The 49,015-nt window shown below is 75.2% G+C and carries 36 protein-coding genes and 2 pseudogenes; 24 read left to right on the forward strand and 14 right to left on the reverse strand.

Annotated features, from left to right (window positions below; genetic code table 11):
• The first annotated feature begins 34 nt into the window (after positions 1-34).
• The 3 genes from asnB to RM780_RS21190 all read left to right on the forward strand — a co-directional run bounded on the left by asnB (position 35) and on the right by RM780_RS21190 (position 4,515).
• Positions 35-1,873 (forward strand): asparagine synthase (glutamine-hydrolyzing), encoded by a 1,839-nt coding sequence (asnB, locus tag RM780_RS21180; RefSeq protein ID WP_311632415.1) that lies wholly within the window; start codon positions 35-37, stop codon positions 1,871-1,873.
• Between the two features lie 92 nt (positions 1,874-1,965).
• Positions 1,966-3,327, forward strand: coding sequence for a cytochrome P450 family protein (locus RM780_RS21185; RefSeq protein ID WP_311632416.1), 1,362 nt, complete (start codon positions 1,966-1,968; stop codon positions 3,325-3,327).
• Positions 3,328-3,504: 177 nt separating this feature from the next.
• Entirely contained in the window at positions 3,505-4,515 is a 1,011-nt protein-coding gene (locus RM780_RS21190; protein WP_311632417.1) for an isocyanide synthase family protein, read from the forward strand.
• A gap of 626 nt (positions 4,516-5,141) precedes the next feature.
• On the opposite strand, the gene RM780_RS21195 is transcribed toward RM780_RS21190, so the two are convergent.
• The gene (locus tag RM780_RS21195; RefSeq protein ID WP_311632450.1) at positions 5,142-5,318 is read right to left on the reverse strand and encodes a Scr1 family TA system antitoxin-like transcriptional regulator; all 177 of its coding nucleotides are present in this window, start codon (positions 5,316-5,318) and stop codon (positions 5,142-5,144) included.
• A 665-nt stretch (positions 5,319-5,983) separates the two neighbouring features.
• On the opposite strand from RM780_RS21195, the gene RM780_RS21200 reads away from it, so the two are divergent.
• From RM780_RS21200 to RM780_RS21210, 3 genes and pseudogenes are all read left to right on the forward strand, one after another.
• Positions 5,984-7,447 carry a putative T7SS-secreted protein gene (locus RM780_RS21200; protein WP_311632418.1) on the forward strand — a complete coding sequence of 488 codons (1,464 nt, stop codon included), beginning with the start codon at positions 5,984-5,986 and terminating at the stop codon, positions 7,445-7,447.
• 17 nt (positions 7,448-7,464) lie between these two features.
• On the forward strand, positions 7,465-7,794 hold the full coding sequence (locus RM780_RS21205; RefSeq protein ID WP_311632419.1) for a hypothetical protein: 330 nt from the start codon (positions 7,465-7,467) through the stop codon (positions 7,792-7,794).
• 232 nt (positions 7,795-8,026) lie between these two features.
• Positions 8,027-8,401, forward strand: a pseudogene (locus RM780_RS21210) (L-tyrosine/L-tryptophan isonitrile synthase family protein); the annotation flags it as partial.
• Positions 8,402-8,524: 123 nt separating this feature from the next.
• On the opposite strand, the pseudogene RM780_RS21215 reads toward RM780_RS21210, so the two are convergent.
• A pseudogene (locus tag RM780_RS21215) lies at positions 8,525-9,739 on the reverse strand (IS256 family transposase).
• A 203-nt stretch (positions 9,740-9,942) separates the two neighbouring features.
• Here RM780_RS21215 and RM780_RS21220 point away from each other — a divergent pair.
• Positions 9,943-10,092: a hypothetical protein gene (locus tag RM780_RS21220; protein WP_311632420.1), complete on the forward strand. Its 150-nt coding sequence runs from the start codon at positions 9,943-9,945 to the stop codon at positions 10,090-10,092.
• Between the two features lie 176 nt (positions 10,093-10,268).
• Entirely contained in the window at positions 10,269-13,223 is a 2,955-nt protein-coding gene (locus RM780_RS21225) for an FAD-binding protein (protein ID WP_311632421.1), read from the forward strand.
• 69 nt (positions 13,224-13,292) lie between these two features.
• Here the strand turns inward: RM780_RS21225 and RM780_RS21230 are convergent, their stop codons facing one another.
• Positions 13,293-14,573, reverse strand: a complete 1,281-nt coding sequence (locus RM780_RS21230; protein WP_311632422.1) for a geranylgeranyl reductase family protein — start codon at positions 14,571-14,573, stop codon at positions 13,293-13,295.
• A 233-nt stretch (positions 14,574-14,806) separates the two neighbouring features.
• Here RM780_RS21230 and RM780_RS21235 point away from each other — a divergent pair, with 233 nt between their 5' ends.
• Both RM780_RS21235 and RM780_RS21240 read left to right on the forward strand, forming a co-directional pair.
• Positions 14,807-15,808, forward strand: coding sequence for an aldo/keto reductase family protein (locus tag RM780_RS21235; RefSeq protein ID WP_311632423.1), 1,002 nt, complete (start codon positions 14,807-14,809; stop codon positions 15,806-15,808).
• Between the two features lie 193 nt (positions 15,809-16,001).
• Positions 16,002-17,777, forward strand: a complete 1,776-nt coding sequence (locus RM780_RS21240; RefSeq protein ID WP_311632425.1) for a GMC family oxidoreductase — start codon at positions 16,002-16,004, stop codon at positions 17,775-17,777.
• A 48-nt stretch (positions 17,778-17,825) separates the two neighbouring features.
• On the opposite strand, the gene RM780_RS21245 is transcribed toward RM780_RS21240, so the two are convergent.
• Positions 17,826-18,302, reverse strand: a complete 477-nt coding sequence (locus RM780_RS21245) for a VOC family protein (protein ID WP_311632426.1) — start codon at positions 18,300-18,302, stop codon at positions 17,826-17,828.
• Positions 18,303-18,742: 440 nt separating this feature from the next.
• Here RM780_RS21245 and RM780_RS21250 point away from each other — a divergent pair, with 440 nt between their 5' ends.
• The 3 genes from RM780_RS21250 to RM780_RS21260 all read left to right on the forward strand — a co-directional run bounded on the left by RM780_RS21250 (position 18,743) and on the right by RM780_RS21260 (position 24,527).
• Positions 18,743-20,347 (forward strand): flavin monoamine oxidase family protein, encoded by a 1,605-nt coding sequence (locus RM780_RS21250; RefSeq protein ID WP_311632427.1) that lies wholly within the window; start codon positions 18,743-18,745, stop codon positions 20,345-20,347.
• The gene (locus RM780_RS21255; RefSeq protein WP_311632428.1) at positions 20,344-21,051 is read left to right on the forward strand and encodes a Rid family hydrolase; all 708 of its coding nucleotides are present in this window, start codon (positions 20,344-20,346) and stop codon (positions 21,049-21,051) included. Before RM780_RS21250 ends, RM780_RS21255 begins: the two co-directional genes overlap by 4 nt.
• A 242-nt stretch (positions 21,052-21,293) precedes the next feature.
• Positions 21,294-24,527 (forward strand): amidohydrolase family protein, encoded by a 3,234-nt coding sequence (locus RM780_RS21260; RefSeq protein WP_311632429.1) that lies wholly within the window; start codon positions 21,294-21,296, stop codon positions 24,525-24,527.
• A gap of 85 nt (positions 24,528-24,612) precedes the next feature.
• On the opposite strand, the gene RM780_RS21265 is transcribed toward RM780_RS21260, so the two are convergent.
• Both RM780_RS21265 and RM780_RS21270 read right to left on the reverse strand, forming a co-directional pair.
• Entirely contained in the window at positions 24,613-25,101 is a 489-nt protein-coding gene (locus tag RM780_RS21265; protein WP_311632430.1) for an SRPBCC family protein, read from the reverse strand.
• A gap of 102 nt (positions 25,102-25,203) precedes the next feature.
• Positions 25,204-25,866: a TetR/AcrR family transcriptional regulator gene (locus tag RM780_RS21270; protein ID WP_311632431.1), complete on the reverse strand. Its 663-nt coding sequence runs from the start codon at positions 25,864-25,866 to the stop codon at positions 25,204-25,206.
• A 130-nt stretch (positions 25,867-25,996) separates the two neighbouring features.
• On the opposite strand from RM780_RS21270, the gene RM780_RS21275 reads away from it, so the two are divergent.
• Positions 25,997-27,970, forward strand: a complete 1,974-nt coding sequence (locus RM780_RS21275; protein WP_311632432.1) for an ABC transporter ATP-binding protein — start codon at positions 25,997-25,999, stop codon at positions 27,968-27,970.
• 62 nt (positions 27,971-28,032) lie between these two features.
• Here the strand turns inward: RM780_RS21275 and RM780_RS21280 are convergent, their stop codons facing one another.
• Entirely contained in the window at positions 28,033-28,692 is a 660-nt protein-coding gene (locus RM780_RS21280) for a response regulator transcription factor (protein ID WP_311632433.1), read from the reverse strand.
• Entirely contained in the window at positions 28,689-30,002 is a 1,314-nt protein-coding gene (locus RM780_RS21285) for a sensor histidine kinase (protein ID WP_311632451.1), read from the reverse strand. The genes RM780_RS21280 and RM780_RS21285 overlap by 4 nt, the downstream gene beginning before the upstream one ends.
• A 170-nt stretch (positions 30,003-30,172) precedes the next feature.
• On the opposite strand from RM780_RS21285, the gene RM780_RS21290 reads away from it, so the two are divergent.
• The gene (locus RM780_RS21290) at positions 30,173-30,850 is read left to right on the forward strand and encodes a class I SAM-dependent methyltransferase (RefSeq protein ID WP_311632434.1); all 678 of its coding nucleotides are present in this window, start codon (positions 30,173-30,175) and stop codon (positions 30,848-30,850) included.
• 102 nt (positions 30,851-30,952) lie between these two features.
• On the opposite strand, the gene RM780_RS21295 is transcribed toward RM780_RS21290, so the two are convergent.
• Positions 30,953-31,588, reverse strand: a complete 636-nt coding sequence (locus RM780_RS21295; protein WP_311632435.1) for an ArsR/SmtB family transcription factor — start codon at positions 31,586-31,588, stop codon at positions 30,953-30,955.
• Between the two features lie 201 nt (positions 31,589-31,789).
• Between RM780_RS21295 and RM780_RS21300 the strand changes: the two genes are divergently transcribed.
• The 3 genes from RM780_RS21300 to RM780_RS21310 all read left to right on the forward strand — a co-directional run bounded on the left by RM780_RS21300 (position 31,790) and on the right by RM780_RS21310 (position 35,442).
• Positions 31,790-32,284 (forward strand): cation:proton antiporter regulatory subunit, encoded by a 495-nt coding sequence (locus tag RM780_RS21300; RefSeq protein ID WP_311632436.1) that lies wholly within the window; start codon positions 31,790-31,792, stop codon positions 32,282-32,284.
• Between the two features lie 302 nt (positions 32,285-32,586).
• Complete coding sequence (locus RM780_RS21305; protein WP_311632437.1) at positions 32,587-33,849, forward strand: cation:proton antiporter; 1,263 nt, start codon at positions 32,587-32,589, stop codon at positions 33,847-33,849.
• A gap of 150 nt (positions 33,850-33,999) precedes the next feature.
• Positions 34,000-35,442 (forward strand): FGGY-family carbohydrate kinase, encoded by a 1,443-nt coding sequence (locus RM780_RS21310; protein ID WP_311632438.1) that lies wholly within the window; start codon positions 34,000-34,002, stop codon positions 35,440-35,442.
• Between the two features lie 13 nt (positions 35,443-35,455).
• On the opposite strand, the gene RM780_RS21315 is transcribed toward RM780_RS21310, so the two are convergent.
• Positions 35,456-36,178, reverse strand: a complete 723-nt coding sequence (locus RM780_RS21315; RefSeq protein WP_311632439.1) for an FMN-dependent NADH-azoreductase — start codon at positions 36,176-36,178, stop codon at positions 35,456-35,458.
• 78 nt (positions 36,179-36,256) lie between these two features.
• On the opposite strand from RM780_RS21315, the gene RM780_RS21320 reads away from it, so the two are divergent.
• Complete coding sequence (locus RM780_RS21320; protein WP_311632440.1) at positions 36,257-37,201, forward strand: sigma-70 family RNA polymerase sigma factor; 945 nt, start codon at positions 36,257-36,259, stop codon at positions 37,199-37,201.
• Positions 37,202-37,212: 11 nt separating this feature from the next.
• On the opposite strand, the gene RM780_RS21325 is transcribed toward RM780_RS21320, so the two are convergent.
• On the reverse strand, positions 37,213-37,812 hold the full coding sequence (locus tag RM780_RS21325; RefSeq protein ID WP_311632441.1) for a TetR/AcrR family transcriptional regulator: 600 nt from the start codon (positions 37,810-37,812) through the stop codon (positions 37,213-37,215).
• Between the two features lie 211 nt (positions 37,813-38,023).
• On the opposite strand from RM780_RS21325, the gene RM780_RS21330 reads away from it, so the two are divergent.
• Both RM780_RS21330 and RM780_RS21335 read left to right on the forward strand, forming a co-directional pair.
• Positions 38,024-39,205 carry a lactate 2-monooxygenase gene (locus RM780_RS21330; protein ID WP_311632442.1) on the forward strand — a complete coding sequence of 394 codons (1,182 nt, stop codon included), beginning with the start codon at positions 38,024-38,026 and terminating at the stop codon, positions 39,203-39,205.
• Positions 39,206-39,238: 33 nt separating this feature from the next.
• Entirely contained in the window at positions 39,239-39,691 is a 453-nt protein-coding gene (locus RM780_RS21335; RefSeq protein ID WP_311632443.1) for a nuclear transport factor 2 family protein, read from the forward strand.
• Between the two features lie 22 nt (positions 39,692-39,713).
• Here the strand turns inward: RM780_RS21335 and RM780_RS21340 are convergent, their stop codons facing one another.
• Positions 39,714-40,571, reverse strand: coding sequence for a helix-turn-helix transcriptional regulator (locus RM780_RS21340; RefSeq protein ID WP_311632444.1), 858 nt, complete (start codon positions 40,569-40,571; stop codon positions 39,714-39,716).
• A gap of 131 nt (positions 40,572-40,702) precedes the next feature.
• Between RM780_RS21340 and RM780_RS21345 the strand changes: the two genes are divergently transcribed.
• Entirely contained in the window at positions 40,703-41,548 is an 846-nt protein-coding gene (locus RM780_RS21345) for an SDR family NAD(P)-dependent oxidoreductase (RefSeq protein ID WP_311632445.1), read from the forward strand.
• A 28-nt stretch (positions 41,549-41,576) separates the two neighbouring features.
• On the opposite strand, the gene RM780_RS21350 is transcribed toward RM780_RS21345, so the two are convergent.
• Complete coding sequence (locus tag RM780_RS21350; RefSeq protein ID WP_394813042.1) at positions 41,577-42,833, reverse strand: RNA polymerase sigma factor; 1,257 nt, start codon at positions 42,831-42,833, stop codon at positions 41,577-41,579.
• A 161-nt stretch (positions 42,834-42,994) separates the two neighbouring features.
• Positions 42,995-44,932 (reverse strand): DNA primase, encoded by a 1,938-nt coding sequence (gene dnaG / locus RM780_RS21355; protein ID WP_311632447.1) that lies wholly within the window; start codon positions 44,930-44,932, stop codon positions 42,995-42,997.
• A gap of 334 nt (positions 44,933-45,266) precedes the next feature.
• Between dnaG and RM780_RS21360 the strand changes: the two genes are divergently transcribed.
• Together RM780_RS21360 and RM780_RS21365 are read left to right on the forward strand one after the other, a co-directional pair.
• Entirely contained in the window at positions 45,267-48,500 is a 3,234-nt protein-coding gene (locus tag RM780_RS21360) for a DEAD/DEAH box helicase (protein ID WP_311632448.1), read from the forward strand.
• Positions 48,487-49,015, forward strand: a 529-nt coding sequence (locus RM780_RS21365) for an SWIM zinc finger family protein (protein ID WP_311632449.1), incomplete at its 3' end; no start/stop codon positions are given. The genes RM780_RS21360 and RM780_RS21365, both read left to right, overlap by 14 nt.

Genomic DNA, 49,015 nt, shown 5'->3' on the forward strand with positions numbered 1-49,015 from the left:
CCCCCCGCCCAGAACACCCCGTGAGGAAGCGCCCATGTGTGGCATCACCGGATGGGTCTCGTTCGAGACGGACCCCCAGTCGGACCCCTCGGTCATCGAGCGCATGACCGCCGAGCTGAGCCGGCGCGGACCCGACGCCCAGGGCGTGTGGCACGGCCCGCACGCCGCCATCGGCCACCGGCGCCTGGCCGTCATCGACCCCGCGGGCGGCGCCCAGCCGATGACCGGGGGAACGGCCGGCCGCGAAGTCGTCCTCACCTACAGCGGCGAGGTCTACAACCACCACGAGCTGCGCGCCCAACTCGCCGCCCGGGGCCACGCGTTCCACACCCGCAGCGACACCGAGGTGGTGCTGCGGGCGTACCAGGAGTGGGGCGCGGCCCTGGCCGCGCACCTGCACGGGATGTTCGCCTTCGCGGTCTGGGACGCGGAGCTGGGCCGGCTGCTGCTGGTCCGCGACCGCCTGGGCGTCAAGCCGCTGTTCTACGCGCGCGTCCCCGGCGGGCTGGCGTTCGGCTCCGAGCCTAAGGCCCTCTTCGCCCACCCCGATCTGCGACCGCGGGTGGACGCCGACGGGCTGCGCGAGGCGTACAGCCTGCTGTTCAACACCGGCCCCACCGTCTGGTCCGGCGTCCGCGAGATCCAGCCCGGCGGGGTGGCGGTCTTCGACCGCGCCGGCCTGGCCGAGCGCACCTACTGGCGGCTGACCGCCCGGCCCCACACCGACGACCTGGAGACCACCGTCGAGCGGGCCACCGCCCTGGTCGACCGGGCCGCCCGCGCCCAACTGGAGGCCGACGTCCCGCGCTGCACGCTGCTCTCCGGCGGGCTGGACTCCACCGTCCTGACCGCGCTGATCGCCGACGAACTGCGCGTCCGCGAGGGCGAGTCGGCGCGTATCAGGTCCTACGCGGTGGACTACAGCGACCAGGCGGAACAGTTCACCGGCGACGTGCTGCGCACCGGGCACGACACCCCCTACGCCGCCGAGGCCGGGGCGTTCATCGGCACCGAGCACAGCACCGTCGTACTGGACCCGCACGACCTGCTCGACCCGGAGCACCGGCGCGCCGTGGTCGTCGCCCGCGACTCGCCCATCGGCGTCGGTGACATGGACACCTCCCTCTACCTGCTGTTCGGGGAGATCGCCTCCCACTCCACGGTGGCGCTCTCCGGCGAGGCGGCCGACGAGGTCTTCGGCGGCTACCCCTGGTTCCACAGCCCGCGCGCCGCGCAGGCCGCGACGTTCCCCTGGCTGCTGGTCACCAGCGACCAGGCCGCGATGCCGCTGCACCCCGACCTCGCGGCGACGCTGCGCATCGGGGAGTTCCAGGACGACACCTACCGCGACGCCCTGGCCCACGTCCCGCCGCTGGAGGGCGGATCGCCCGCGGCCCGGCGTTACCGCGAGCTCCAGCACCTGTCGTTGACCCGCTGGCTGCGCCAGCTCCTGCACCGCAAGGACCGCCTGAGCATGGCCCGCGGCCTGGAGGTGCGCGTGCCGTACTGCGACCACCGGCTGGTGGAGTACCTCTACAACGTCCCCGCCGAACTTCAGGGCCACGACGGGCGGGAGAAGAGCCTGCTGCGCTCGGCCGGGGCGGGCATCGCGCCCAACTCGGTGCTGTACCGGGCCAAGAACCACTACCCCGCCACCCATCACCCCGACTACAACCGGGGGTTGCAGACGATGGCCCGCGAGGCCCTGGACGGCCACGGCGGGCGGGTCCGCGACCTGGTGGACGAGACGGTGATCAAGGCCGGCCTGTCCACGCCGCCCGAGGAACTGACCTGGGAGCACCGGCTGCGCCTTGAGCGCGTGGTCGACCTGGCGCTGTGGCTCGACCACTACCGGCCGGAGCTGGCGCTGTGAACGTCCGCGCGAACGGCCGCTGCCCGGATGCCGCACCGCTCACCGACTCCACTCATGCGATCAACGCCACCGACCCCGGAGGCACTTCCGCCATGCCCACCCCGCCCGCCCCCTCCGACCCGTCCCGCCCCTCTTCCCCGCCGCCCGCAACGGCCGTGCCGGCCGAGGCCGTTCCCCTGCACGGCGAGGCGTACAAACGCGATCCGGCCGAGCTGTACCGGGAGTTGCGCGAGCGGGGCCCGGTGCACCGGGTCGCGTTCCCCAGCGGCGTGCACGCCTGGCTCGTCACCGGCTACGAGGCCGCCCACCGCACCCTCAACGACGAGCGCCTGGGCAAGAATCACGCGCTGGGGAACGACGCCTGGCGCGCCCGCGCCTCGATCATGCCCGAGCCGCAGCACTCCCAGCTCCAGGTCCACCTGCTGCACCAGGACCCGCCCAGACACACGGCCATGCGGCGGCTGATCACCGACGCCTTCGCGCCGCGCCGGGTGGCGGAGCTGCACCCGCGCATTCAGGCCATCGCCGACGAGCTGCTCGACGCCGCCCTTGAGCGAGCGGGATCGCGGACGGACGCCGAGGGCGCGGCCCGCCTCGACCTGGTCGCCGACTTCGCGGCCCACTTCCCCTTCCGGGTGCTCGCGGAGGTCATCGGCCTGGCCTCCGAGCCGGCCCGGCGCTTCGACCGCGACTGGGGGAAGGTCGTTCAGCCGGTCGGGCCCACCGACCCCGGGCGCCCGCTGTACGAGGGCAGGCTGCGCGGACTCCAGTCGTACATCGATGAGGTGACGGCCAGTCAGCGCACGCACCCGAGCGAGGCGCTGCTCGGCCGGCTCGTCGCCGCCCAGGAGGCGGGCGCGCTGACCAAGGAGGAACTCGACTCCATCGTCTTCCAGTTGCTGGTCGCCGGGCAGGAGCCGGTGACCAACCAGATCACCACGAGCGTGCTCGCCCTGCTGCGCCACCCGGACCAACTGGACCGGCTCCGCGAGGACCCCGGACTTCTGCCCCGGGCGGTCGAGGAACTGCTGCGCTACGACGCGGCGTTCGAGCTGACCACCTGGCGCTTCTTCGCCGAGGACAGCGACCTGTACGGCACCCGGATTCCCGCCGGTGACTCGGTGATCGTCTCGCTGTGGGCCGCCAACCGCGACCCGGATCGCTTCCCCGAGCCCGACGCGCTCGACCTCGGCCGCGCGCCACAGCAACACCTGGCGTTCGGCCACGGCATCCACTTCTGCCCCGGCGCCTCGCTGGCCCGCGTCGAGCTCCAGGTGGCGCTCGGCACGCTGCTGCGCCGACTGCCCGGCCTGCGCGCGGACTTCGGGGCCGAGGAGCCGCGCTGGATCCGCGCGGTGCTGGCCCGTGGGGTCGACGCGCTGCCCGTCGCGTTCCGGCCGGGCGCCGGGGGCGCCGCGCCGGCCGGCGGCTGCCCCGTTCACCGCCTCGGCTGACCCCCCGGCCGACCCTCTTCCGGCCCAACGGCCGCGGCCCGTCCCGGCGTTCGCCGCCCCTCGCGGCGACGGACGCCGACCGGCGGTGCCGCCGTGCCGCCATGCCGCCGTGCCCGCGCGCGGCCCCTTCTCCCGACCCCACCCGGCATCCCTCACCCACCCCAGGAGGCCCCGCACATGTCCGCATCCGCACCGACCGATCCCGCCGCAGCCTCGGGCGTCGCCCCCGCCCCTGCCCCCGTGGCCGACGCCGCGGCCCGGCACGTCTGCGCGGAGATCCTCCGCCTGCTGCTGCCGCACCGCCGCACCGTGGAGGCACTCTCGCCGCGGCTCGACACCCCCGACGCCTTCCCGTGGCAGCTCAGCCAGCTCGCCGCGTTCGTCCGCGAGGGCGACCCGATCCTCTTCACCCTTCCGGGGTTCCCCTGCAAGTCCCCCAACCCCGAGAAGGTGCTCGGCCACCTGCCCGACGAGGGCGAACGCCTCTCCCTGCGCTTTCTCGAACAGCTCAGCGCCCAGGTGGAGAAGGTCTACGCGCCGGGCGCGCGCATCCTCATTTGCTCCGACGGCCACGTGTTCGCCGACCTCATCCAGGTCCCCGACGAGCACATCGACGCCTACGGCGACGCGCTGCGCGAGATGATCGCGGAGGAGGGCCTGGACCACATCGACACCTTCGACCTGCGCGACGTCTACGGCGACGGCCTCCCCTACGACGAGAAGCGCCGCCTGGTCAGCGAGCAGCACGCGCCGACGCTGGACGAACTGCGCGCCGAGGTCCGCTCGGACGAGGCGACGCTGGGGATGTACCGGGGCATCACCCGCTTTCTGGTCGCGGACACGGCCGGCTTCACCGGCAGCCGCTCCGCCCTCCAGCGGGAGTGCCGCAGACGCGCCTACGGCGTGATCCAACGCAGCCGCGCCTGGGGCGAGCTGATCGCCGCGCACCACCCGCGCTCCGTGCGCCTGTCCATCCACCCGCAGCCGCGCGGCGCGGCCAAGTTCGGCATCCGCCTCCTGGACGCCGACGACGCGTGGACCACCCCCTGGCACTCGGTCGTCCTGCGCCGCCCCGACGGCGGCCTCGTCCTCCTCCCCCGCGCCGAGGCCGAGACCCGCGGCCACCTCATCCACCACAACGGCCGACCCAGCCACTACCAGGCCCCCGACACGGGGGCCCCGGCCTGAGCCCGGCCTCACCGCCCCTCGGCAGCCGGTCCGCCCGCTCCCGCCCGGCCCGGGCGGAACCGGCGCCGCAAAACGGGCCGACCGAGAAACCGGGGCAGCCCGGCAAAACCCGGCCTGCCTGGCATCACCCTCTCCGCGTGACACGACGTGCACGCCACCCGCGATCACGTCGAGTCGGCAGGCACGGGTACGGGTGCCTACCCAAACCCGGTTGGCCTCCAGCATGATGTGCACAGCCGCCAGGTCACTCCTCGGGCTGCCGTGCCGGACGACGAGCGAGAAATTCTCGGCAACGGTGACGGCATTGTGTCGTGTCGTTCACGCACGTGCACGGGAAGCACTGGACGACGCCCGGGAAGTCGGCGCGTCTCCGCCCGGACCCACGCGGCGACATCCGGGGAGCGTGTCGGGTCGACATCCACGGGCCGGGGGCAGGGAGCGAAGAGAGGTTTCGGGTGAGGGCTGCGGAAAGGCGAGGGAGCGGGGGGCCATGCGCTTGGCCGGTGGTCGGACGGCGCTTGGTCTGCACGCTGTAGTGCCCAATTGCCCCCCGCTCGTAGCGGCTCGTCCCGCCGTGGAGGCCATCCGCCCGGTGCCGAGAGCGGGCCTGCGGGATGCAGCCTGTTTCAGTGGGTGGTGCCGTGCCTCACGGCCTCGATGGCGAGCACGACCTGTCGTTCGATGCGTGCACGCGCGCGGGCGTCGACCTCGTCGTCGGTGGCGAGTGGGAGGGTGCCTCGCATGACAGCGCCGGCGTAGTCCTCGGTCTGCAAGAGACCCGGCACGAACCGACTGCATCGCATACGGACGAGGAAGAACTCACGCTCGCGGAACTGCTGGCGCGGAGCGCCACGCTCCGACGTGAGACCGCCCGGCTGGTGAGCGACCACGCCGTGACGATGGCCTTGGAGCACGGACGAGGAACATGACTCCGCGTCGCCCCGCAATCAGCCTTGCCCAACAGGCTCCCTGCCTCCGGTGAGCGGCCCTCCGTGGCGCCGTGGCTCGCCGTGACCGGACAGAGGCAGGGACGAGGTCCGCCCCGGTGCCGGCCCGTGTGCTGCGCTCCGGGGCGGGCCGCCGCACCTCTCATGGCGGCCGTACGGGTCAGGGCCGCACCCCTTCTTCCCACCCCTCACCACTGGAGGACGCGTGTCCGCTCCACTCAAGAATGTTGTCACGGTGGCCTGCTGGAACGTCGCAGACAACGGCATCGATCCGGAAGGCCGACACGACCGACGCCACCTCGCGCTGGACGTGCTGGACTCCTGCAGCCCGACTTGTGTGGCGTCAGGAGGAAAGCCACGCCCGGGGGCAGGGCGCCCAGCTGCGGGGCGCCGAAGCCACCGCCCTAGTTCACCTCTTGAGCCATCGATGACTGGCCGTTAGCGTGAGGTTGCGGGCTGCCGGGAGGGACCCGTCACGGAGGGTGGTGGGGGGAGTGTCGCGTCCGTCTGATTGGTCGCCGGTGGACCTGGACCGCGATCCGACGCCGGGTGAGCCGGAGGAGATCAGGGAATTATCCGAGGAGCTCCAGGAGTTCGCGGACGACGTCGGCGAGGCGCTCGGACGTATCCGGGGCATGGCCTCGGACCGGGCCGTGTTGGAGTGGGCGGGGCTGTCGGCCGAGGCGTTCCGCAGCGAGTTCGAGGACGTTCCCGGCAACCTCACCAAGCTGCAACGCTCCTACGACATGGCCGCGGATGCCTTGGCCCGCTACTGGCCTGAACTCCAGACCGCCCAGGGCATGGCCGACCGGGCGTTGCAGCGCGCCATCGATGCCCAGGCGGCCCTGTCCTCCGCGCAGACGAATCTGGCCGACGCTCAGGATTGGTTCTCCCGCGCCGGAGACGAGGCCGAGCGCCTGCGGGAGGAGGGTGAGCGGGAGAACAACGCACACCCTCCGGACGAGACCGAGGTCCGGCAGGCCGTGCGCGATCACCAGGCCGCCCGGGAAGCGGCCTCCGCCGCCCAGACCCGCGTCGACAACGCCCAAGCCGATCTATCCGCCGCCCGCGAACTGGCCCGCCAGGCCCTGGACATGCGCGAAGAAGCCGCCCGCACCTGCGCCCAGGGCATCGAGGAAGCCTCGGACGCAGGCATCCACAACCGCCGCTGGTGGGAGCGGGCAGTCGACTGGGTGGTGGACAACTGGGACACCATCGTCTCCGTCTGCCAGGCCATCGTCGCCGTCCTCGGCATCGTCGTCATGATCATCGGCGGCCCCCTCGCCTGGGTCGTCCTCGCCGCAGCCCTCGTCGTCCTCGCCGACACCCTCATCCGGTACTCCCGAGGCCAATGCGGCCTGCTCGATGTCGCCTTCGCGGCGCTCGACTGCATACCCGGCGGACGCGGCCTCACCACCCTCGGCGGCCTCGCCGCAGGCTTCCGTGGTCTCGCACGGGGCGGGCTACGGGAGATGGCCGATGGACTGCGTCGAGGTGCCGACGACATCGTGCCACCCGGACGTCAGACCGGAGGCGAAATTCGGCCCACGCGCGGCGAAGACGATTTCGATTCGGAATGGGCCGACGAGGCGTACGACTCGATTCGAGCCACGGACGACGTGGACGATATTGCCGCCAATGTGGCAGAATATGGTTTTACGCGCGATGAGATAGCTCAGATCAGGTCCCATGTATTCGAGGAGGAGCACCTGCTGGACAGCTATGTTGACTACGGCGTACCAGCAGAGATGGCCAGATTCGAGTCCAACCCGAGAATAGCAGAAGCTTGGCTGCGTCTTCGGGAGGGCAATCCGCACCCGGAAGACATTACGCTCCTACGTCATGAGCTGCATGAGTCGAACTATATGCGTGACACGGGGAACCCCAGCTACAGTGAAGCGCATAGGGCAACCATCGACGCTGGTCTGGCGTGGGACGGCGAGGCTCCCTCTCGCGAAGGAATCGGATTCCAGCGGCGTCGATAAAGGAGATGGATTCCCCAATGATGATGTCATTCCTCGCTCAACTGATCAAAAGTGTCGATGCGGCGCATCTCTACCGAATCATCATGGACGGCGGTGAAAGATTCGCCTTCTTGGTTCTGGACGCCGGTAGCCGAGAGGTCTTCTCCTCCACCTCCGCAGGAGAGCCGGCGGGCGACATAAGACTGTCCCTTGAAGACGGAAGCTTGCTTCCCTCCAGGGGCGGGGAGAGCTCTGAAAGTGAAGCTCATATGAGTCGGGAGGAGTTTGCACTGATCTCAGGCAGTATCCGGCGTGAATGGGCCAAGGAAGGGTCACCGCCCCTCATGGTGACTAAGACCTACGGCTGAATTGCCCCTGAATTACACCTACGGCCGGAGAGCCAGGGCTGCCACCCTCAGGCTGGTGAATACCGAACGCTGATTCTTGCTAACGGCTTGTGCCTGCTCGTACAGGAGACGTGCCGTTCGATTGAGGCTTTCTCAGTGAAATGATCTACGCGAAACCGCGTGAAGTGTTTGTGTCTGGATGGATGGAGCGGGTGGGGCCCGGTGGCCGGCAGACGTAAGGCCCCAGGTAGGACGGATGTACCGGGGCATCACCCGCTTTCTGGTCGCGGACACGGCCGGCTTCACCGGCAGCCGCTCCGCCCTCCAGCGGGAGTGCCGCAGACGCGCCTACGGCGTGATCCAACGCAGCCGCGCCTGGGGCGAGCTGATCGCCGCGCACCACCCGCGCTCCGTGCGCCTGTCCATCCACCCGCAGCCGCGCGGCGCGGCCAAGTTCGGCATCCGCCTCCTGGACGCCGACGACGCGTGGACCACCCCCTGGCACTCGGTCGTCCTGCGCCGCCCCGACGGCGGCCTCGTCCTCCTCCCCCGCGCCGAGGCCGAGACCCGCGGCCACCTCATCCACCACAACGGCCGACCCAGCCACTACCAGGCCCCCACGACCTGACCGCCCCGTCACCCACCCGGTTCCGCCCGACTCCCGGGCGGTACCGGCCCTTTGCCACCCCGCTGGGCGAGAGCCGGGGACTTCCGGGCCTGTCCAATGAGTGGTGTATCTGGGTTGGTTGGGTTACTGGCGGACTGCTGAGAGTCGGCCGTCGAAGGCGTTCAGGGCGGTCTTCCAGCGGCTGGTCCGGCGTTTGCGGCCGGTGCCGGTGGGATCCAGGGACATGATCGCCATGTAGACGCACTTCAGCGCGGCCTGCTCATTCGGGAAGTGGCCACGAGCCTTCACAGCCCGCCGGATGCGGGCGTTGACCGACTCGATCGCGTTGGTGGTGCAGACGATCCGGCGGATCTCGGCGTCGAACCGCAGGAAGGGAGTGAACTCTTCCCAGGCGTTCTCCCACAGCCGCACGACCGCCGGGTACTTCTGGTCCCAGGCGTCGGCGAACTCGGTGAACCGTTCCAGTGCCGCGTCCTCGGTGGGGGCGGTGCAGACCGGTTTCGATGCCCTGGCCATCTTCTCCCAGTCCTGGCGGGCCGCGTAGCGGAACGATGCCCGCAGGAGGTGGACCACACAGGTCTGGACGAGGGCGGCCGGCCAGACGGTGCCGACCGCATCCGGCAGGCCTTTTTGCCCGTCGCAGACCAGCATCAGCACGTCCGCGACGCCGCGGTTCTTCAGCCCGGTCAGGATGTGCAGCCAGTGCTTGGCACCCTCCCCGCCGTCGCCGACCCACAGGCCGAGGATGTCGCGGGTGCCCTCGGCGGTGACGGCCAGGGCCACCTAGACGGGCCGGTTGACCACCGCGCCGTCGCGGACCTTGACGTGGACGGCATCGATGAAGACGACCGGGTAGACGGGGTCCAGCGGCCGGTTCTGCCACTCGGCCATGCCGTCCATGACCTTGTCGGTGATCGTGGAGATCATCTGGCGGGAGACCTCCACGCCGTAGATCTCCGCCAGGTGGGCCTGGACCTCGCCGGTGGTCAGGCCCTTCGCAGCCAGGGAGATGACGATCCCGTCGATCCCTGACAGGCGCTTCTGCCGCTTCCTGACAATCCTCGGCTCGAAAGAGCCGTCCCTGTCCCGCGGCACGGATATCTCCACCGGCCCGACATCGGTCAGCACCGTCTTGGACCGGGTGCCGTTGCGGCTGTTCTGCCCGTTCTTCCCAGCCGGATCGTGCTTGTCGTAGCCGAGGTGGTCGGTCATCCCGCCTTCCAGGGCCGACTCCAGCAGCCGCTTGGTCAGCTGCCCGAGCAGCCCTCCCGCACCGGTCAGCTGCAAGCCCTCGGCCTGGGCCCGGTCCACGAGCTGGTCGATCAGCCGCTGCTCCACGGCCTGCCGCTGCTGAGACTCACACGCCTCGACGGACCCGGAGGTGTTCGCGTTCGCTGGTCACAGGTGCATCCTCCATGATCGGGAGTCACACCACTCTTCTTACAGTCCCGGACTTCCCGGGGAGACCAGGCGCGGGCCCGGTGGGGGCGCCCGGAAGGCGGGTACCACCACGGCAGTGAGGCCGAGGGAAGGGGGAGCGCGTGGAAGCGCTGATCGTGCTGGGGATCATCGGGCTGGTCATCTACCTGGCGGTCCAAAGCACTTCCGGCAACGGGGGGTCCGACGGCGGATCCGGCGGCTGGGGCGACGGCGGGGACGGAGGCGGCTGCGGAGGCTGCGGAGGCGACTGAGCCCCCGGGCCGACGGACAGGCGGACAGGTGAGGGGGACGCACCTGTCCGCTGACCCGCCGCCCGCCCCGGCAGAGCTGAGGGTGGACACCCGGGCGCGGGCGCGGGAGGATCCGGGGGCGCTCGGGGGAAGTGGTGTGGGCCCGGGGGTGGTTGAGGGGATTGGGGGGAGGCGCGGTGACGGCGCTCGGCGTGCTGGGGCTGGACGGGGCGAGTGGGGAGCTGACGGCGCGGGCGGTGCATCCGCGGGGGCGGTGGGTGGACGGGTGGAATCTGCACCCCACCCACCACCACATCCGGGCGGTGGCGGATCTTGACGGGGACGGGCGGGACGAGGCCGTCGTGGTCAGTGACTGGGGGATCGGGATTCTCGCGCACGACGGGGTCGCCTTCCGGTGTCCCTTCGGGGCGCCGCGGGGGACGGCGTTCGGGCGGTGGGAGTGGGACGCGCCGACGCGGACGGGGCGGGACCGGATTCTGGGGGCCGGGCGTTTCACCTCGGAGGCGGGGGCCGGGGCCGAGCTGCTGGTGTGGAGCGAGACGGGGATCGCCACGCTGGCGCGCACCGCGGAGGGCCTGACCGCCACCCGGCGGCACCTCTCGGGCGCGCGGTGGGAGGGGTGGACGCTGGAGCCCCGCGAGACGCACTGCTGGGGGCGCGGGCGGTTCGGGGACGGGCCGCACCACGGGCTGGTGCTCACCACGCCCCGGCGGCTGGGGATCGTCTCGCTGGAGCGCGGCGCCGCGATCGCCGTGGGGGCGGACGGGGAGCGGCTGGGCGGGTGGACGCTGCGGACGGCCACCGACCGGGTCCGGCTGGTCGCGGACCTCGACGGGGACGGGCAGGACGAGTTGCTGGTCACCGGCACGGGCGGCGTCGCGGTGCTCAAGCCCGTGGGGGGCCGCTTCGTGGCGCTGGCCGTCAGCCCCGGGGCGTCCGGCCCCGACTCCTGGGCCGGAGCCGCCGTGCTGCGCGCGGAGGGCGGACCGGCCGAGGCCGTGCTCAACGACCACCGCGGGCTGCACGTGCTGCGCCTGTCGGGGACGTCCCTGGTGCGGCGGGCGTTCGCGCCCAACGGCAGCCGGGTGGACGGCTGGCTGGTGGACTCCTTCGTCAACCACCTGCTGAGCGTGGGGGACGTGACCGGCGGCGGGGGCGGCGACTTCCTCATCCGCAGCCCGTGGGGCATGGCGCTGCTGGGCGTGGGCGAGGACGGGCGTTTCCGCTGCCGGGCCGGGCGGCCCAACGGCTCGATGCTCGGCCGGTGGCGGCTGGCGGGCAGCGATGTGGTGGCGGGCTCGGGCAGGTTCACCCGGGCCGGCGGGGCGGCGGAGCTGCTGATGGTCAAGCCCTTCGACCAGACGGCGCCCGCGCCGCGGTTCGTGGCCACGGAGTTCGTCAACTGGCACCGGAACGTGCGGCGTTCGCTGCCCACCGCGCGCCCGGCCGACCTGGCGGGGCTGGTGGCCGCGGTCCGGGCGGCGGCGCCGGGGGTCGGAGTGGCGGGCAGCGGCTGGTCGTTCACGGACTGCGTGGCCTCGGAGGGCACGCGCTCACTGATCGACACCTCCGCGCTGCGGGAGGTCCTGCACGGGGTGGTGCCCGAGGCGCTGGACGACCGGCCGGGGCGCACGGACCGGCATCTGCTGCACGTGGAGGCCGGGATCAAGCTGCACGACCTCAACTGCCGCCTGGACGGCCTGGGCTGGGCCATGCCGACGCTGGGCGGCAGCCGGGGGCAGTCGCTGGCGGGGGCGCTGGGCACCGGGGTGCACGGCGCGGACGTGTCGCTGCCGCCGATCGCGGACGCGGTGCGGGCCGTTCACCTGGTGGGGGCGGGCGGGCAGCAGTGGTGGATCGAGCCGGCCACCGCGCCGCTGACGAGCCGTCAGGGGCTGGACCGGGCCAAGGCGCGGGGTCATCTGGATCCGTCGGTGCGGCAGGTGTGGGACGACGAGTGGTTCAACGCCCTGCTGGTGTCGATGGGGTGCGCCGGGGTGATCTACTCGGTGGTGCTGGCGGCCAGGCCGGCGTTCCGGCTGCGGACCACCACCACGGCCGAGTCCTGGCCGGCGGCCCAGCGGCGCGTCGCGGACCTGGCGTTCCGGGACCGCCGCCCGCGTTACCTGGAGATCAACGTCAACCCGGCCGACGGCGGCTGCCGGGTGACGGTGCGCGAGGAGACGACCGAGCGGGTGTCGCCGCCGGCCGGCGGGGGCGGCGGCGAGGTGCCGATCGGGCTGGTCGCGGCGGCGGCCGGGCTGCTGGGGCCCACGGCGCTGGGCGGCGGCCTGGGCGCGCTGGGGCTGGTGCTCGCCGCGGTCGGGGACTACGTCGCGCGGGTCACCGCCGAGGTGACGCTGCTGCTGGCCATCCCGTTCGTGGGGGTGTGGCTGGCGCACGAGCGGGCGGCGCAGGCGCTGCGTCCGGTGGCGGACGCGCACCGGCTGCTGGTCGAGCTGCACCTGCTGGCCGTCGACCCCCACGACGCGCGGCGGGTGGCGGAGCTGCTGCCCACGGTGGTCAACCTCCTGTGGGCCATCGGGTTCTTCGTGGTGCCGGGGCGGACTCTGGTGGACGGCTTCCAGGCGATGCTGACCGCGCGGGAACGGCCGGAGGGAACGGCCGTGGGGGCGTCGTTCCGCGTCATGACCGGGCAGCCGGGCTGCGGCGCGGACGGGGCGCAGAGCCACGACGAGACGGCACGGCTGGTGCAGAGCTTCGAGTACGCGGTGCCGGACACGCGGGCGGTGGCCTTCACCGACCGGCTGATCGCGGAGATCGCGGCGCTGCGGCGCGGCCCGGACGCGCTGGTGGTCAACCTCAACCTCCGCTTCACCGGCCGGACTCGGGCCACGCTGGGCATGCAGCGCTTCGAGCGGACCTGCCACGTGGAGATCTACACCTTCCGCGGGATGCGGGGGAACGCGGCGTTCCACCGCCGACTGGCCGTGGTGGTCGCGGAGTTCGGGGCGGTGCCGCACTGGGGGCAGCTCCACGGGGCGGCGGAGGCGGGGCCGTTCGCGCGCGACGGGGCGGCGCGGCGGTGGCGGGCGGTGATGCGCTCGCTGTCCGGGGGCGACGAGGCCTTCTGGTCGGGCTTCGCGCGGGCGCGGGGGCTGCTGCCCTGAGGGGCCGCCGCGCCGAGGGGACGGCCGGGCCGGGCGGCAAACGGCCCGGCCGAGCCGACAACGACCCCGCTACGCCCGCGGCAGCGGCACCGCGCGCAGCAGGGCCGCGAGGGCCCGGTCCACGGCGTCCCCGCCGCGCTCGTCCGCGACGCCGGCCAGCAGGCGCACCAGCACCCGCACGGCCGTGGGCGAACGTACGACGTGCCGGCTGAGGAGGGAGACGGCGGCCGGGCGGGCGAGGAGGCCGGCCCAGACGTTGCCCAGGCGGAAGTAACGGCCGTGGCGGCGCTGGATCTCGCGCGGGTAGGCGGCCAGCGCGCGCTCCCGGCCGGGGCCCGGCGGGCGGGCCAGGGCCTGGGCGGTGACCTCGGCGGCCAGCTCGCCGGACTCCATGGCGTAGGAGATGCCCTGGCCGTCCCAGGGGCTGACCATGCCGCCGGAGTCCCCGGCCAGCAGCAGGCCGCGGGCGTAGTGCGGCAGGCGGTTGTGGCCCATCGGGAGGGCGGCGCCGCGCGGGGGGCCCTCGGCGCTGCCGGGGTCGGCCAGGCCCCAGGCGGGCGGGGTGCGGGCGAGCCAGTCCTCCAGCACCGCGCGCGGGTCGCAGGAGCCGGCGCGGGCGTTGGTGAGGAGGCCGAGGCCGACGTTCACCCGGCCGTCGCCCAGGGGGAAGATCCAGCCGTAGCCGGGCAGGAGCGGGCCGTGGGGGCGGACCCGCAGGTCGCCCCAGATCTCCAGGTAGGGGTCGGCGTGGCGGGCCGGGGAGCGGTGGTAGCGGCGGATGGCGGTGGCCATGGGGCGGCGCGGGAGGCGGGCCATGCCGAGGAAGACGCCGAGGCGGGCGGAGACGCCGTCGGCGGCGACGGTGACGGGGGCGCGGCAGGCAACCGCCTCGCGGTCGGGGCCGACCAGGGCGCGCACCCCGCGGACGCGGCCGGCGCGGTCGAGCAGCGGCTCGGTGGCCCTGGCCGAGGTCCATAGCCGGGCCCCGGCGGAGACGGCGCGGCGGGCGAGGAGGTGGTCGAAGTCGTGCCGGGTGCGGGTGAGTCCGAAGGCGGGGTAGCGCGCGCTCTCGGGCCAGTCGACCTCGACGGCCGAGCCGCCCGAGATCAGCCGCAGGCCGCGGTTGCGCTGCCAGCCCTCGCCGCCGACGTCCACGCCCATCCGGATGAGCTGGTGAACGGCGCGCGGGGTCAGGCCGTCGCCGCAGACCTTCTCGCGGGGGAAGGCGGACTTCTCCAGCAGCAGCACCGCCAGCCCGTGGCGGGCGAGGTGGTACGCCGCCGCGCTGCCGGCGGGGCCCGCGCCCACCACGACGACGTCGGCCGCGGTCTCGTTCGCCGCCCTGGCCATGGCCCCGCTCCCTCCGGACGTGCCGCGCGGCCCCCGTGCGGGCCCGGTGCGGGCCTACCCGGGCGGGCGGCGGGCCACTCCGGTCGTACACCGCGCGCGGGTGCGCGGAATGCGGCGCGCGGCGCGCGCGCTGAAGCGAGGGCGCGGGCCGCGCGCCCCGCGCGCACGAGCACGAGCACCACGAGCACCACGAGCACCACGAGCACGACACCAGAACAGGAAGGGACAGCCGCATGGAGTTCCGCCGCCTCGGCCGCAGCGGCCTTTCGGTCAGCGAGATCGCCTACGGGAACTGGCTCACTCACGGCTCGCAGGTCGAGCAGGAGGTCGCGAACGGCTGCATCCGCGCCGCGCTCGACGCGGGCATCACCACCTTCGACACCGCGGACGTCTACGCGGAGACCCGCGCCGAGTCGGTGCTCGGCCAGGCCCTGAAGGGCGAGCGGCGCGAGGGCGTGGAGATCTTCACCAAGGTCTACTTCCCCACCGGCCCGGGGGCCAACGACCGGGGCCTGGGCCGCAAGCACATCCTGGAGTCGATCGAGGGCTCGCTGCGCCGCCTCGGCACCGACTACGTGGACCTGTACCAGGCCCACCGGTACGACCACAGCACGCCGCTGGAGGAGACGATGGAGGCCTTCGCCGACGTCGTGCGCGCGGGCAAGGCCCTCTACATCGGCGTCTCGGAGTGGACGGCCGAGCAACTGCGCGACGGGCACGAGCTGGCCCGCGAGCTGCGCGTGCCGCTGGTCTCCAACCAGCCGCAGTACTCGGCGCTGTGGCGGGTGATCGAGGAGCGTGTGGTGCCGGCGAGCGAGGAGCTGGGCATCGGGCAGATCGTCTGGTCGCCGCTGGCGCAGGGCGTGCTGACCGGCAAGTACCTGCCGGGCTCGGCGCCGCCCGAGGGCACCCGGGCCACGGACGAGAAGGGCGGCGCGCAGTTCATCGCCCGCTGGCTGACGGACGAGGTGCTGGAGCGGGTGCAGCGGCTGGCGCCCCTGGCGGCGGAGGCGGGCCTGTCCCTCTCCCAGCTCGCCGTGGCCTGGACGCTGCAGAACCCGAACGTCTCGGCGGCGATCATCGGCGCCTCCCGGCCGGAGCAGGTGGCCGAGAACGTCCGCGCCGCGGGCGTTCGCCTGGAGCCGGAGCTGAAGGCGGCGGTGGACGAGCTGCTGGCCCCCGTCGCGGTGACCGACCCGGCCCTGACAAGCGGCTACCGGCCCCTCTCGCTCTGACCGCGGGCGCCGCCCGGGGCCGGTGCCGGGCCGGCCCGGGGCGGATGCCGGGTTTGTCACAGCGGTGAGTGTGCCGGAGGCCCCCGCGCGCGGCGGCCTAGCAAGCGGCCCTCGGGCCCCTCGGCCCGGGGGCCGCGCCGCCCTATACTCCCGGGGTCCCGAGGGCTGTCGGCGATGAAGGCAGGTCCGCACCATGAGCAGCGAGAAGCCAAGCGAATTGCGCCGGACGCGTCCGGCCGGGGAGGCGGGGGGCCGCGAGCCGGACTTCGACGTGATCGTCGTGGGTTCGGGCTTCGGCGGCAGCGTCGCGGCGCTGCGGCTGACCGAGAAGGGCTACCGGGTCGGCGTGATCGAGGCGGGCCGCCGGTTCGCCGACGAGGAGTTCGCCAAGACCTCCTGGAACCTGCGCCGCTACCTGTGGGCGCCGAGACTCGGGTTCTACGGCATCCAGCGCCTGCACCTGCTGAACAACGTCATGATCATGGCGGGCGCGGGCGTGGGCGGCGGCTCCCTGGTGTACGCCAACACCCTCTACCGGCCGCCGTCGGCGTTCTTCCGGGACCAGCAGTGGGCGCACATCACGGACTGGGAGTCCGAGCTGAGCCCCCACTACGACCAGGCCGGGCGCATGCTGGGGGTGAACACCAACCCGCTGATCACGCCGTCCGACGAGGTGATCCAGAAGGTGGCCGCCGACATGGGCGTGGCCGACACCTTCCGGCTCACGCCGGTGGGCGTCTTCTTCGGCGAGGCGGGGCAGAAGGCGGCCGACCCGTTCTTCGGCGGCGCGGGCCCGGAGCGCACCGGCTGCACGGCCTGCGGCTCCTGCATGACCGGCTGCCGCGTCGGCGCGAAGAACAGCCTGGTGAAGAACTACCTCTACCTGGCGGAGCGGGCGGGCGCGCAGGTCTTCCCGCTGACCACCGTCACCGGCCTGACCGAGCGCGCGGACGGGACGTTCGCCGTGCGTACCCGGGCCACGGGCGGGCTGCTGCGGCGCCGGGAGCGGACGTTCACCGCCGGAAAGGTGGTGCTGGCGGCCGGCACCTGGGGCACCCAGGGGCTGCTGCACCGGCTGCGGGACAGCGGCGCCCTGCCGCGGATCTCGCGGCGCCTGGGCGAGCTGACCCGCACCAACTCCGAGGCGATCATCGGCTCGGCCCGCCCGCGGGTGGACCCCAAGCACGACTATTCGCACGGCGTGGCGATCACCTCCTCCTTCCACCCCGACCCGGCCACGCACATCGAGCCGGTGCGCTACGGCAAGGGCAGCAACGCCATCAGCCTGCTGCAGACGCTCGCCCCGGACGGCGACCGCCGGATGCCGCGCATACTCCAGGTGCTGGGGCAGGCCACGCGGCACCCGGTGCGGACGCTGCGGGTGATCCACGGCTACCGGTGGAGCGAGCGGACGGTGCTGCTGCTGGTGATGCAGAGCCTGGACAACTCGATCACCACCTACGTGAAGCGGGGCCTGTTCGGGCGGCGGAAGATCAAGTCCAAGCAGGGGCACGGCGAGCCCAACCCGACGTTCATCCGGCCCGGTTACGAGGCGAACAAACGGGTGGCCGAGCGGATCGGCGGCGTCCAGGGCAGCACGTGGAGCGACGTGTTCAACATCCCGCTCACCGCGCACTTCCTGGGCGGCGCGCCGATCGGCGCGAGCCCGGAGGAGGGCGTGATCGACCCCTACCACCGGCTGTACGGCCATCCCGGGATCTCCGTGGTGGACGGCGCGGCGATCTCGGCGAACCTCGGCGTCAACCCGTCGCTGACGATCACGGCGCAGGCCGAGCGGGCGTTCTCCCTGTGGCCGAACAAGGGCGAGGAGGATCCGCGCCCCGAGCCCGGCGAGGGATACCGGCGGGTGACGCCCGTGGCGCCGCAGCGGCCGGCCGTGCCGGGGCACGCCCCGGCGGCGCTGCGGCTCCCGCTGCCGCGCCGCAAGCCGGAGGCGGAGCAGCCGTAGGCGCGGGCCCTGCCCGGATACGCTCCCCCGGACGGCCGGTGACCGAGGTCACCGGCCGTCCGCTGCGTCCTCCAGGGCCTGGACGTCGAGCTTCTTCATGCCCAGCATCGCCTTGGTGGCGCGCGCGGCCCGCTCCGGGTCGGGGTCGGCGATCAGCTCCATCAGCCGGCGGGGCACGATCTGCCAGGACAGGCCGTACTTGTCCTTCAGCCAGCCGCACTCAGACTCCTGGCCGCCGTCGGCGGTCAGCCGCTCCCACAGGTCGTCCACCTCGGCCTGGTCGGCGCAGTCCACCGAGAGCGAGATGGCCTCGGTGAAGGTGAAGTGCGGGCCGCCGTTGAGCGCCGTGTACGGCCGGCCGGCCAGCTCGAAGGTCACGGTCATCACGGCGCCGGGCTCGCCGGGCCCGGCGTGCCCCCACCGCCGCACCTCCGTGATCCGGGAGTCGGGGAAGAGGGAGGTGTAGAACTCGGCGGCCTCCTCGGCCTTGTCGTCGAACCACAGGAAGGTGGTGACCTTCTCCACGACGGGATCTCCTTCTGCTCTCTGCTTCCGAGCCCTGCTCGGCTCGCGTCCGCTCCCCGCCCCATCCGGCGGGTCACGTCCTTGCAGACCCGGCCTCCCGCGAGAACTCATCGCCCCCGGACGGAGCCGAGCGATTTTTCTCCGACGCCCAGGGCGGGCCGCCACGTCCACCCTCGGTCGCCACGTCCACCCTCGGTCGCCGCCCCGCCACGCCGTGCCCACATCTGCGTCAGGACCGTGATGGCGACATGCTGATGTCATGAATGGCAACGTCAGCGGCATGGGGGCGAAACACTCCTGACAGAGCCTCGTGTGGCGCAGCCGGTCCCTCCCGTACCTCGCCCCACTCGGCCGGTCACCCGCACCGCGAACGCCCTCCGTGGCCGTTCCGGCGCGGGCCCCGGCCCCTCCGGCTGCGCACCGGGCAGCAAGGAGGAAAGATGGTTGCGGAAGCATCCCGCCGGGGCTTCCTGCGGTCGGTCGGCGTGGCCGGCGGCGCGGGGGTCCTGTACTCCGCCATGGGCGCGCTGGGGCTGGCACCGGTCCCGGACGCGCACGCCGAGGCGTACCGGCCGCCGCAGCGCGGCGACTTCGCGCTCACCGGGCGCTCCTCGAAGAAGGTCCTCGTCCTCGGCGCCGGCATAGCCGGGCTCGCCGCCGCCTACGAGCTGCGCAAGGCGGGCTACGACTGCCGCATCCTGGAGGCGCACGAGCGCCCCGGCGGCCGGAACTGGACGGTCCGCGGCGGCACGCGGCTGACCGACCTCGACGGGCGCACGCAGCGCGCCTCGTTCTCCCAGGGCCAGTACATGAACGCCGGCCCGGCCCGGCTGCCGCAGTCCCACGTCACCATGGAGTACTGCCGCGAACTGGGCGTGCCCCTTGAGGTGTTCACCAACCAGAACGCCAACGCCTACATCTTCCACGAGAACAGCCGCGCGCTGGCCGGGCAGCCCGTGCGCTGGCGCACCGCCAAGGCCGATGTCTACGGCTACGTCTCCGAGCTGCTGGCAAAGGCCACCGACCAGGGGGCGCTGGACCAGGCGCTGACGGCCGAGGACAAGGAGCGGCTGCTGGCGTTCCTCCAGAACTTCGGCGCGATCCGGGGCCGGGCCGAGGACTGGGCCTACGCGGGCACCAGCCGCCGCGGCTACGCGGTCGAGCCGGGCGCGGCGTTCGAACAGGGCACCGTGCTGGGGCCGCCGCCCTCGCTCTCGGACGTGATCGCCAGCGGCCTGGGGCAGCGCTTCTCCTTCGAGTTCGGCTACGACCAGGCGATGCTGATGTTCCAGCCGGTGGGCGGCATGGACGCCATCCCGCGGGCCCTGGCGCGGGCGATCGGCGAGGGCCGGATCACCTACGGCGCCGCGGTCACGGCCGTCGCCAACACCGGCTCGGGCGCGGAGGTCACCTGGCGCAGCACGCGCGGCGGGCGGCCCCGCACCGAGCGGGCCGACTTCGTGGTGGCCGCGATGCCCCCGCAGGTCCTGGCGCGCCTGGACCACAACCTCGGCACGCAGGTCACGGCCGCGCTGCGCTACGCCACGCCCACGCCGGTGGGCAAGATCGGCCTGGAATACCGCAGCCGGTGGTGGGAGACCGACGAGCACATCTACGGCGGCATCACGCCCACCGACAACGACCTGTCCACGATCTGGTACCCCTCCTACGGCTACCAGGGCCGGCGCGGCACACTCGTCGGCTACTACAACTTCGGCGCCAACGCCGTCTCCTACGGCGACCTGCCGCACGCGCAGCGCGAGGCCCGCGCGGTGGCCCAGGGCGTGAAGATCCACGGCCGCAAGTACCGCTCGGAGCTGGCCAGTTCGTTCAGCGTGGCCTGGCACCGCACGCCGTTCATCGAGGGCGGCTGGGTGGGCTGGCCCTCGCAGACCGGGCCCGAGTACCGGCTGCTCAACGAGCCCGCGGGACAGGTCTACTTCGCCGGCGACTGGCTCAGCCACGTCATCGCCTGGCAGCACGGGGCGTTCACCTCCGCGCGCAAGGTCGTCACCGAGATCCACGAGAGGGTGCTGTCCGCATGAGCAGGCTGAGCAGGCCGAGCAGGCCGATCGGGAAGAACGGCGCGACCCGCGCCTTCCGGACGACGCGGCGGGCGCGGCTGGGCGCGGCGGCGGGCGCGGTCTGCCTGCTGCTGGCGGGCGCCTCGGTGGCCGACGCGCGCGGCTGGTGGTCGCCGCGCGGCAACGAGGTGCGGGTGATGCTCCCCGAGGGGCAGAACAACCCGGCCATCGCCAACGGCGTGGCCATCGGCAGGGACGTGGCGCTGTACGAGAGCAGCGGCCTGGGCCCGGCGGGGCTCAACCCGGCGGCTCCGGCGGGGACTCCGGAGAGATACACCGACCCGGCGCTGACCGCCGGCAAGCAGGGGGTGACCATCACGGAGGCGCAGGCGCTTCTCGTCCTGCGGGCCATCGTGGACAACCTCCAGGCGGCGGGCCTGCGTCCGCGCGACGTGATCACGATGACGTGTTACCTGACCGCGCCGCCCGGCCAGGAGACGGCCGACTACGCGGGCTGGAACCGCGCGTACCGGCAGTACTTCGCGAACGTCGACCTGGCCACCCGGGAGGTGATCGAGGTCCCGATGGGCACCTCGCCGCCCGAGGAGCCGCTGGTCCCCAACGCGGCGCGCCCGGCCCGGGCCACGATGGAGGTCGCCTCCCTCGCCGTCCCCGGCTGGCTCGTCGAGGTCGAGGTGACGGCGGCGTACCCGGCCCGCCGCTGACCGGCCGCCCCGCGGCGGGCGGGGCGGCCGGGGCCCGCGGGGTCCCGGCCGCCCCGCACCGCAGCTTTCACCCCGCGACGGCGTGTGCGCGTCCGGCGCGTGTGTGCCCGCCGTGCGCCGTTGTGGGCCCGGCTCGCCCCGGACATGATCGCTGACGGGCGAGGCGCCGGGCGTGCGTTTCCCGTCCCTTTGCGGTGCCCGCGGCCGGACGCGGGACCGAATCCCCCACCTCAGGAGTTGTGTTGGACAGCACTGGACACGACGGGGCCCAGCGGAGCGCCGGGGTCTCCCGGCGGCGGTTCCTCCAGGGGACCGCGGGGGCCGGGGCCGCCGTCGCGGCCGTGGGCGCGTTCGACGCCCCGGCCGCCGCGGCGCCCGCCCGCTCCGTCACCTACTCCTTCCGCGCCGCCACCAACGGCGCCGCCACCCTCTCCCCCACGGGCGACCGCCTGGTCGCCGAGGTGCAGAACATCCTGTGGTCCGTGCCGCGCGACGGCGGCCCGGCCGTCGCGCTGACGCCGCCCGACCTGGAGCCCAGCCGCCCGCAGTTCTCGCCCGACGGCCGCCTGCTGGCCGTGTGCGCCTACCGGGGCGGCGGCTTCCACGTCTGGACGCTGCGCCCGGACGGCTCCGGCGCGCGGCAGCTCACGGACGGCCCCTGGGACGACCGCGGCCCGGCCTGGTCCCCGGACGGGCGCCGCATCGCGTTCGCCTCCGAGCGCGGCGGCGACCCGGTCGCGGGCAGTCCCTACCGCGTCTGGGTCGTCGACGTCGCCACCGGCGAACTGACCCGCCTGACCGGCCTGACCGGGCAGGAGGGCCCCCACCAGGGCGGCGCCTGGGAGGACTTCGACCCCGTCTGGTCCCCGGACGGCGCGCGGGTGTTCTTCGTGCGCGGCGCCCTCGGCCCGGCCGGAACGCTCCAGGCCCGCACGATCGCCTCCGTCCCCGCCGACGGGGCGGGCGGCCCGGTGGTGACCGAGCACGCCGAGCCGCTGGAGACGGCCCAGCTGATGGCCCCGGCCCTCTCCCCCGCCGGGCGCCTGGCCCACCTGCGCACCACCCCCGCGCCCGCCGCCACCTGCGCCCTGGTCGTGGACGGGGCCGAGGTGCCCGTGCCCGGCGACGTGGCGCCCGTCCCCGTGCGCTGGGTCTCGGAGGACACGCTGCTGGCCACCGTGGACGGCTCCTTCCGGCTGCTGCGCCCCTCCGCGCCCGGCGAGGACGGCGAGACGATCCCGTTCGCCGCCGACCTGCCGGTGCGCCGCCCGCGTTACACGGTCAAGCGCTACGACTGGGGCGAGGGCGGCGGGGAACGCCCGGTGCGCGGCGTCCACCTGCCCGCGCTCTCCCCGGACGGGCGGCAGGTGGCGTTCGCGGCGCTCAACGCGCTCTGGGTGACGCCGGTTTCGGGCGGCCTCGCGCCGCGCCGGGTGGTGCGCGCCGAGCCGACCCGCTACCCGCTGGCGCCCTCGTGGACCCCGGACGGCACGGGGCTGGTCTGGGCGGACGACCAGGGCGGGCTGCTCGCGGTGCGGCGGCTGGACCTGGACAGCGGCCGGGAGAGCGAACTGGCGGGCGGCGGGCGGGTGTTCCCCGCGCTGTCCCCGGACGGCGGCCGGCTGGCGGCCCTGGACCTGTCGGGGAACCTCGTGGTGCGGGACCTGGCCACGGGCGCCGAGCGGATCGCGGCCCGCCCCCTGGGCGGCGGCGGCCTGCCGGGCCGCCCGAGCTGGTCCCCCGACGGCCGCTACCTCGCGCTGTGCGACCGCAACCGCCTCAACCAGCGCTTCCGCGAGGGCTACAACCTCATCCGCGTGGTGGACACCGGCGCCGGGGACGCCTCCGCCCTGCACGCCCTGGCCCCGCACGCCTCGCTCTCCGACCGCTACGACTCCGGCCCGGCCTGGTCCCCGGACGGCCGGTGGATGGCGGTGATCGCGGAGTCCGCGCTGTGGCTGCTGCCGGTGCGCCCGGACGGAACCCCGGACGGCGAACCGCGGCGGCTGACCGAGGAGGCCGCCGACCACCCCTCCTGGTCGGGCGACTCCCGCACGCTGCTCTACCTGTCCGCCGGGCGGCTGCGGACCGTGCCCGTCTCCGGCGGACGCCCCCGCACCGTGCCCCTGGCGCTGGGCTACCGCGCCCCCGCCGCCCCTGACCTGGTCGTGCGCGCCGGCCAACTGTGGGACGGCACCGGGGAGTCGGCGCGCCAGGACGTGGACGTGGTGGTGCGCGCGGGCCGGATCGCGGCCGTCCGGGCCCACCGCTCCGGGGGCGCGGCCGTCGCCCGCCGCGTGGACGCCTCGGACGCGACCGTCATCCCGGGCCTGTGGGACGCGCACATCCACCCCTGGCAGTCCACCTACGGCGGGCGGCAGACGGCCCTCCAGCTCGCCTACGGCATCACGACCTCCGTGTCCCTGGGCGGCTTCGCCTACGAGCAGGCCCGGGTCCGCGAGGCGGTGACCGCCGGGGAGCTGGCCGGGCCGCGCCTGCTGGCCACCGGCGAGCTGCTGGACGGCTCGCGGGTGGCGTACAGCATGGGCCGCGCCCACCGGACCCGGGAGGGGCTGCGCCGCTCCCTGGACCGGGCGGCGGCGCTGCGCTGGGACTTCGTCAAGACGTACGTGCGGGCGCCGGGCTGGGTGATGGAGCAGGCCGCGGCGTTCGCCCACGAGCGGCTCGGGGTGCGCGCCGGCAGCCACCTGTGCACGCCGGGCGTGCAGCTCGGCGGGGACCTGACGACCCATCTCCAGGCCACGCAGCGGCTGGAGTTCGGGCACGCGACCTCGGCCTCGGGCCGGGCCTACCAGGACCTGGAGGAGATCTACACCCGGCAGGGCGGCGCCTTCACGCTGATCGCCACGCCCTTCACCGCGCTGCCGCTGCTGGGCGCGGACCCCTCGCTCGCGGCCGACCCGCGCGTGGCCACGCTGATGCCGCCGTGGGACACCGCGCTGGTGCGCGCCCAGTCCGCCGCGCCGCCGACCTCCGCGCAACTGGCCACGCTGGAACGGGAGATGGGCATCTACCGGCGGGTGCTCGCAGGCGGCGGGACGGTGGCACTGGGCACCGACCAGCCGCTGGTGCCGGTGGGCCTCCACCTGCACCTGGGCCTGCGGGCGCTGCACCGCTACGGCGGCCTCTCCCCCGCCGAGGCGCTGCGCACGGCCACCGTCCTGCCCGCCCTGGCGTTCGGGGCGGCCGAGGACCTGGGAACGGTGGAGGCGGGCAAGCTCGCGGACCTGACGGTGGTGGACGGCGACCCGTTCACGGACTTCGACGCACTGGTGCGCACCCGCTCCGTGCTGCGCGGCGGCGTCCCGGCCGAACAGGCGGACCTGGTCGCCTCGTTCGCGGCCCCGTCCTCGACCGCACGGACCACGGCCGCCGCCCGCGGGGATCAGGACGGCACCTGGGCGGCGGTGGGCGCGTTCCTGCGCACCGGCGGCTGCTGCGAGCACCACCCCTGAGGGCAACGCCCGGCCTGACGCCGCGGCGGAACGCCCGGCCGGACGCCGTGGCCGCGAGGGCGGCGGCTTCCGGCCTCTCCCCGGTTCAGGCCGGGGCCGGCGCGCCCTCCAGGTGGGCCTTGAGGCGCTCCAGCGTGGTGGCGATGTGGTCCTGGTTCGCGCCGGGGCGGTTGGCTATGCCCGTGATGAGGATGGCGAAGGGGATGAACCACAGCGGGACCTTGATCCAGTTGGTCTCCGTGATCACGCAGCCACCGTCCTCGCCCGGCGCGATGTCGTACTGCCAGCGGGAGATGGGCACCCGCAGCGGCGCGCGCACGAAGTAGGAGAAGCGGCGCCCGGGGTCGGCCTCCAGCACCTCGCAGGTGGTGGCCCAGCGGCGGAAGCCGTTGCGGTTGTAGCCGCGGAAGCGGGCGCCCACCTCGGCGTGGCCGGCGCCGTCGAGCCAGCGCGCCCCGACCGTCTCGGCGGCGAGGCCGGCCATCAGCGGCGGGTCGCTGATGACGCGGTAGGCGGCCTCGGGGGAGGCGCTGACCGCCACCCGGCCCGTGGCGGCGGGGTCCTTGAACAGCATCGTCCGTGACCTCCCGGAATCCTCGCGGGGCCCGGCGCCCCGCATCCGCGTGAGCGGTGATTACATCGGCGGGTCCCAGCCTGACCCCGCCCGCCGGGCGCGTCAATCCCCGGGAGCCGGCGGTCCGTTGTCCGCCTCTGTGATCCTCGCTACGCCGTGCGCCAGGGTGTCGAGAAGCTGATCGGTGAGCGTCCCGGCCGCCTCCGGGGGCAGGAAGCCGTCGACGATCATCTGGGAGAGGCCGTAGACCAGCGCCTGCCCGGCCAGCAGCACCAGCGTCGGGTCCCCCGGCCGCAGCGTTCCCGCCCGCTGCCCCTCCGCGATGGCCTCCAGGCCCATGGCCTCGAACCCCGCCAGCAGCGGCCCGAGTTCGGGGTCGCGGCGCGGGCCGTACACCGTCTCGCGCAGCAGCTCGAAGCGGTGCGGGTGCGCGGCGGCGTACCGCACGAAGCCGCGCCCCAGCGCCCACGTCGGGGGCCGCCCGGGAACCTCCTCGGCCAGCGCCGCGCACTGCAGCTCGGTGAAGTCCCGGATCACCTCGGCCGCCACCGCGCGCAGCAGGGCCCGCCGGTCGGCGAAGTGCCGGAACGGCGCGCCCGGCGAGACCCCGACCCGCCGCGCCGCCTCACGCACCGTCAGGGCCTCCAGCCCGCCCTCATCGAGGAGTTCGAGCGCCGCGAAGGTCAACGCCTCACGCAACGACCCGTGGTGATACCCGCCCCGCCCCGCCGACTCCACCGGGCCACGCCCGCCGCTCGCGTTCATCCGGCGAGTGTTACCACACCCGGGCGGTCGCGTCAGCAGGCCGTCCCGCGCGGGGGGTTCGTGCCTTACGGTAGTCGGGCCGTCACCGTTTGGCCGGGGCGGTCTCCGGGCGAGGGGACGAGGTGAGGCGATGGACGCGGACGGTTCGGCCGCGCGGGACGGGGGTGCCCCCGAGGGCGGGGTGTCCGAGGCCGAACGCGAGTTGTTCGGCGGGGCGTTGGTCTACGACACCTCCTGGGCCCGGTACGAGGAGGAGCGCTACCAGCTCGGCCTGCGCACGATGGTGGGCGGGACGCCGCGCCTGGTGGGCACGGCCGTGAGGCTGGCCTGGCGGGCCGACCGCCGCGCGACCCTGCTGGTGGCCGCCGCCGAGCTGGGCCGCAGCGCCACCCAGGCCGTCGCCCTGCTCGGCGTCAACCGGCTGCTGGCCACGCTGCTCGCGGAGGGGGAGATGGCCGGGCGGCTGCGGGCGGCGCTGCCGGTGGCCGTGCTGCTGGGCTGCGCGGCGCTTATCGGGGCCGTGTGCGGGGCCCTGTCCACCCTGGGCAGCGGCCCGCTGGAGCCCAAGGTGGAGCGGCTGGCCCGCGAGCAGTACCTGGAGCGCGCCTATCAGGTGGAGATGGCCGCCATGGAGGACGACGAGTTCCACCGGCTGCTGGAGTCCGCGCAGTTCGGGGCGACCTCGGCCCGCACGATGATCCGGCACTGCGTGGCCGTGGTCTCCGCGCTGCTGTCCCTGCTGGCCGCGGCCACCGTGCTGACCGCTCTGCACCCGGTGCTGCTGCCGATGCTGGTGCTGATGGTCCTGCCCCGGGCCTGGGCCACGCTGAGCGTCTCGCGCCGCCGCTACCGCAGCTTCCACCGCTGGGTGCAGCACAGCCGGGGCGCCTCGATGCTGGCGCGGCTGATGACGGACACCGACGCCGCCCAGGAGATCCGGGTGCACGGCATCGGCCCCTACATCCTGCGGCACTTCCGCGGGATGTCGCTGAGCCAGGAGAGCGAGCAGGCGCGGCTGGCCCGGCAGGCGGCGCGCACCGAGCTGCTGGCCGCCGCCTGCACGGGCGGGGCCGCCCTGGCCACCTACCTGATCCTGGCCTGGCTGCTGTGGGGCGGGACGATGGCGCTGGCCGCGGCCGGCACCGCCGTGCTGGCGATCCGCACCGGCGCCGCGCAACTCGACAGCCTGGTACGGCAGATCAACTATCTCCACGAGGAGTCCCTGTACGTCGGCGACCTCGACCGGCTGCTCGCGGAGTCCGCGCACCGGCGCATCCCCTCCGGCGGGCAGCGGCTGCCCGCCACGGTGGAGCGGGTCACCTTCGAGCACGTCACCTTCAGCTACCCGGGCGAGGGCAACGCGCCGGTCCTCGACGACGTCTCGCTGACCCTCCCGCTGCGCCGGGGCGCGGTGATCGCCCTGGTCGGGGAGAACGGCTCGGGCAAGTCCACGCTGGCCAAGCTGCTGTGCGGCCTGTACCTGCCGCAGCGCGGCAGCGTCCGGTGGGACGGGGTGGACGCCGCCGTCATCGACCGGCAGGACATCTTCGCCCGCTGCGCGGTCGTTCACCAGGACCACTACCGCTGGCCGATGACGGCCCGGGTCAACGCCACCATCTCCCGCACGGGGACGCCCGTGGACGAGGAGCGGCTGGCGCGCTCCGCCGCCCAGGCGGGCGTTGACGAGCTGATCCCCGAACTGCCGCGCGGCTGGCAGACGTTGCTCTCCCGGACGTTCAAGGGCGGGCACCAGCTCTCCGGCGGGCAGTGGCAGCGCCTGGGCATCGCCCGCGCGCACTACCGGGGCGCGCCGATCCTGATCGTGGACGAGCCCACGGCGGCCCTGGACGCCAAGGCCGAGCAGCGGATCTTCGACCAGATCCGCTCGCTGGCGGACGGCGGGCAGACGATCGTGCTGATCACGCACCGGATGGCCTCGGTGCGCCGGGCCGACCTGGTGCACGTCCTGCACGAGGGGCGGCTGGTGGAGTCGGGCACCCCGGAGGAGCTGCTGGCCAGGGAGGAGGAGGGGCACTACCGGTCCCTCTACGACCTCCAGGCCGCCCAGTTCGCCCCGGTGCCGGCGCCGCGCGGCGGGCGCTGAGGAGGGCGGGGCGCCGGGAGGTGCGGGCGCCGGCGGACCGGGCGTTGAGGAGGACGGGCCGCTCAGGCGTCCGTGAGCCCGTGGCGCGCCGCGTACAGCGCGAGGTGGACGCGGGTGGTGCTGCCGGTCTTGCGCATCAGGCTGGCCACGTGCGTCTTGACCGTGGTGACGCCGACGTGGATGCGCCGGGCGATCTCGCCGTTGGACAGGCCGGCGCCGACGCAGGCCAGCACTTCGCGTTCCCTGGCCGTGAGCTGCCCGGCCGGGTCGGGTGCCGCCGCGGAACGGCACTCGGCCCAGGAGCGGGTGGCCTGCCCGACCAGCCGCCGCAGCACGTCCGCGCTGAACGGGCTGCCGCCCGCCGCCGCCTGGCGCACGGCCTCGGTCAGCTCGGCCGGGGCCGCGTCCTTGGCGAGGAAGCCGCAGGCGCCCGCGGAGAGCGCGGGGTAGAGGTGCTCGTCGTCGTCGAAGGTGGTCAGCACCACCACCCGCGTGGCCGGGCGCTCGGCGAGGATCTGGCGGGTGGCGGCGGTGCCGTCCACCGAGCCGGGCATCCGCAGGTCCATCACGACCACGTCCGGCCGCGCGGCGGCGGCCAGCCGAACGGCCTCGGCGCCGGTGGCGGCCTCCCCGACGATGCGGATGTCCTCGGTCGACTCGCACAGCATCCGCAGCCCGGCGCGCACCAGCCGCTGGTCGTCCACGAGCAGCGTCGCGATCACGGCGTCGCCTCCCCGGAGGGCAGGGCCGGGCGCGGGAGGCCGCGCGGTGCGGCGGACCGGGCGGCGCGCCGGGAGTGGCACCCCTGGGGAGGCGGGGAGGGCGGGGCGGGCTGGGAGGCGGCCGGGAGCTGGGGCGCCGACGGCAGGCGGGCGGGGAAGGCGGCGGCCAGGCGCCAGCCGGGGCCGGAGGGCCCGGCGGTCAGCGTGCCGCCCAGGACGTCGATGCGCTCGCGCAGCCCGATCAGCCCGAAGCCGGGCCCGGCCGGGGTCGCCGGGCCCAGGCCCGCGCCTCCCTCGTCCGCGACCTCCACGCGGGCCAGGCCGTCGGCCAGGCTCACCGAGACCCGGGCCCGCGCGCCGGCTCCGGCGTGCTTGGTGGCGTTCGTCAGGCCCTCCTGCACCACCCGCAGCACGGCCAGGCCGCGCACCGCGTCCAGCGCGGCGATGCCGGGGTCCACCTCCCGCTCCACGCGCAGCCCGGCCTGCTCGCTGCGGTCGGCCACCAGGGCGACGGCGGCGGGGAGTTCGGCCGGGTCGACCAGCAGCGAGCCGGGCATGTCCTCGCGGACGGCCGCCGGGTCGCGCAGGGCGGCGACCAGGCGGCGCAGGTCGGCCAGCGCGGTGGTGGCGGAGGCGTGCACGTCGTCCAGCACGGCGGCGACCTTCGGGTCCAGGCCCGGGATGACGGCCCGCGCCACGCCCACCCGCAGGGCCATGGAGGCCACGTGGTGGGCCACCAGGTCGTGCAATTCGCGGGAGAGCTGCGTGCGTTCGGCCAGCCGCGCCCCGCGCGCGGCCAGCTCCCTGCGCTCCTCGGCCTCGCCGGCCCGGGCCCTGGCCTGCGCGAGGGCCTGCCGGGCGGCGCGCAGGTAGCCGCCGATCAGCAGCGGCCCGACGGCGACGGTGGCCACGCGGTAGAGGGTGGCGAGGACCCCGCCCGCGTCGTGGTGGTCCTGGACGATGGCCAGGTACGCCAACGACAGCACGGCCCCGGCCGCCAGGGCTTGGGGGAACGGCCTGCGCACGGCGAGTTCGAACAGCGAGACGCTGGCGACGACCTTGGCGGCGACGGGAGTCGAGTCGGTCAGGGGTACGGCAGCCACGATCAGCGCCGCCTCGGCGACCGCCACGGGCAGCGGCCACACGCCGCCGCCCAGGAAGATGACCCCGGCCGCCACCGTGACGGCCCAGTCCGCCGGGCTGGGGCGGGAGTCCTGCATGAAGAGCAGATAGCCGGGGCCGGCGGCGAGCAGGGGAATCAGGCGCGCGGGGCCGAACCGGTCGCCCACGGCCCGCCCCAGCCACGTCATCAGCACCACGGGCACGACAGTAACGCGGGTGCGCCCCGACGGTCTCCACCCGTGGGTGGAGACGTGCCTCCGCCAACTGGCCGCCGGGAGCGGCCGGGACGCCGATGCAGCCGCACGACCGGTCGCGGAGAGTGAGCGGTATTGCTGTTCGGGTGAATCGAGGGGAATCGATGGCTGAGCGTTCGGAACGCGCCCTGTTCGTAAGGGAGTTTCTGCGAGATCCGGTGCGGACCGCGTCTGTGGTGCCCAGTTCGGCGGCGCTGGCGGACCGGATGGTGGCGGCGCTGCCGGAGCGCGGCGAGCCGGTGGTGGTCGAACTGGGCCCCGGCACGGGGGCGTTCACCGAGGCGATACAGCGCCGCCTGGCCGGACGGGGCAGGCATGTGGCCGTGGAGCTGAACGACCGGATGGCCGGCCACCTGCGCGAGCGGTTCCCCGGCGCCGAGGTGGTGACGGGCGCGGCCGACGACCTGCCGCGGATCCTGGCCGGGTGCGGCATCGCCCAGGCCGACCTGATCGTCAGCGGCCTGCCGTGGACGGTGTACTTCGGCGGGGAACGCCCGCTGGTGACGACCGTCGCCTCCTGCCTGGCCCCGCACGGGGCGTTCACCCAGTTCACCTACGCGTGGACGGCGTGGACGCCCCCGGCGCGGCGGCAGCGGGCGCAGCTGCGCGCGGCGTTCGAGGAGGTCGTCCTCGGCCGCACGGTCTGGCGCAACATGCCCCCCGCCTTCGTCTACGTGGCCCGGCGCCCGCGCCCGGCGGCCACCCCGATCGCGGAGGCCCGGCGCTCCGGCGCCCTGAAGGACGGGCGCGACCACGAGGCGGTGCCGGTCAGCACCGCCTAGGGTCGCGCCGGCTCCCGCCGGAGCGGCGCGACCAGGGGCGGTGCCGGTCAGCACCGCCCCAGGGGGGCGCCACCGCGTGGGGGGACCGGGCCCGCACGGCCGTCACGGCCGTGCGGGCCCCGGTGCGTTTCCGGGGTCCAGGCCCGGCGCCTCCTCCGGGTCCGGCTCGGGGACGAGCTGCGTGATGACGGTGACGCGGGCCGCGCCTGGAGGGCCGGGCGCGCCCTCCTCCTCGCGCGGGTAGCGGGCCAGCAGCTCCCGCAGCTCCCCGCGCAGCCGCTCGGCCTCCCCGGGGGTGAGCAGCAGCCGCACGTCGCCGAGGCCGAAGGCCCGGCGCCAGGCCGGGGCCATGGTCTCCAGCTCGGCCAGGCCCTGCTGGACCCGCAGCGCCTGCGCGGCGGCCACCGGGCCCAGGCGGGAGAGGGCGGCCTCCGGCCCGGCCGGGTCCCGCTCCGATCCCGGCCCCGCCAGGTCCCGCTCCCCCGGCCGGGGCGCCCGGTGCACGGCCCGCCACCAGCGTTCGCGGGCGTTCCCGCGCGCCGTGTCCTCCGCCACCAGGCCGGCGTCCGCGAGCCGGCGCAGGTGGTAGCTGGTGGCGCCCGAGGTGAGGCCCGTCCGGTGGGCGAGGCCCGTCGCGGTGGCCGGGCCGTGGGCGCGCAGCAGGCCCAGCAGCCGCACCCGGACCGGGTGCGCCAGGGCGCGCAGCCCGCGGGCGTCGATCCCGAGGTGATCCTCCATGCCCCGGGAGCCTAGAACGCCGCGACCCTCCCCCCAAGCCGCTTCGCAGCGGCTTCTTTGCAAAGGCCTCTTGGCAGTCCCCGCAAGGGCTTTGATAAGGTGATCGCCACAGGACAGGCATCAGGGAACAAACGCCCGCGGTGGGTGTGTTGTACGGCAGAGGCCGCCGCTGCCATCGGCGGCCGTAGGAGGCACAGGCTCATGGGGATGCGTCGCACTTCCCTGCCGGGCGTCGGTACGCAGTACGACATCGCCACCCGAGACGGCCGCCACATCTCCGTGGTGGCCCACGAGGACGGCCGGCGTTTCGTCGGCTTCTTCGACCCCGAGGACCCCGACCGCTGCCAGGGCACGGTGCCCCTGGAGGCGGAGGAGGCGGCCAAGCTGGCCGCCGTGATCGCGCCGGACCGGACCGACGGAGTGTTCCCGGCCGGCGAGTTCGAGCTGAACCTGGTCACCGAGCGCATCCCGGTCTGCCAGGACTCGCCCTACCGTGGCCGCCCCATGGGCGACACCAAGGCCCGCACGCGGACCGGTGTCTCCATCGTGGCCGTCCTGCGCCGGACCGGGGCCCACCCCTCCCCCGGCCCGGACTACCGGCTGGAGGCGGGCGACACGCTGCTCGTCGTCGGCACCCGCGAGGGCGTCGAGGAGCTGGCCGACATCATCGCGGGCGCGGAGGCGGCCGAGGACTGACCCCGCCGGGGGCGGACCGGCCGCCCCCGGGCCGAGGGCTCACCGGACGGCGCACGGCCCGCCGCGCGCGCACGCGCGCACGCGGCCCGACGAGGGGCGCCGCCGGGGCATCGGGCCCCGGCGGGCGGACGGACTTGCACAGCGGACGGCCCGGAGGACTCCGGGCGGGCGGACGGCACCCGGCGGCGAAGCAGCCGCGGGGCGGCCGGCGGCCCGCCCTGCGGCAAACGGCGGCAGAAGGCCGCGGACGGCGGCTTGGCGGCGGCTTGGCGGCGAACGGCTAGCGGAAAGGGTGTGCGACCTTGCACGACACCACGACCATGCTCATCGAGCTCGGGGCCGTCGTGCTCGGCCTCGGCCTCGTCGGACGGCTGGCCGGGCGCCTCGGTCTCTCACCCATTCCGCTGTACCTCCTCATCGGCCTCGCCTTCGGGCACGGCGGCCTGGTCCCGCTCTCCACCACCGAGGGCTTCATCGAGGTGGGCGCCGAGATCGGCGTCATCCTGCTGCTGCTGATGCTGGGCCTCGAATACACGGCCACCGAGCTGGTCGACAGCCTCAAGTCCCAGTACCCCTCGGGCATGGTCGACCTGGTGCTGAACGCCACACCCGGCGCCGTCGCGGGCCTGCTGCTGGGCTGGGGGCCGGTCGGGGCGCTGGCGCTGGCCGGCGTCACCTACATCTCCTCCTCCGGCGTCATCGCCAAGGTCCTCACCGAGCTGGACCGGCTGGGCAACCGCGAGACGCCCGTCATCCTGGGCATCCTCGTCATCGAGGACCTGACCATGGCCGTCTACCTGCCCGTGCTCTCCACCGTGCTGGCCGGGGTCGGCCTGGCCGCCGGAAGCATCACGCTGGCCGTCGCGCTGGGCACGGCCGGCATCGCCCTGTTCCTGGCGCTGCGCCACGGCCGCGTGATCAGCCGGGCCGTCTCCTCCGACAACCCCGAGATGCTGCTGCTGGTCGTCCTCGGCCTGACCCTGCTGGTCGCGGGCGTCGCGCAGCGGCTCCAGGTCTCGGCGGCGGTGGGCGCGTTCCTCGTGGGCATCGCGCTCTCGGGCGAGGTCGCGCACAACACGCGGCGGCTGTTCACGCCGCTGCGCGACCTGTTCGCCGCCGTCTTCTTCGTCTTCTTCGGGCTGTCCACCGACCCCACCGAGATCCCCCCGGTGCTGCTGCCCGCGCTGGCCCTTGCCCTGGTCACGGCCGGCACCAAGATCGCCACCGGGTACTACGCGGCGCGGCGCTCCGGGATCGGGCCACGTGGCCGCTTCCGGGCGGGCGGCGCGCTGGTGGCCCGGGGCGAGTTCTCCATCGTCATAGCGGGCCTTGCCTCCGCGACCGAGCCACGGATCGCGCCGGTGGCGACGGCCTACGTCCTGATCCTGGTGATCCTGGGCCCCTTCGCCACCCGCTGGACCGAGCCCGTGGCCCGCCGCCTGCGCGAGCGCCGCACGAGCGGCCGGGCCTCGCGGCAACCGGCCGCCGCAGCCCCGGTGACGACGGCCGAGTCCCCCACGAACCGGGTGGGCGGCGACGTCCACGCCGCCGAATCGGGGGCCTGAGGCCGGGGCCGGCGCGGCCGGGACCCGGAGCAGGGCGGGCCCGGCCGGCGCCCGGAAACGTCACGCTCGTGACCGTGTCCTGTCACGGGCGTGAGGCGACGGGGACCTGACCCCGGCCCGGCCCCGGGTCGTGCGGCATGATCTGGGGTTATGGGATTGGTTGCCGGTCTTGCCTGTTCGCCCGAGGACACCCGGATCGTCGTCTGCGACGCCGACACCGGCGAGGTGGTGCGGCACGGGCAGGCGCCGCACCCCGCCGGTGAGGGCGCGCCCGAGGCGCCCGAGTCGTGGCTGCACTCGCTCGGCGAGGCGGCCGGGGGCGGCGTCCTGGAGGACGTCACCGCCATCGGCGTCGCCGCCGGGGCCACCGGCGTGGTGACCCTCTCCGCCGAGGGCACGCCCGTGCGGCCCGCGCAGCCCGACGACGGCCGCGCACAGCCCGCCGCCCTCGCGCTGGTGGACGCGCTGGGTGGCCGCGCCGCCTGGGCCGAGGCGGTCGGCTGCGTGCCGCAGCCCGGCCAGCCCGTGACCCAACTGCGGCGCCTCGCCCGCGAGGAGCCCGAGGACGCCCGGCGCGCCACGGCCGTTCTCCAGGCGCAGGACTGGCTGGTGTGGCAGCTCCTGGGCCGGCCGCAGCGCTGGACCACCGACCGCGGCGGCGCCTCCGCCACCGGGTACTGGTCGGCCGGCTCCGAGGCGTGGCGGTACGAGCTGGCCGAGCTGGCCATCGGGCACCCCGTCGCGCTGCCGGACGTCCTCGGCCCCGCCGAGGCCGCGGGCCGCACCCCCGAGGGGCTGCTGATCTCGGCCGGGACGGGTGAGCTGATGGCCGCAGCGCTGGGCCTGGGCCTGGGCCCCGGGGACGCGGTGGTCTCGCTGGGCGCCTCGGGCTCGGTGTGCGCGGTGCACGAGGAGGCGCTGACCGACCCGTCCGGCACGATCACCTCCTACGCCGACGCCACCGGCCGCCACCTGCCGATCGTCCGCACGCTGAACGCCACGCGCGTCCTGCGCGGAACGGCCGACCTGCTCGGCCGCGACCTGGCGGGCCTGTCCGAGCTGGCCCTGGCCTCCACGCCCGGCGCGCACGGCCTGGTGTTCCTGCCGTACCTGGCGGGCGAGCGCACCCCCGAACTCCCGCACACCGCCGGGACGCTGGCCGGCCTGCGGCGCGAGTCGATGCACCCGGAGCACCTGGCGCGCGCGGCGTTCGAGGGGATGCTGTGCGGGCTGGCCGACGCGGCGGACGTGCTGCGCAAGCGCGGGGTGCGGATCGAGCGGGTGTTCCTGCTGGGCGCCGCGGCGGAGCTGCCGGCCGTTCAGGCGCTGGCGCCCGCGCTGTTCGAGGCGCCGGTGGTCATCCCGGCCCCGGCGGACTACACCGCGCTGGGCGCCGCCCGGCAGGCGGCGTGGGCGCTGGGCGCGGCCGAGGGCGCCGCCTGGGCCGGGGAGCCGCCCGCGTGGCCGGCCGCCCCCGGCGAGACCCTGGAACCGGGCGAGGACGCCGCGGCGCGGGGCACGGCGGTCCGCGCCCAGTACACGGCCGTCCGCGACCAGACCCACCCGGGGGCGTTCGACGGCCTGGGAGGCTGAGGCGCCGTCCCCGCTACCGGGCGAGGGCAACGGCCCGGGCGCGGGCGCGTTCCGCGGAGCGCGCTGCCTGGTCGCGGAAGGCGGCCAGCGCCGGCACGTCCCCGGCCCGGGTGAACTCGGCGGTCACCGCGTGCAGGTCCTTGCCGTCCACGCCCAGGGCGCCGAACAGGGCGCGCAGATAAGGGAGCTGGAAGTCGCAGTCCTCCCGGGGCGAGCCCGGCCCGTAGCCGCCGCCCCGGGCCAGGGCCAGCACCACCCGCGTTCCGCGCAGCAGCGAGTCCCCGGTGTCCGGGTCGGTGAACGCGCCGGGGAAGCACACCCGGTCGATCCACGCCTTCAGCGCGGCCGGGACCGCGAAGTTGTACATCGGGACGCCGATCAGCAGGATCCCGGCCTCGCGCACCTCCTCGATCAGCGGCCGGGTCCTGGCCCATTCGCGCTCCTCGTCGGCGGTCGCCGCCAGGGCCGCCACCTCCCCCGGGGACCGGGCGCCGTTCCGCTCCGCGCGGCGGCCGAGCGCGGCGTAGGCGGCGGTCAGCGGCGGCACAGGCTCGGCGGCCAGGTCGCGGTAGCGGTAGCGGTAGGCGGGGCGGACGCCGGCCGCCTCGTGGCGTTCCCGCCAGGTCCGCGCGAACAGCGCGGTCAGCTGCCGGGTGACCGCCTCGACGGGGCCGTCCGCGCTGGAGTCGAGGTGCAGCAGCGAGGGGGCGGCGGCTTTCGGGGTGACGTCGGTCATGGTGGGCTCCTCTCCCGTCACTCGGGCGCGCCGGGGCGCGTCAACGGGGTGACGGGGCACGGCGAGGAAAGGTGACCGATGGGCGGGCCGAGGGAAACGCGGGCGGCGGGGAAGGCCGGGCCGCCGGGGGCGGCGGAGGCGGGGCTGGCGGAGCGCTTCGAGGCGGAGCGCCGCCCGCTGCGCGCGCTCGCGCACCGGATGCTGGGCTCGCGCGCCGAGGCCGAGGACGCGGTGCAGGAGGCGTGGCTGCGGCTGAGCCGGGTGGACGCTGACGCGGTGGAGAACCTGCCGGGCTGGCTGCGCACGGTCGTGACCCGGATCTGCCTGGACGCCCTGCGCGCCCGCCGGGCCCGCCCCGAGGAGCCGGCCGGGGAGGAGCTCCCCGAGGGCGCGGGGGTATCCGGCGCGGGCCAGGACCCGGAGGAGGAGGCCCTGCGGGCGGAGGAGGTGGGCCGGGCGCTGCTGGTGGTGCTGGAGCGGCTGGGCCCCGCGGAGCGGGTGGCGTTCGTGCTGCACGACACGTTCGCGGTGCCGTTCGAGGAGATCGCTCCCCTGGTGGGGCGCACGCCGGTGGCCGCGAAGCAGCTCGCCAGCCGGGCGCGGCGGCGGGTGCGCGGCGCGGCCGGGGTGCCGCAGGCCGAACTGGCCCGGCAGCGGCGGGTGGTGGAGGCGTTCCTGGCCGCCTCGCGCGGCGGGGACGTCGCCGCTCTGCTGGCCGTGCTGGCCCCGGACGTGGTGCGGCGGGCCGACGCGGCGGCGCTGCCGCCCGGCCGGGCGGCAGAGGCCCGGGGGGCGCGGCGGGTCGCGGAGGAGATCGCGGCCCTGGGCGGGGGCGCGCTGTTCGCCGAACCCGCTCTGGTGAACGGCCGGGTGGGCGCCGTCGTGGCCCCGGGCGGACGGCTGCGGCTGGTGCTGTCGTTCGCCTTCACGCCGGACGGGGGCGCGGTGGCCGGCTACGAGGTGATCGCCACGCCGGAGCGGCTGCGCCGCCTGACCCTCGCGCTCGTGCCCGCGCCGGACTGACCGGGGCGGCCTCAGCCGGTCCCCGCTTCCCCCGCCGCCGCCCGCGCGGCGAGCGCGAGGAGCGTTTCGGTGACGATGCGCCGCAGCTCGTCGCGGGGGACCTCGCGGGTCTCCAGCCAGTCCAGGGTCAGCGCGCGGGTCATCAGCACCCAGCCGCGCACCGTCACCCGCAGCCGGGGCGTGACGCTCAGGCCCTCCCCCTGGAGCTGGCCGAGGATGCGGTCCTCCTGCCGCCGCACGCCGTCGGCGATGATCGCCCGGACCTCCTCGTCCGCCGAGGCGGCGCCCGCGGTGGCGGCGCGGACCAGCGGGGCGTTCGCCTCGACCAGCCGGAGGTAGGCGTCGACCCCGGCGGCCACGCGCTGCGGCAGGGGCAGCGACGGGTCGGGCTCGGTCAGGGCAAGGATCTGCTCGTCGCCCGCCCGCACCACCTCGCGGAACAGCTCGCGCTTGGTCGCGAAGTACCGGTACATCAGGCCGCGGGAGACGCCGGCCAGGGAGGCGATCTCGTCGATGGACACGTCGTCGTAGGGCCGTTCGGCGAACAACTGGGCACCGATGCCGAGCAGTTGTTCGCGACGGCTGGCGGGGGCGAGGCGCGTGCGATTCATCGCGGCCAGTCTAATTGACAACGGTTCACTAGCACCCGCCGTGACGGCACCCGCACGGGCCCGCCGCCCGCCTCCCGGCGCGCCCTGGACGTTGCGCACCGCCGCCGCCAGGATGAGGGGTCGCGAGGGCGCGCGCCAGGGCGTGCGGCGCGCGGGCCGGGCGCGCAGAGCGCGGCGGCAGGGCCGGAACAGGCGAGGGACGGGACGCGGGATGGCACCGGGACACTGGGCGGACTTCCAGTACGAGATCTACCTCAACGGCCTCACCGGCGCCGTTCCCCGGCTGCCGGCCGACCTGACACGCCTGGAGGCGATGGTCGAGCAACGCCTGGGCCCGGGCCCGGCCGGGTACGTGGCGGGCGGCGCCGGGGACGGCTCCGCGATCCGCGCGAACCGGGCCGCGCTGGAGCGGCACCGGATCGTGCCCCGGATGCTGCGCGACGTCGCCGAACGGGACCTGACCACCGAGCTGCTGGGCGCCACGCTGCCCGCGCCGCTGGCCCTGGCCCCGGTCGGCATCCTCTCGATCCTCCACCCGGAGGCGGAGACCGCCGCCGCCCGCGCCGCCGCGGCCCGGGGCGTTCCGTACATCCTCTCCTCGGCCTCGTCCACGCCCCTGGAGGCCGTGGCCGAGGCGATGGGCGGGGCGGAGCGGTGGTTCCAGCTCTACTGGGGCAAGGACCGCGAGGTCACCCGCAGCTTCCTGGACCGGGCCCGCGCCGCCGGGTACCGGGTGCTGGTGGTGACGCTGGACACGCCGCTGCTGGGCTGGCGCCCGCGCGATCTGGACCAGGCGTACCTGCCGTTCCTGCGCGGCGTGGGCACGGCCAACTACTTCTCCGACCCGGCCTTCCGGGCCGGGCTGGCCAAGCCGGTGGAGGAGGACCCGGACGCGGCGGTCCTGCACTTCGTCCAGCTCTTCGGGGACCCCGGCAAGACCTGGCCCGACCTGGCGTTCCTGCGCGAGCACTGGGAGGGGCCGATCGTGCTCAAGGGCGTCCTGCACCCCGACGACGCGCGCCGCGCGGCCGAGGCGGGCATGGACGGGGTCGTGGTCTCCAACCACGGGGGCCGCCAGGTGGCCGGCTCCCTCGGCGCGGCCGACGCCCTGCCCGCCGTCGCCGCGGCGGCCGGGGACCGCCTGACCGTCCTCTTCGACTCCGGCGTGCGCACCGGCGCGGACGTCTTCCGCGCGCTGGCCCTGGGCGCCCGCGCGGTGCTGCTCGGCCGCCCCTACGCCTACGGCCTGGCCCTGGACGGCCAGGCGGGCGTCGACCACGTGCTGCGCTCCCTGCTGGCCGAGTTCGACCTCACCCTGGCCCTCTCCGGCCACGCCACACCCGCGACGGTCACGGCCGAGGATCTGGCCCCCGCCCCTCCCGGGACCACTTGACCTCAAGTGCTCTTGAAGTCGCAGCCTGGGTGCATGACCACGACCACGACGGACCACGAGGCCATCGCCCAGCTGATCAGCCGCTTCTTCCGCTTCATGGACGAACGCCGCTTCGCCGGCGCCTGGGCGGCCGACTACTTCACCGAGGACATCCGGATGGAGGCCCCGGCCGCCACCGCCGAGGACGCCGCGACGGCGCAGCGGCTGGTGACCGAGGCGCTGGAGCGCTTCGCCCGCACCCAGCACATCAGCGCCGACGTCCTCACCCGCGTCGACACCGCCGCCGGAACGGCCACCGCCTCCTGGAACGCCCTGATGACCCACATCCACCCCGAAGGCGCCGCCGCCCAGGGGGCGTTCACCGTGGGCGGCCACTGCACGGCCGACCTGCGCCGCACGCCGGAGGGCTGGCGTTTCCGCTCCCTGTCCATCGCCCCCGTCTGGACCACGGGAACGCCCCCGGTCCTGCCGTCACCCGTGCGCTGAGCCGGGCCCGCGTTCGGCCCCTTCAGTCCGTTGCCTCGCGCCAGCGGGCCGCGAGGTGGGTGCGGCTGGTGGTGCCGGTCTTGGCCAGGGCGCGGGTGAGGTGCTTCTTGACCGTGGCGACGCCGACGAAGAGACGCTGGGCGATCTGCTGATTGGTCAGGCCCTGCGCGGCCAGGGAGGCGACCTCGCGCTCGCGGGCGGTGAGGCCGAGGCCGCCCGCCGCGGCCTCCGCCTCGCGGTCGCGGGCCAGGAAGTGCGCGGCGAGCGGGGCGAGATGGCGCCGCAGCGCGCGCAGCACGGCCAGGTCGCGGGCCCCGACCCGGGGCGCGCCGCGGACGACGGCCCCGACGTAGACCACGCCCTCCGCGCCCGCGTCGACGATCATCCCGGCCTTGTCGGCGATGCCGTGGGGCCGCAGGAAGTTCTCGACGTAGGCGCGCTGGGCGGGGCCGTAGCCCGGCTCCAGGTCCCGGAGGGTGACCACGCCACGCTCGGCCAGCAGCCGGTGGGCGTAGGGCGTCATGTAGGGGTCGGAGTCGATCCAGCGCGTGGCGTACTCGGCGAGGAATCCCCGCGAGTAGCCGCTCTTGACGCCGCGCCCCTCCAGCAGCGCCTCCTCGGTGCCCGGCCCGTGCAGCACGGCCAGCGTCGAGTACCCGAACCACTCCACCAGCGCGTCCAGCAGCCCCGCGCGGAACGCCGGCAGGTCCGGCGCACGGTCCACCGCCTCCAGCACGCCGAACAGCCGCCGGTAGTCCTCCGGCGGCAGCGGCTCGCCGGCCGGGAGCCGCCGGGGCGGGGCCGGCGCGGACACCAGGGCGTGCGCGGCGGCGACCGGCCGGGCGCGGGGAGCCTGCGCGGGCGTCGGTGCCTCTGTCACCCGGCCGTTATAGGCCGGGGGCGGTCGCGGGCGCAACGGCCTTGGCGCGGACCGTCGTCCCGGGGCCGCCGTCCCCGGCTTCCACCTTCGGACCATGCCGCCCGCCCCGGCGGCCGGTGCATCGTGGCCCCATGACAAGCGCGACCGAACCCCGCCGGTGGCTGATCACCGGCGCCAACAGCGGCTTCGGCGCCGCCTTCACCCGCGCCGCGCTCGCCGCCGGCGACCTCGTCGTGGCCGCCGTCCGCCGCCCCGGGACCCTGGCCGGACTCGCCGCCGACCACCCCGGCCGGCTGACCGTCGTCCCGCTGGACGTCACCGACGCCGAGCAGTGCCGGCTCGCGGTCCAGAGCGCCGAGGCCGCCCACGGGCACGTGGACATCCTGGTCAACAACGCCGGCTTCGGCACGGTCGGCGCCGTCGAGGAGACCACCGAGGCCGAGCTGCGGCGCGCCATGGAGGTGATGTTCTTCGCGCCGATGCGGCTGACGGGCCTCGTCCTGCCGGGCATGCGGCGGCGCCGCAGCGGCACCGTCGTGCAGGTCACCAGCATGGGCGGCCTGCTGGCGTTCGCCGGGGTCGGCGCCTACTGCGCGGCCAAGGGCGCGCTGGAGCAGGCCGGCGAGGCCCTGGCGGCGGAGGTCGCGCCGCTCGGCCTGCGGGTGCTGCTCGCCGAACCCGGGGCGTTCCGCACGGAGTTCAACGGCGCGCTCCAGTCCTCGCGGGCGCTGCCCGACTACGACGCGACCGTCGGCCCGGTGCGCGAGGGCCTGGCCACCGGCCACGGCACGCAGCCGGGCGACCCGGACAAGGCCGCCGCCGCCCTGCTCACCGCGCTGGCACTGCCGGAGCCGCCGCTGCGCCTGGCGCTGGGCGACGACGCCGTCTCCGCCATCCGCGCCAAACTCGCCCGCGTGGAGGCCGACATCGCCGCCACCGAGCACTTCACGACGGGCACGGCCGTCAACTTCCCCTGAGCGCCGGCTCTCCGGGCACCCGCGCGGCTCAGTCGAGGTAGCCGCGCAGCTGCTCCGCGTACGCGTGGCCGCGGAGCTTGCCCAGGGTCTTGTGCTCGATCTGGCGGATGCGCTCGCGGGTGACGCCGAAGAGGCGGCCGATCTCCTCCAGCGTGCGGGGGCGGCCGTCCACCAGGCCGTAGCGCAGCTCGACCACGCGGCGTTCGCGGTCGGCGAGGGTGGACAGGACGGCCTCCAGCTGCTCGCGCAGGAGCAGGAAGGCCGCGGACTCGGCCGGGGAGGGCACGTCGGTGTCCTCGATGAGGTCGCCGAGGTTGACGTCGTCCTCCTCGCCGACCGGGGTCTGGAGGGAGACCGGATCCTGGGCCAGCCGCAGGATCTCGCTGACCCGGGCGGGGGTGAGGCCGAGGAGGACGGCGACCTCCTCGGACGTCGGCTCCTGGCCCCGCTCCTGCAGGACGGTGCGCTGCACGCGGATGACGCGGTTGATCAGCTCCACGACGTGCACGGGAACGCGGATGGTGCGGGCCTGGTCGGCTATCGCGCGGGTCATGGCCTGTCTGATCCACCAGGTCGCGTAGGTGGAAAACTTGAATCCACGCGTGTAGTCGAACTTCTCGACGGCGCGGATGAGGCCGAGGTTGCCCTCCTGCACGAGGTCGAGCATGGTCAGGCCGCGGCCGATGTACCGCTTGGCGACGGAGACCACCAGGCGCAGGTTGGCCTCGATGAGCTGCCGCTTGGCCACCCGGCCGCGCACCACGAGGCGGTCCAGGTCCAGCGCGAGCCGGTTGTCGAGCCCGCCGGCCGCGGCGGCGGCCAGCAGCCGTTCCTCCGCGAACAGGCCCGCCTCGATCCGGCGCGCCAGCTCCACCTCGTCCGCGGCGGTCAGCAGCGGGATGCGGCCGATCTCCCGCAGGTAGAGGCGGAAGAGGTCGGCGGAGGCGCCGCCGACGGCCGCGTGGGGGGCGGGGCCGAGGCGGGGCTCGCGCAGCGGCTCGTCGTGCGGTTCCGCCTCCGGCTCGTCGTCGACGTCCGGCCGCGGCCCGGTGCGAACGTCCGCGTGCGGCTCGTCGTGTGACTCCAGGGGCGGCGCCCCCGTGGTCGTCAGGGGGAGCGTGGGGGACGTCTGCACGAGCGGCCTCCTGGGTGGTGCCGGGGGGTGGGCTGGAGCGGAGGCCGGGTCCCCGGGTGCGGGACTCGGCCGGCGGTGGCCCCCAGTCGGGGAAGCGGGGAGGTGACGCGGATGAGGCGGTCGGGGACGGCTGAGGAGCCACACACCCAGGCTGTGCCCAACTACCGGCCAGTTAGTCTGACTTATGGGCGCGGGGTGAGGGCGGCGCGGCGGTACGGCACGGTCTGTCCGTGGCGTTCGTCCTGTCCGGAGCGCTCGCCCTCGTCCGGGGCACGTCCTGCCCGGGGCACGCGTCCTGCCCCTGGCGTCCCTCAGCCGTACAGCGCCGCGGCGCCGCGCTCCTTGAGGGCGGTGCGGTACTGCTCCAGCGCCCAGTGCTCCTTGTAGATCTCCTCCGCGCCGCCGCTGCCGGAGGTCTCGGCGCGGCGGGCCGCGGAGGCCAGCTCGGCCATGCGGCGCTCGACGGCGGCCAGGCGCACCTGGACCAGCCGCGCCTCGGCGTACACGTCCATCTCGCGCTGCTTGCGCCGGGAGACCTGCAACGGCTCCACGGACAGCTCGTTGATCAGGACGCGGAAGGTGTCGTCGGGGGCGGCCTCCCGCACCCGCTCCAGGAACTCGGGCCCGGCCGCGGCGACCCCGCCCGCCTCGGCGACGCAGCGGCGGACGGCCGCGTAGGGCGCGGCCGTGAACTCGTCCTCGCCGAAGGCGTCGAAGACCGGGGCGACCAGCTCGGGGAACTGCAACGCCAGCTTCAGCAGCTCGCGTTCCTCCAGGTAGGCGGGGCTGCGGAGATTCAGCGGGGGGCCGGTGGGCGCGGCGGGGCGGGAGGGGGCGGCCGGCGTTCCGTTCGTCTGTCGCGAGGCGGGGGCGGAACGGCCGGGGGCGGCCGGGGCCTGGCGCCCGGCCCCGCGGCGGGCGAGCTGCACGACGCGCCGCACCACCAGCGTTTCGTCCATGATGCCGAGCAGCCCGGCGAGGCGGACGGCGTACTCGTGCCGGATGGCGAGGTCCTTGATCTGCGCGACGATCGGCGCGGCGAAGTCCAGCGCGGCGGACCGGCCCTCGGCCGTGTCCAGATTGTGCTGGCGAACGATCGACTCGATGGCGAATCCGAACAGTGGCGACCGGCTCTCGATCAGCTCGCGCACGGCCTCGTCGCCCTGGGCGATCCGCAGCTCGCAGGGGTCCATCCCGCCCGGGGAGATCGCGATCGAGGTGCGGGCGGCGAACTTCTGATCGTCCTCGAACGCCCGAAGCGCGGCCTTCTGCCCGGCCGAGTCGCCGTCGAAGGTGAAGACGACCTCGCCCGCGCTGTGCGAGCTGGAGGAGTCCATCAGCACGCGCCGCAGGATCTTGACGTGCTCGCCGCCGAACGCCGTGCCGCAGGTGGCGATGGCGGTGGTGACCCCGGCGAGGTGGCAGGCCATGACGTCGGTGTACCCCTCGACGACGACCGCGCGGTTCGTCTTCGCGATGTCCCGCTTGGCCAGGTCGATGCCGTAGAGCACCTGGGACTTGCGGTAGATGGGGGTCTCGGGGGTGTTCAGGTACTTGGGGCCGTTGTCGTCCTCGCGGAGCTTGCGGGCGCCGAAGCCGACGACCTCGCCCGTGATGTCCCGGATCGGCCAGATCAGCCGCCCCCGGAACCGGTCGATGGGCCCGCGCCTGCCGTCCTGGGCCAGCCCCGAGGTCAGCAGCTCCCGGTCGGTGAAGCCGCGCCCGCGCAGGAACCGCACCAGGTGATCCCACCCGGCCGGCGCGTACCCCACGCCGAACCGCTCGGCCGCCTCCTGCTCGAACCCGCGCTCGCGCAGGAACGCCCGCCCGATCTCCGCCTCGGGCGAGGCACCGAGCTGCTCCGCGTAGTAAGCCGCCGCGACCTTGTGCGCCTCGACCAGCCGGGTTCGCTCCCCCTGCTGACGGCCGGGGCTGTACCCGCCCTGCTCGTACCGCAGCGTGATCCCGGCCTGCGAGGCCAGCCGCTCCACGGCCTCCGAGAACGACAGGTGCTCCATCCGCATCACGAAGGCGAGGGTGTCCCCGCCCTCCTGGCAGCCGAAGCAGTGATACAGCCCCTTGCTCGGACTGACGTGAAAGGAGGGCGACTTCTCATCATGAAACGGACAAAGCCCCTTGAGATTCCCCCCACCAGCGGGCCGCAGTTGCAGATACTCGGACACGACGGCATCGATCGGGACCGCGTCCCTGACCGCCTTCACATCCTCGTCATTGATCCTGCCCGCCACGCTGGAAGTCTACGGCGCGCCTGTGACACGCGGTCCCGGCCGCCGAGCCCGGACGACGGGGCCGTGCCCCCCCCCGTGCCGCGCCTTCGCCCGCCGACCTGACGGTCGGGACGCGACAGCCGGTCGCCCGGCTCCGCCGCGCCGAAGCCCCGCCGCCGCAGGCGGAGCGGACGGCCGCGCCGCCGGCGGGCCCCGAGCCGCTCCCGCCCGTCCGGCCCGGCCCCCGCGGCCGGCGGACCGGGTTGTCAGTGGGGCGTCCTACGCTGGAGCTCGGTTCACCTCCGCGGAGCCGGACCGGCCGGCTCGCAGGACATCGCACGGAAAGGGGGCGGACATGAGAGGGGACGCGTTCGCCCTGCACGGGCTGTGGCGGCGGGATCAGCGGCTCGCGCTGTGGGCGGAGGCCCCCGGCGCGCCCGCCGGGCCGCCCGCGGGGCCCGTGCTGCCCGCGCCGCACCCGTTCGCCGCCTCCGGCGGGCTGATCGCGCGGCTGCTCTCCGGCGCCGGCCCCGGCCTGGAGTGGCTGGCCGGCCGCGCCGAGTCCGGCAGCAGCCGCCTGCTGCTGCCCACCCTCGACGGCCGCCCGCTCCCCTCCCCCGAGCTGGCCCCCGGCGGGCCCCCCGGCCGGGCCGCGCTGCGGCCGTGGCGCGTGCCCTGCCTGGTGTTCGGCCCGGCCGACGCCGCCCAGCTGCTGGGCGCCCTGCACCCCCCGCGCGGCGGCGCCACCCTGGTCACCGAACTGTCCAGGACCGAGCCCGTCGAGGTCCCCTACGGCGCCTCCCTGCGCTGGCTGACCGAGGCCCACGACCTCGCCTGGCGCATGGCAGGGCGCGGCCAGGTGCTGCCCGTCCTGCGCAGCGGCCCCGGCAGCGACGGGACCGCCGAGGCCCGCTGGCAGCCCGCCCCCGACGGCCCCGGGCTGCGCGAGATCGCGGCCCTGGCCGCCCGCGTCCCGCCCGTGGCCCGCGCCGAGTGGGATCCGGCCGCCCACCCCCAGGGCCGCGCCGGCGCCGAGCTCACCGACGCGCTGCTCGACCGCCTCACCGACGCCGAGGTCCGCGCCGCCCTGGAGGACTCCCCGCCCCTGCTCCCCGGCGGCGAGCCGCGCCCCGGGGACGCCGCCGAGCTGTGGCTGAGGGCCCTGACCAGCGCGGACGCCCGCATTTTGGGCGCCGGCCGGGGCGAGCTGAACGCCCTGCGCGCCCGCCTGGCGGCCTGGCACGCCACGGCCGGCCCGGCCGACGCCGAGCCCCTGCGCCTGGCGTTCCGCCTCGCCGAGCCGCTGGGGGGCCACGCCTCCGAGGACGACTGGCGGCTGCTCTTCCTGGCGCACCCCGCCGAGGAGCCGACGCTGCTGCTGGCCGCAGCCGAGCTGTGGCAGGACCCGCCCGGAGCTGCCCTGGCCGCCCTGGAGGCCCGGCTGGACCGCCCGCGCGAAGCGTTCCTCGCCCAGCTCGAACGCGCGGCGGCCACCTGGCCCGGCCTGACCCCGGCCCTGCGCGACGCCCGCCCCGCCGGCCTCCCCCTCACCCGCGAGGGTGCCCTCGCCTTCCTGCGCGAGGGCGCGCCCGCGCTGCTGGCCGCCGGGTTCGGCGTGGAGCTGCCGTCCTGGTGGCAGCGGCCCCCCAGGCTCGGCCTGACCCTGACGGCCCGGGCGCTCCAGCCCGGCGCCGTCGAGGTGGGCCCGCGCGTCGGGGAGGAGGCCGTTCAGGCGTTCCGCTGGCGGGCCGCCCTGGGCGACCGGCCGCTGACCGAGGACGACCTGCGCGAGCTGGCCGCCGCCAAGGCGCCGTTGGTCCGCCTGCACGGGCAGTGGACGGCCGTGGACCAGCGGCAGATCGCCGCCGCGCTCGACCTGCTGGCCCGCCAGGGCGAAGGCACGGCCTCCGCCGTGGACGTGCTGCGCGCCGTCTACCTGCCCGGGCCCGAGCGCGCCGGGCTGCCGGTGATCCGCGTCCGCGCCGGGGGCGCCCTCCGTCGCGTGCTGAACGCCCGGGGCACGGCCGCCGAGCCGCCGCCGCTGCCCACGTGGTTCGCCGCCGAGCTGCGCCCGTACCAGGAGCGGGGCCTGGCCTGGCTCGCCGCGCTCTCCCGCCTGGACCTCGGCGCGGTCCTCGCGGACGACATGGGCCTGGGCAAGACCGTCCAGCTCCTGGCCCTGCTGGCGGCGGAGTCCGAGGCCGTCCGGGGCGACGCCGTCGCGGACGGCGCGCCCCCGGGCGCGGCCGGGCGTTCCCCCACCGCGCCCGACGCGGCCGGGGCCCGCGTCGAGTCCCGCGCCACCCTCCTCGTCTCCCCCCTCTCCCTCCTGGGGAATTGGCAGCGCGAGGCCGCCCGCTTCGCCCCCGGCCTGACCGTCCACGCGCACCACGGCACCGGCCGGGCCGACGCCGAGGCCCTGGGGCACGCCGCGCGGCACGCCGACCTCGTGCTCACCACCTACGGCACGGCCGTCCGCGACGCCCACGCCCTGGCCGCGATCCGCTGGCGCCGCCTGGTCGCCGACGAGGCCCAGCACGTGAAGAACCTCGCCTCCGCCCGCTCCCGCGCCCTGCGCGCCCTCCCCGCGCGGCACCGCGTCGCCCTCACCGGCACCCCGGTGGAGAACCGGCTGGCCGACCTGCACGCGATGCTCGACTTCGCCAACCCCGGCCTGTTCGGCTCGGCCGGGTCCTTCCGGGACCGGTTCTCCGTCCCCATCGAGCTGAACGGCCGGCAGGAGCCCGCCGAGGCGCTGCGCCGCCTGACCGGGCCGTTCCTGCTGCGCCGCCGCAAGAGCGACCCCGGCGTGCTGCCCGGCCTGCCGGAGAAGCACGAGTCGACGGTGCTGTGCCGGCTGACCGCCGAGCAGGCCAGCCTCTACCAGGCCGTGGTCGCCCGCCTGCTGAGCAAGGCCGACCGCACGCGCGGCATGGAGCGCAAGGGCCTGATCCTGTCCTCCCTCACCCGCCTGAAGCAGATCTGCAACCACCCCGCCCACTACCTGCGCGACGGCTCGCGGCTGGCGGGCCGCTCCGGCAAGCTCGACCGCCTCGAAACGATCCTGGAGACAGCCGTCGGCGCGGGCGAGAAGGCGCTGTGCTTCACGCAGTTCGCCGAGTTCGGCACGATGCTGCGCGGCCACCTGGACGCCCGGCTCGGCGGCGAGGTTCTCTTCCTGCACGGCGGCGTTCCGCGCCGCGAGCGGGAGCGGATGGTCGACCGCTTCCAGGACCCGGACGGCCCCTCGGTCTTCCTGCTCTCCCTGGGCGCGGGCGGCTTCGGCCTCAACCTCACCGAGGCGAGCCACGTCGTCCACATCGACCGCTGGTGGAACCCCGCCGTCGAGTCCCAGGCCACCGACCGGGCCTTCCGGATCGGCCAGCGGCGGGACGTTCACGTCCACAAGTTCGTGTGCGCCGGGACGATAGAGGAGCGCGTGGAGGCGCTGGCCGGGGCGAAGCGGGACCTGGCCGAGGCGGTGGTCCGCTCGGACGCGGACGGCTCCTCCGCGCTCACGGACCTGTCCACGGAGGCACTGCGCGAGCTGATCACGCTCTCCACGGAGGCCGCCGATGTCCCCGCCTGACCGCGCCCCCGACTCCTGGTCCGCCCGCCTCGCCGAGCGCCTGGCCTCCTTCGGTTACGCCCTCGGGCCCGTCCGGCGCGCACTCCCCGTCCGGGGCCCGCTGATCGGCTCCGGCTCCGTCCGCGCTCAGGTGCGCGGCATGGGCGGCCACTGGCACGAGGTCTGGATCGACCTGCCGGTCTTCACCCCTCAGCAGTGGCGCCGCGCGGAGGAGTCCCTGGCCCCCGACCTGGCCGAGGGCCGCCTCCCCTCCACCCCCGCCGCCCTCGACGCGGCCTTCGCCCGCACGGGCCTCTCCCTGCTCCCCGCCACCGCGCGCGACCTGACCCTGGAGTGCTCCTGCCCGGACCGCTCCACCCCCTGCGCCCACCTGACGGCCGTCCTCCTCGCCGTGGCCGACGAGTTCGACGCCGACCCCTTCACCCTCCTCGCCCTGAGAGGCCGCGACCGCGACCGCCTCCTCACCCACTCCCCGGCACCGGCCCCACCCTCCCCCGCCCCGGCCGCCGAACTCC

This window comes from Streptomyces boetiae, from assembly GCF_031845405.1.
GTDB classification, from domain to species: domain Bacteria; phylum Actinomycetota; class Actinomycetes; order Streptomycetales; family Streptomycetaceae; genus Streptomyces; species Streptomyces boetiae.

Coding starts and splice junctions, on each gene's coding strand:
- asnB (WP_311632415.1), top strand. CDS start 35: ATGTGTGGCATCACCGGATGGGTCTCGTTCGAGACGGACCCCCAGTCG.
- RM780_RS21185 (WP_311632416.1), top strand. CDS start 1,966: ATGCCCACCCCGCCCGCCCCCTCCGACCCGTCCCGCCCCTCTTCCCCG.
- RM780_RS21190 (WP_311632417.1), top strand. CDS start 3,505: ATGTCCGCATCCGCACCGACCGATCCCGCCGCAGCCTCGGGCGTCGCC.
- RM780_RS21195 (WP_311632450.1), bottom strand. CDS start 5,318: ATGCGATGCAGTCGGTTCGTGCCGGGTCTCTTGCAGACCGAGGACTAC.
- RM780_RS21205 (WP_311632419.1), top strand. CDS start 7,465: ATGATGATGTCATTCCTCGCTCAACTGATCAAAAGTGTCGATGCGGCG.
- RM780_RS21230 (WP_311632422.1), bottom strand. CDS start 14,573: ATGGCCAGGGCGGCGAACGAGACCGCGGCCGACGTCGTCGTGGTGGGC.
- RM780_RS21235 (WP_311632423.1), top strand. CDS start 14,807: ATGGAGTTCCGCCGCCTCGGCCGCAGCGGCCTTTCGGTCAGCGAGATC.
- RM780_RS21240 (WP_311632425.1), top strand. CDS start 16,002: ATGAGCAGCGAGAAGCCAAGCGAATTGCGCCGGACGCGTCCGGCCGGG.
- RM780_RS21250 (WP_311632427.1), top strand. CDS start 18,743: ATGGTTGCGGAAGCATCCCGCCGGGGCTTCCTGCGGTCGGTCGGCGTG.
- RM780_RS21255 (WP_311632428.1), top strand. CDS start 20,344: ATGAGCAGGCTGAGCAGGCCGAGCAGGCCGATCGGGAAGAACGGCGCG.
- RM780_RS21265 (WP_311632430.1), bottom strand. CDS start 25,101: ATGCTGTTCAAGGACCCCGCCGCCACGGGCCGGGTGGCGGTCAGCGCC.
- RM780_RS21270 (WP_311632431.1), bottom strand. CDS start 25,866: ATGAACGCGAGCGGCGGGCGTGGCCCGGTGGAGTCGGCGGGGCGGGGC.
- RM780_RS21275 (WP_311632432.1), top strand. CDS start 25,997: ATGGACGCGGACGGTTCGGCCGCGCGGGACGGGGGTGCCCCCGAGGGC.
- RM780_RS21285 (WP_311632451.1), bottom strand. CDS start 30,002: ATGACGTGGCTGGGGCGGGCCGTGGGCGACCGGTTCGGCCCCGCGCGC.
- RM780_RS21290 (WP_311632434.1), top strand. CDS start 30,173: ATGGCTGAGCGTTCGGAACGCGCCCTGTTCGTAAGGGAGTTTCTGCGA.
- RM780_RS21295 (WP_311632435.1), bottom strand. CDS start 31,588: ATGGAGGATCACCTCGGGATCGACGCCCGCGGGCTGCGCGCCCTGGCG.
- RM780_RS21300 (WP_311632436.1), top strand. CDS start 31,790: ATGGGGATGCGTCGCACTTCCCTGCCGGGCGTCGGTACGCAGTACGAC.
- RM780_RS21310 (WP_311632438.1), top strand. CDS start 34,000: ATGGGATTGGTTGCCGGTCTTGCCTGTTCGCCCGAGGACACCCGGATC.
- RM780_RS21315 (WP_311632439.1), bottom strand. CDS start 36,178: ATGACCGACGTCACCCCGAAAGCCGCCGCCCCCTCGCTGCTGCACCTC.
- RM780_RS21320 (WP_311632440.1), top strand. CDS start 36,257: ATGGGCGGGCCGAGGGAAACGCGGGCGGCGGGGAAGGCCGGGCCGCCG.
- RM780_RS21325 (WP_311632441.1), bottom strand. CDS start 37,812: ATGAATCGCACGCGCCTCGCCCCCGCCAGCCGTCGCGAACAACTGCTC.
- RM780_RS21330 (WP_311632442.1), top strand. CDS start 38,024: ATGGCACCGGGACACTGGGCGGACTTCCAGTACGAGATCTACCTCAAC.
- RM780_RS21335 (WP_311632443.1), top strand. CDS start 39,239: ATGACCACGACCACGACGGACCACGAGGCCATCGCCCAGCTGATCAGC.
- RM780_RS21345 (WP_311632445.1), top strand. CDS start 40,703: ATGACAAGCGCGACCGAACCCCGCCGGTGGCTGATCACCGGCGCCAAC.
- RM780_RS21360 (WP_311632448.1), top strand. CDS start 45,267: ATGAGAGGGGACGCGTTCGCCCTGCACGGGCTGTGGCGGCGGGATCAG.